Annotated in this window: 46 protein-coding genes and 1 pseudogene; 30 read left to right on the top strand and 17 right to left on the bottom strand. The window is 44.5% G+C overall.

Going from position 1 to position 49,245, the window contains the following annotated elements:
* The first annotated feature begins 54 nt into the window (after positions 1 to 54).
* From EHQ17_RS19385 to EHQ17_RS19400, 4 genes are all read left to right on the top strand, one after another.
* Positions 55 to 273: a helix-turn-helix domain-containing protein gene (locus EHQ17_RS19385; protein ID WP_135595100.1), complete on the top strand. Its 219-nt coding sequence runs from the start codon at positions 55 to 57 to the stop codon at positions 271 to 273.
* Positions 274 to 381: 108 nt separating this feature from the next.
* Positions 382 to 864: a hypothetical protein gene (locus EHQ17_RS19390; protein ID WP_001069014.1), complete on the top strand. Its 483-nt coding sequence runs from the start codon at positions 382 to 384 to the stop codon at positions 862 to 864.
* Positions 865 to 873: 9 nt separating this feature from the next.
* Positions 874 to 1,383: a HEAT repeat domain-containing protein gene (locus EHQ17_RS19395; protein ID WP_135595110.1), complete on the top strand. Its 510-nt coding sequence runs from the start codon at positions 874 to 876 to the stop codon at positions 1,381 to 1,383.
* On the top strand, positions 1,340 to 1,885 hold the full coding sequence (locus tag EHQ17_RS19400) for a hypothetical protein (RefSeq protein WP_135595112.1): 546 nt from the start codon (positions 1,340 to 1,342) through the stop codon (positions 1,883 to 1,885). The genes EHQ17_RS19395 and EHQ17_RS19400 overlap by 44 nt, the downstream gene beginning before the upstream one ends.
* A 250-nt stretch (positions 1,886 to 2,135) precedes the next feature.
* Here the strand turns inward: EHQ17_RS19400 and EHQ17_RS19405 are convergent, their stop codons facing one another.
* Positions 2,136 to 2,369 carry a hypothetical protein gene (locus tag EHQ17_RS19405; protein WP_135595114.1) on the bottom strand — a complete coding sequence of 78 codons (234 nt, stop codon included), beginning with the start codon at positions 2,367 to 2,369 and terminating at the stop codon, positions 2,136 to 2,138.
* Between the two features lie 1,347 nt (positions 2,370 to 3,716).
* Between EHQ17_RS19405 and EHQ17_RS19420 the strand changes: the two genes are divergently transcribed.
* From EHQ17_RS19420 to EHQ17_RS19500, 15 genes are all read left to right on the top strand, one after another.
* The gene (locus EHQ17_RS19420) at positions 3,717 to 3,932 is read left to right on the top strand and encodes a DUF2191 domain-containing protein (RefSeq protein WP_135590749.1); all 216 of its coding nucleotides are present in this window, start codon (positions 3,717 to 3,719) and stop codon (positions 3,930 to 3,932) included.
* Positions 3,932 to 4,312: a PIN domain-containing protein gene (locus EHQ17_RS19425; RefSeq protein WP_135590750.1), complete on the top strand. Its 381-nt coding sequence runs from the start codon at positions 3,932 to 3,934 to the stop codon at positions 4,310 to 4,312. Before EHQ17_RS19420 ends, EHQ17_RS19425 begins: the two co-directional genes overlap by 1 nt.
* 330 nt (positions 4,313 to 4,642) lie before the next feature.
* A complete protein-coding gene (locus tag EHQ17_RS19430) occupies positions 4,643 to 4,891 on the top strand; it encodes a ChpI protein (RefSeq protein WP_135590751.1) in 249 nt (82 codons plus the stop codon).
* On the top strand, positions 4,878 to 5,219 hold the full coding sequence (locus tag EHQ17_RS19435) for a type II toxin-antitoxin system PemK/MazF family toxin (protein ID WP_135590752.1): 342 nt from the start codon (positions 4,878 to 4,880) through the stop codon (positions 5,217 to 5,219). The genes EHQ17_RS19430 and EHQ17_RS19435 overlap by 14 nt, the downstream gene beginning before the upstream one ends.
* A 338-nt stretch (positions 5,220 to 5,557) precedes the next feature.
* Positions 5,558 to 5,806 (top strand): AbrB/MazE/SpoVT family DNA-binding domain-containing protein, encoded by a 249-nt coding sequence (locus EHQ17_RS19440; RefSeq protein ID WP_135590753.1) that lies wholly within the window; start codon positions 5,558 to 5,560, stop codon positions 5,804 to 5,806.
* Complete coding sequence (locus EHQ17_RS19445) at positions 5,800 to 6,123, top strand: type II toxin-antitoxin system PemK/MazF family toxin (protein WP_135590754.1); 324 nt, start codon at positions 5,800 to 5,802, stop codon at positions 6,121 to 6,123. Before EHQ17_RS19440 ends, EHQ17_RS19445 begins: the two co-directional genes overlap by 7 nt.
* An 892-nt stretch (positions 6,124 to 7,015) precedes the next feature.
* On the top strand, positions 7,016 to 7,519 hold the full coding sequence (locus EHQ17_RS19455) for a DUF6714 family protein (RefSeq protein WP_135590756.1): 504 nt from the start codon (positions 7,016 to 7,018) through the stop codon (positions 7,517 to 7,519).
* A gap of 569 nt (positions 7,520 to 8,088) precedes the next feature.
* Positions 8,089 to 8,556 carry a FlgO family outer membrane protein gene (locus EHQ17_RS20230; RefSeq protein ID WP_246057631.1) on the top strand — a complete coding sequence of 156 codons (468 nt, stop codon included), beginning with the start codon at positions 8,089 to 8,091 and terminating at the stop codon, positions 8,554 to 8,556.
* Between the two features lie 386 nt (positions 8,557 to 8,942).
* Positions 8,943 to 9,422 (top strand): VOC family protein, encoded by a 480-nt coding sequence (locus tag EHQ17_RS19465; protein ID WP_135590757.1) that lies wholly within the window; start codon positions 8,943 to 8,945, stop codon positions 9,420 to 9,422.
* Between the two features lie 1,608 nt (positions 9,423 to 11,030).
* On the top strand, positions 11,031 to 11,243 hold the full coding sequence (locus EHQ17_RS19475) for a hypothetical protein (protein ID WP_135590759.1): 213 nt from the start codon (positions 11,031 to 11,033) through the stop codon (positions 11,241 to 11,243).
* 13 nt (positions 11,244 to 11,256) lie between these two features.
* Positions 11,257 to 12,093 carry a type I restriction enzyme HsdR N-terminal domain-containing protein gene (locus EHQ17_RS19480; protein WP_135590760.1) on the top strand — a complete coding sequence of 279 codons (837 nt, stop codon included), beginning with the start codon at positions 11,257 to 11,259 and terminating at the stop codon, positions 12,091 to 12,093.
* A 326-nt stretch (positions 12,094 to 12,419) separates the two neighbouring features.
* Positions 12,420 to 12,878 carry a PH domain-containing protein gene (locus tag EHQ17_RS19485; RefSeq protein WP_135590761.1) on the top strand — a complete coding sequence of 153 codons (459 nt, stop codon included), beginning with the start codon at positions 12,420 to 12,422 and terminating at the stop codon, positions 12,876 to 12,878.
* A gap of 407 nt (positions 12,879 to 13,285) precedes the next feature.
* The gene (locus EHQ17_RS19490) at positions 13,286 to 13,882 is read left to right on the top strand and encodes a DUF7424 family protein (RefSeq protein WP_135590762.1); all 597 of its coding nucleotides are present in this window, start codon (positions 13,286 to 13,288) and stop codon (positions 13,880 to 13,882) included.
* 114 nt (positions 13,883 to 13,996) lie between these two features.
* Positions 13,997 to 14,719 (top strand): glycoside hydrolase family 25 protein, encoded by a 723-nt coding sequence (locus EHQ17_RS19495; RefSeq protein WP_135590763.1) that lies wholly within the window; start codon positions 13,997 to 13,999, stop codon positions 14,717 to 14,719.
* A 251-nt stretch (positions 14,720 to 14,970) separates the two neighbouring features.
* Entirely contained in the window at positions 14,971 to 15,627 is a 657-nt protein-coding gene (locus EHQ17_RS19500) for a dihydrofolate reductase family protein (protein ID WP_135590764.1), read from the top strand.
* A 250-nt stretch (positions 15,628 to 15,877) separates the two neighbouring features.
* Here the strand turns inward: EHQ17_RS19500 and EHQ17_RS19505 are convergent, their stop codons facing one another.
* The gene (locus EHQ17_RS19505) at positions 15,878 to 16,291 is read right to left on the bottom strand and encodes a hypothetical protein (protein WP_135590765.1); all 414 of its coding nucleotides are present in this window, start codon (positions 16,289 to 16,291) and stop codon (positions 15,878 to 15,880) included.
* 539 nt (positions 16,292 to 16,830) lie between these two features.
* Here EHQ17_RS19505 and EHQ17_RS19510 point away from each other — a divergent pair.
* From EHQ17_RS19510 to EHQ17_RS19520, 3 genes are all read left to right on the top strand, one after another.
* Positions 16,831 to 18,012, top strand: a complete 1,182-nt coding sequence (locus EHQ17_RS19510; protein ID WP_135590766.1) for an MFS transporter — start codon at positions 16,831 to 16,833, stop codon at positions 18,010 to 18,012.
* 46 nt (positions 18,013 to 18,058) lie between these two features.
* On the top strand, positions 18,059 to 19,609 hold the full coding sequence (locus EHQ17_RS19515; protein WP_135590767.1) for an NAD(P)/FAD-dependent oxidoreductase: 1,551 nt from the start codon (positions 18,059 to 18,061) through the stop codon (positions 19,607 to 19,609).
* A 127-nt stretch (positions 19,610 to 19,736) separates the two neighbouring features.
* Complete coding sequence (locus EHQ17_RS19520; protein ID WP_135590768.1) at positions 19,737 to 20,186, top strand: EamA family transporter; 450 nt, start codon at positions 19,737 to 19,739, stop codon at positions 20,184 to 20,186.
* Here EHQ17_RS19520 and EHQ17_RS19525 read toward each other — a convergent pair whose 3' ends face one another.
* From EHQ17_RS19525 to EHQ17_RS19540, 4 genes are all read right to left on the bottom strand, one after another.
* Entirely contained in the window at positions 20,187 to 20,426 is a 240-nt protein-coding gene (locus EHQ17_RS19525) for a hypothetical protein (protein WP_135590769.1), read from the bottom strand.
* 59 nt (positions 20,427 to 20,485) lie between these two features.
* On the bottom strand, positions 20,486 to 20,899 hold the full coding sequence (locus EHQ17_RS19530) for a DoxX family protein (protein WP_135590770.1): 414 nt from the start codon (positions 20,897 to 20,899) through the stop codon (positions 20,486 to 20,488).
* 108 nt (positions 20,900 to 21,007) lie between these two features.
* On the bottom strand, positions 21,008 to 22,945 hold the full coding sequence (locus EHQ17_RS19535) for a long-chain fatty acid--CoA ligase (RefSeq protein ID WP_135590771.1): 1,938 nt from the start codon (positions 22,943 to 22,945) through the stop codon (positions 21,008 to 21,010).
* 103 nt (positions 22,946 to 23,048) lie between these two features.
* Positions 23,049 to 24,779 (bottom strand): diguanylate cyclase, encoded by a 1,731-nt coding sequence (locus tag EHQ17_RS19540; protein ID WP_167881175.1) that lies wholly within the window; start codon positions 24,777 to 24,779, stop codon positions 23,049 to 23,051.
* Positions 24,780 to 25,053: 274 nt separating this feature from the next.
* Here EHQ17_RS19540 and EHQ17_RS19545 point away from each other — a divergent pair.
* Positions 25,054 to 27,888 (top strand): annotated as a pseudogene (locus EHQ17_RS19545) (adenylate/guanylate cyclase domain-containing protein); the annotation flags it as partial.
* Here EHQ17_RS19545 and chrA read toward each other — a convergent pair.
* From chrA to EHQ17_RS19585, 8 genes are all read right to left on the bottom strand, one after another.
* On the bottom strand, positions 27,879 to 29,225 hold the full coding sequence (gene chrA / locus EHQ17_RS19550; protein ID WP_135590773.1) for a chromate efflux transporter: 1,347 nt from the start codon (positions 29,223 to 29,225) through the stop codon (positions 27,879 to 27,881). The pseudogene EHQ17_RS19545 and the gene chrA sit on opposite strands and share 10 nt — an antisense overlap.
* Positions 29,225 to 29,974 (bottom strand): class I SAM-dependent methyltransferase, encoded by a 750-nt coding sequence (locus EHQ17_RS19555; RefSeq protein ID WP_210412892.1) that lies wholly within the window; start codon positions 29,972 to 29,974, stop codon positions 29,225 to 29,227. The genes chrA and EHQ17_RS19555 overlap by 1 nt, the downstream gene beginning before the upstream one ends.
* Positions 29,975 to 30,008: 34 nt before the next feature.
* A complete protein-coding gene (locus EHQ17_RS19560; protein WP_342776154.1) occupies positions 30,009 to 31,406 on the bottom strand; it encodes a polysaccharide deacetylase family protein in 1,398 nt (465 codons plus the stop codon).
* Between the two features lie 197 nt (positions 31,407 to 31,603).
* Entirely contained in the window at positions 31,604 to 32,173 is a 570-nt protein-coding gene (locus EHQ17_RS19565; protein WP_135590776.1) for a tetratricopeptide repeat protein, read from the bottom strand.
* Between the two features lie 18 nt (positions 32,174 to 32,191).
* The gene (locus EHQ17_RS19570; protein WP_135590777.1) at positions 32,192 to 32,707 is read right to left on the bottom strand and encodes an LB099 family protein; all 516 of its coding nucleotides are present in this window, start codon (positions 32,705 to 32,707) and stop codon (positions 32,192 to 32,194) included.
* Between the two features lie 162 nt (positions 32,708 to 32,869).
* On the bottom strand, positions 32,870 to 33,862 hold the full coding sequence (locus EHQ17_RS19575) for an LEA/WHy family protein (RefSeq protein ID WP_246057632.1): 993 nt from the start codon (positions 33,860 to 33,862) through the stop codon (positions 32,870 to 32,872).
* A 229-nt stretch (positions 33,863 to 34,091) separates the two neighbouring features.
* Positions 34,092 to 34,532, bottom strand: coding sequence for an acyl-CoA thioesterase (locus tag EHQ17_RS19580; RefSeq protein WP_135590778.1), 441 nt, complete (start codon positions 34,530 to 34,532; stop codon positions 34,092 to 34,094).
* Positions 34,529 to 35,125, bottom strand: coding sequence for a TetR/AcrR family transcriptional regulator (locus EHQ17_RS19585; RefSeq protein WP_135590779.1), 597 nt, complete (start codon positions 35,123 to 35,125; stop codon positions 34,529 to 34,531). Before EHQ17_RS19585 ends, EHQ17_RS19580 begins: the two co-directional genes overlap by 4 nt.
* A 307-nt stretch (positions 35,126 to 35,432) precedes the next feature.
* On the opposite strand from EHQ17_RS19585, the gene EHQ17_RS19590 reads away from it, so the two are divergent.
* From EHQ17_RS19590 to EHQ17_RS19610, 5 genes are all read left to right on the top strand, one after another.
* A complete protein-coding gene (locus EHQ17_RS19590; protein WP_135590791.1) occupies positions 35,433 to 36,410 on the top strand; it encodes an ArsR/SmtB family transcription factor in 978 nt (325 codons plus the stop codon).
* A gap of 1 nt (position 36,411) precedes the next feature.
* Positions 36,412 to 37,722, top strand: a complete 1,311-nt coding sequence (gene ahcY, locus EHQ17_RS19595) for an adenosylhomocysteinase (protein ID WP_135590780.1) — start codon at positions 36,412 to 36,414, stop codon at positions 37,720 to 37,722.
* 107 nt (positions 37,723 to 37,829) lie between these two features.
* Positions 37,830 to 38,129, top strand: a complete 300-nt coding sequence (locus EHQ17_RS19600) for an indolepyruvate ferredoxin oxidoreductase subunit alpha (RefSeq protein ID WP_135590792.1) — start codon at positions 37,830 to 37,832, stop codon at positions 38,127 to 38,129.
* A 49-nt stretch (positions 38,130 to 38,178) separates the two neighbouring features.
* Positions 38,179 to 41,916, top strand: coding sequence for a methionine synthase (metH, locus tag EHQ17_RS19605; RefSeq protein WP_135590781.1), 3,738 nt, complete (start codon positions 38,179 to 38,181; stop codon positions 41,914 to 41,916).
* 156 nt (positions 41,917 to 42,072) lie between these two features.
* Complete coding sequence (locus EHQ17_RS19610; protein ID WP_135590782.1) at positions 42,073 to 42,402, top strand: hypothetical protein; 330 nt, start codon at positions 42,073 to 42,075, stop codon at positions 42,400 to 42,402.
* Positions 42,403 to 42,488: 86 nt separating this feature from the next.
* Here the strand turns inward: EHQ17_RS19610 and EHQ17_RS19615 are convergent, their stop codons facing one another.
* A complete protein-coding gene (locus tag EHQ17_RS19615) occupies positions 42,489 to 43,436 on the bottom strand; it encodes an LIC_20087 family outer membrane protein (RefSeq protein ID WP_135590783.1) in 948 nt (315 codons plus the stop codon).
* Between the two features lie 108 nt (positions 43,437 to 43,544).
* Between EHQ17_RS19615 and EHQ17_RS19620 the strand changes: the two genes are divergently transcribed.
* Positions 43,545 to 44,840, top strand: a complete 1,296-nt coding sequence (locus EHQ17_RS19620; RefSeq protein ID WP_135590784.1) for an ATP-dependent 6-phosphofructokinase — start codon at positions 43,545 to 43,547, stop codon at positions 44,838 to 44,840.
* Between the two features lie 244 nt (positions 44,841 to 45,084).
* Here the strand turns inward: EHQ17_RS19620 and EHQ17_RS19625 are convergent, their stop codons facing one another.
* Entirely contained in the window at positions 45,085 to 46,833 is a 1,749-nt protein-coding gene (locus tag EHQ17_RS19625) for a GAF domain-containing SpoIIE family protein phosphatase (protein ID WP_135590785.1), read from the bottom strand.
* A gap of 106 nt (positions 46,834 to 46,939) precedes the next feature.
* Positions 46,940 to 47,812, bottom strand: a complete 873-nt coding sequence (gene argB, locus EHQ17_RS19630; protein WP_135590786.1) for an acetylglutamate kinase — start codon at positions 47,810 to 47,812, stop codon at positions 46,940 to 46,942.
* 103 nt (positions 47,813 to 47,915) lie between these two features.
* Here argB and EHQ17_RS19635 point away from each other — a divergent pair, with 103 nt between their 5' ends.
* Positions 47,916 to 48,644: an SDR family NAD(P)-dependent oxidoreductase gene (locus EHQ17_RS19635; RefSeq protein ID WP_246057633.1), complete on the top strand. Its 729-nt coding sequence runs from the start codon at positions 47,916 to 47,918 to the stop codon at positions 48,642 to 48,644.
* The last annotated feature ends 601 nt before the right edge of the window (positions 48,645 to 49,245 follow it).

Here is a 49,245-nt window from a genome sequence, read left to right on the forward strand (position 1 = left end):
AATACACGTAAATTCGTGTGTTAAAATTGTCAAGAAAGGCACATAATTTCGTGCGTGGAATATGAAGAATTTATCCGGAAAGTTGGACAGAAAATTAAGGAAATCCGGGTAGCGAAGGGCATAACCCAAGAACAAATGGATGAGGGTGAATTCGCCATTTCATATCGAACTGTTCAGGATATTGAGAATGGGCAGTCACATCCATCGGTACGTTCTATTTTTAAGATTTCGAAACGGTTGAAAGTAAAACCGAAAGATTTATTGGATGTCTAAAATTTAACAAAAATTATCCTGATTTTCTGCAAAAAAGACTCGCCAAGAAAATTTGATTTGAGCGAAAGAATTGACACTAAGTGAAGGGGGCTGAGTGTATAGTTTGTGATGAACCCGAATGAATTTCAAATTCAAATAGTTGGTCAAAGTTCTCGTTCATTTCCTGCAAACAACTTTTCATTTCTAAAAAGCGGTGAGGACATCATTTGCAATTTCATTTTTGACGATATGAGCAGTGACCCAGCCACATGTATCACGATTGCTTTAACGATTAGTTGCATCGATCAATTTTTAAAAAAAGCAACCGAAATTGATAAGATTATCCAGTCAAGAGAAGGAACTTTTATTCCTTGGGATGATCGGAAAAAAATTATGAGGGAAATGCCAGTCTTTAGAGTTTCGGTTATTTTACCCCAAATGTACAATGATATAGTTCATTTATCAATGGGGTATTTACACCCACTATCAATTGATCAAACGCAGAAAAATAAATTAAATATAATTCATGTACCTAGTTTAGCAGAAGTATCCATGCCAAATTACCATTTCATTAAATATGTTGAATCTTGCAAAAAGGCACTAATTAAATAAGAAAATTTTATGGCACTGACTGATATTCCTTACTATTACAAAATTGAATTTCCTATCCAATCGATTTACTCTGAAATACAATCCCCAAATCTTTCAGTTCTACATGATTATATATGTAGTTCAATTTTAAATATTCTTACTGAATCAATTCCTGAGCAAGACGCAATCAGATTAGAAAATATAATCAATCATCTTGCGAAAACCAAAAAGGATCTATTGCTTTCAATAGTTAATACTAAGACTGAACGTTCTGATGTTCGTGGTTTTGCGGCTAAACTTTTAATTAAAAACTCGTATTCATCGGATCTTGATGAGATTATTACGCGAATACTCGAAGATACTGATAGTTTAGTTCGTTTTGGTGTTTTATATGGGTTAGAAGAAATTCAGGACTTTGACCGAATTAGAAAACTATTTATTACTGATTCTAATATAAGAATTCAAGAAACTGCTTTGGAGATTTTGGAAAATTCAAATGGAATTTATACGGTTTTTCAACAAATCGCCCAGTCCGTTTGATGATCCTAATCATAAAGATTTTGAGAGCCTTATCAGATCTTATTTCGAACCTCGTCCTCATGAAAACGGTAAATCATCTTTTTTCTTAAAAGCTGAAGGTCTTTTGGAGAAATTAGTAGCGGGATTTATTGCAATAAAAAAAGACCCGCCTGAAAACCAAAGATTTGTCTCTATTCATAAAACTGTCTTTTTGAACTCTAAAGTCCCAATCGAAGTAGAGAGTATGGATAGCCTATTTTCCTGCATTTCAAGTTTGCACTATAATGCAGATTTTAGCTCAACGGAAGTGATGGATAAGTTTGTTGCGGAACTTAGGCAAAATCTTATGGGAAAATCTAATAAAGATTATCGAGTTCACTATAATAAGTCTGCCTATAGGTCTCTATTATCTGAAGTTTATAAAGTTTGTGATAGCTATGAAAAAGAATTGTGCTCCGATTGGATTTTAGATTTTATCGAAGAATTAAAAAAAAATGAAGATAAAGAGCCGGAAATCACTTAGTTGTACAAATAAAGAATTTAAACCACTATTTCTAATGTCCTATTCGGGATAATTGGGTTAAGATATTTAAAAAAGGAGATAATATCTCAATTCATGTTTATAGCATATTAACTGCTATAATTGGAAAATATTATGAGCATAGTGTGGATCATGAAAATTCGGAAGGAATATTAACCTATACTGACGAATTAGACAAACATCAACAATACTCTTTTGATCTGATAGAATCGGTTAAATGGGCTTAAATTTACTAAATCTTTGAGTTCTCGCTAACTGAATCATACGCATCCCAAATCAAATCTGTAAAACGGATATAATCTTCATGATTCGCAGGAGAAGTCTCTCCCTTATAAAAAACTCTAATTTTTAAATCAAAGTGATCGGCAGGATCACTTCCAAAGGCATGAGTATGAGTAATCTTGATATCCTTATCAGCGAGGAATTCTTTTATCTTTTTCGAAAATAGTTCTAAGTTTTTTTCCATATTTAAATAGTAACCCTTGAGATTACTAATTAGGCTTAAAAAAACACATTTCTAGTGTCCTATTCGGGAAATAATTAAATCCAAATATTGTTGACAATTAGATTCTTATTGCATTATTTTTTTCTAATGAAACATTACTTACTTCTCTTGAAGATCAACTCATCAGGGTTTAATATAGATCAGTTTTATGAAAAATTATCATTGAAATATTCAGAGGGAGTTCAATTGACCAGTGAATCTTTTATAATAATCACGAATGACCCGATTAAATCTTTGAATTTTAGTATGCACTCTCTAATTGGTTCGGGAAATTCTTTTCTCTTATTTGATATAACAAAGTCCGAAGCAGATCAATATAATCTATCACTAACAGATAAAAATGTTTATGAAGATCTAAAAGTTTTAAAGATTCTCCGATAAATCAGAATAGTCTGTATCATCTATATAATAAGGGCCGGGGCTATTATCAGAAGTATAATGAATTGAGCTGTTCCCTGCAACAGTAATATCGTCGCATAGAAAGAAAAGTGCTCCTGCTATGTTAATTAGGGTCCCCGCTTTTACCTTTCTTTTCGGAAGAGAATCTATTGGAGGATTCTTAGAATAATTATTTGTAGTGTTATTGATAAGTTTCATAGATAATTAGTTATCTCAGGCTTTTCAATTTATTTTTTTAGCCAATTTTTCCAATGTCCTATTCGGGATAATTGGGAAACTTAATTATCTTCCTATTAAGAGTCTTGAAAAATATCTGAGGGATAAACTTATCTTACAGAGAAATAAAAGTTTTATTAAAGAATTCGGCGATAGGTTTTTTCGGGTCGAATCATTAACAACAGTGCTTGCCAACTATTCGAATAAAATTAAAAAGGATGACGACGGAAAAATATTATTTCAACATTTAATCCGCGAAGTTGAACGAGGTCATGGAAACAAAGAAGATTTTGTTCATTCTACAATTGAATATATACTATCAATTGAAAATTTTGACAGGATTAAATCATTCTTAAAAACTGCGCTTACTGCTTGAAAAGCCGCGTCGCCTAACTGCGGTTTCTCGCTCCGTTCGTCACTCACGGTTCCCGCTCGGACTCACTTCGGGCTTCGCCACATTCGCTTTGTCACTTGGCTCGCAAGACGTTCGCTAAGGCGTCTCAAGCCTCGCGCCAATTCTTCCGCGCGTTTAACGCGCTCCAGAACCGCAAACGTCGAGAAACCTATTTCGTTATGTCGTTATGCGAAATGCCTGCAAAACTTAATTTTAAAAGCAGAGCTTCTATAAAGAAATTTGGGTGAAATTATAAAAAATGCTGGAAAAATACGAAAATACATCGTATTATGAATCGTATGAAAGTCACAGCTATTTTACCCGATGATTTAATAACGGAAGTTCAGAAATACTCCGGCGGAAAGAATATAACAGATTCGTTGCAGAAGGCACTTTCTGAATGGTTAAGACAGGCGAAAATTAAGAAACTAAATCAGAAATTAGATAAATCACCATTAGCTTTTCAGAAAGGATTTAGTAGCGAAAATATACGCAATCTAAATCGAGATAGATAATGGTATTAGTTGATACTTCGATCTGGATCGAGTTTTTCAAAAGAAAAGAACCGTATTTTAGTGAATTAAGAGATTTAATAGAATCTTCTGAAGTAATTGTGCATGAAGTTATCTTCGGAGAACTTCTTCAAGGCTGTAAAAGTAAATTAGAAGTTTCATTTATATTGGAGTATTGGGAAAATTTAAATACTTTGACTGCGGAAAATAGTTTTCTTGAAGCAGGAAAGCTTTCATACGATCAGAAGCTAAAAGATAAAGGCGTTGGACTTATTGACTCTGTAATAATCAATGAAGCAATGAAAAGAAATTTAAAACTTTGGACTTTGGATAAGAAAATATTAAAAGTCTTAAGCCCAGAAAAGATTTTTCATTCGAAATAATAGCAGCCACTTCGCATAACTGCGGTTTCTCGCGGCGCTGTGAGATCGCTTCGCGACTCTCGCTTGGCCTCCGGCACATTTGCTTTGTCACTCGGTTCGCAGGACGGCGCTAAGGCGCCTCGAACCTCGTTCCAATTCTTCCGCGCGTTTTAGACGCGCTCCAGAACCGCAAACGTCGAGAAACCTACGTCGTTAGATGAAATGCCCTAAGATTAACTTGATATTGAAGAGGAAATCAAAAGACAATTTGTCGCCTTATTTTCTAAATTTGGTATTGAAATCAGCCTATTTTAAAGTTGACGTTGGTATGACCAGGGTTATACCGAGAATATGAAAACGGCAATTTCAATTCCCGATGAGCTATTTAAAACAGCTGAAAAAACAGCCAAAAAACTTGGAATACCACGTAGCCAATTATTTGCAAAAGCATTAGAAGAATTTATTCAATCTCATAGTAAGGAATCTGTGACTGAGAAATTAAATAAAATTTATAGTGACCAGTCCAAAGAAACTAGAAATAACATCACTGACTTAGCCATAGAATCACTTCGTAAGAGTTTAAAAAATGATTCGTGGTGAGATTTGGTGGGTAGACTTAGGAATTCCATTTGGGAGTGAACCTGGATTTAAACGTCCTGTTCTTATAATTCAAGATGATTCTTTTAATCAAAGTAATATTAACACAATAGTTTCGATTGCAATTACATCGAATCTAAATCTCTCTGAAGCACCAGGTAATGTTCTAATTAGTAAGAAAGACTCAAGTTTATCTAAAGACTCGGTAATCAATGTTGCACAGATTGTGACTTTAGATAAGGAAAGATTTATAAACAAAGCGGGAAAACTTAAATCCAATAAACTAAACGAAGTTGAAGTAGGACTTAAGTTAGTTATAGGCTTAGATTAAGGGCACTTCGTCTAACTTCGGTTTCTCGCTGCGCTGCGACATTCGCTGTCCCCGCTCAGTCTTGCTTGGCCTTCGCCACATTGCTTTGTCGCTTCGACTTGCAAGACGTTCGCTAAGGCTCACTCAAGTTGAGTTAAAATCCTTTCGCGCACAAGCGCTTCGGGAACGCAAACGTCGAGAAACCTAAGTCGTTAGACGACAGTTTTTAAATATCTTTTTGAAATGAAAACTTTTAGGAATTTTACTATAGAAATTGATTCTCGCAATTCGCATATTTCAAGGCAGGAAGGACATTTCTTTTCGTTGACAAATACTAGTGTAATTACATAGTAATTACTATGAAGGCTTCAGTTGTAAAAATAGGTAATTCTAAAGGTATTCGGATTCCTAAAGCAGTTTTAGAAGAATGTCATATCGAGGAAGAAGTAGATTTACTAATCGATAATAATAAACTAATTATTGTACCTTTAAAATCAAAGCCAAGAGAAGGGTGGGAAAAACAATTTAAGGCAATGGCATCTAATAAAGACGATAAATTGCTCATCCCTGATTCAATAGACCTATCAAGCAAGGATTGGGAATGGTGATTTCTCAATACGAAGTATATTTGATAAATTTAGACCCAACGATTGGACACGAAATAAAAAAATCGAGACCTTGTGTAATAATTTCACCTAATGAAATGAACAAAACTATCGGGACAATTATTATTGCACCAATGACTACTAAATCTCGATCGTATCCCACAAGAGTTGAATTAACATTTCAAGGAAAAAAAGGCTGGGTCGTGTTAGATCAAATTCGAACTGTAGATAAAATACGTTTGATAAAAAAGTTAGGGAAAATAGATCCTAAAACGGTTCATAAAATGAAACTGGTTATAAAAGAAATGTTGGTTGATTAGCATTCCAATCCACTTGATAAAAACGCCGTCTAACTGCGGTTCCTCGCTCCGTTCGTCACTCACGGTTCCCCGTTCGGCCTCGCTTGGCCTCCGGCACATTTGCTTTGTTATACTCGGTTTGCGAGCCGCTCACTAAGGTTCGCTCGAACCTCGGGCCAACCCCATTGCATAGGCGCTCCGGGAACGTAAACGTCGAGAAACCTGGATCGTTAGGCGAAAGCTCGCCCTTTAGAAATGATATCGAAAAAGACACTTATTATTTTCGCCCTTTGTGGCGGCATAGGAACGCTTGTGCTACTACTTATCGCTGTACAAGTCTTTTTTCGCTACAGTGCGTCCATTGTTCTTCAGGACATCCGCGCCTATACCATAGAGCTCCAGCCGCAGAGCGACTGTCTCATCAAGCTATCACCTAGCTGTTCTACTCAGCATATCGAAGTCATAGGGCCAAATTTCGCGCGCGAGCTTCTCGCACGAAAGCAACAGCTCGCGAGCAGCGCAACGATCCGTCCACTTTTCGACTCACAAATCTTCACCTTTAATCCTTTCTTTGGGATCTATGAGTTATCCTTCACGTCTAATAATTGTTTAGTATTTCGCGTTACATATTCGCCGCTCATAAGGAAATTCTCCGGTCCAACCTATCATTCTTGCTACGAGCGTGAGCGGTAGCACCGGAACCCGGAAGGGGGGCGCTTTGAGATTGCTAAGGCAACTCTCGCTTGGCCTTCCGCACATTTGCTTTGACGTTCGGCTTGCAAGACGGCGCTAAGGCGCCTCGAACCTCGTTCCAATTCCTTCGCGCACAAGCGCTCCGGGAACGCGAAGGTCGAGAAGCCTGCGTCGTTAGGCGGCATTTCAACGCAGCATTCGAGACGTTTCTCAGGACCATATGTCAGACGACCTCATCCAGCAGATAGAATCAGCATTTCAGCAAATCCCTCATCCCGGGGATGAACACCTTGTTACAAACCCATCGGATCCGGAGTCTCAATTGATAGCACGCCACTTTGCAGGAAAGCGCGATTGGCGCGGTTTAGGTTCTGATTTTCTGAATGAACCTTGCGGAGCTCTTTCGTTTCTCTCGGACATGGCCTTTCGATTTTATCTCCCTGCTTTTATGATCGCTGATATACAAGGAGCCCTGGAATGGGATGATCCATCGGTGCGCCTTTGCTGGTCTCACACTGCATCCGGCGGGGAGCAACGCATCGGTAAAGTATGGGGAGGAGGTACGATCAAGGATCGTGCGGAGGACTGTCATAGGCACTTCGATTCCCGCCAGGTTTCCGCCATTATCGCCTATCTTTTGTGGAAATTGGTCTCGAACCATGACGAAGATCTCTGTATAACTGAGGCTCTCGAAAACTATTGGCTTAAACGCGAAGAAGATTAAAATAATTGTGTCTTGCCGTTCTATCTCCACAAGCTCGAACCTGTACGAGACCTTCGTCTAACTACGGTTTGTCGCTCCGTTCGGAATCGCCAATGCGACTCTCACTTCGGCTCCGCACATTTGCTTTGTCACTTCGGTTCGCGAGCCGCGACTAAGGCTCACTCAAACGTCGAGAAACTTACGTCGTTATATACCATAATCTCAGGTCAACTTTGCGAGGTAGAATGAAACTTTCGAATCAACTTGTCATATTAATATTTAACTTCTTATTTTTGTATAATTGTCAGAGGCCTGAAAATTTAGCTCTCTTGGTCGCCCCAATTTCTTATTCAATTGCGAAAAATGCACTTGAGCAAAATAAAAAAGACGGCGAATACCTAATCCGTCTTAAGTTTAATAATATCGAAAAGATGGAGAGTGATTGGCCCTCGGGTGAAATTAAATTCGATGTTGAATCCGTTGAGTCTCCAGGATAAGTAGCGAAAATTATTTATATTCTCAATGGGACACATACAGCGACAGCAATTGTTACACCTCCAGGAAAAGACAAGATCCAATTTCAAGTCAACTTGGTTGAAAGCGCGATCGTTTTCGGTCAAACGCAGAATATAGAAAATTATTTAAACTTACTTGCTAAGAATCTTTCAGATAATATTCCTAAGCATTTAAAAATTGCAATCTTCGATTTCGAAGGTATAAAAGGTGAACGAACCATTCTCGGAAAAAGAATACCTGAATCTTTAATTACTCATTTAACTTCGAATAATATTCAAATATTGGAACGTCGTTCTTTAGATTCTGCTTTAAAGGAACTATCATTTCAAAAAACGGGTTTAACAGACGGATCGGACCTTAGAAATAAACTTGGAAAGTTTTTAGGTGCTGACGCAATTTTAATCGGGACAATCAAAAACGATAAAGAGGAAATTTTGATCAATTCAAGAATAATAAATATCGAAACAGGAACGGTCATTGCCGCTGAGAAAGTCATCATTCCTAAATATCTATTTCCGCAAACTGATTTGATTGTATATTAAATATGAAACATGAGATTACGTCGTCTAACTACGGTTAATCGAGACGCTTAGAGATTCTCGGTTCCGCCCGGCTCTGCCTGGGCTTAGTCGCATTTACTCCGTCGCTCGCTTCGCAAGAAGCGAATAAAATTGTTCAAGGGCCGCCCATTTCCTTTCGCGTGTTTAACGCGTCCATAACCCGAAATAGACAAACCTACGTCGTTAGACATAATTCCCCATTCGAGATTGATTGAACTCAACCGTATTCGTCTCGTATCGAAAAGGAGATCCCATCCTTATACAAAATAATAGAATAGCCAGAGATAAATGAATTTAAAAAATCTGTTTCCAATCTTAGTTACTCGTTTTAAATCGAGAACCGATACAATTAACGGAGGAAAAAAAGAATGATACAACAAAAAATTACTCCTTGTCTATGGGTGGAAAAGGACGCTAAATCCGTAGCGGAATATTATCTATCAATATTCAAAGATGGTAAATTGAAGGACTATCGACTTTTTACGAATATGCCGAAAGACGGAAACATGGATGACTTGTCGGGCGAATTTGATACTGCCGTCATGGAATTGGCGGGTGTTGAATTCAGTATCTTGGCTGCAGGGCCACTCTTTAAATTCAACGAAGCAATATCTCTCGTTGTCAATTGTAAAGACCAAGCAGAAGTAGATTACTTTTGGGAAGCATTGACGGCTAATGGAGGTGAGGAGGGGCCATGCGGTTGGTGCAAAGATAAGTATGGATTATCGTGGCAAGTGGTTCCGACCGAGTATTTCGATCTCATTCACAATAGCAATCCTTCGATCAGAGAGAAAGCATTGATGAACACCTTCAAACAAACGAAACTAGTGCTTTCAGAGTTGAAGTAAAATGTAAAAAACCGTAAGCGAGGAAACTTCGCGTCGCTTCGTTTCCTCGCTTCGTTCAGTTTTCATCGGACAACTTCCGATCATCGCGAATTTCGGAATCTTGTTACGTTACTTCGCTTCGTGAGTCGCTCTTAAAGGCGGGCCCTACCCGCACTTCAATTCATCCGTGTTCTATCACTTCGCCTAAGCGAACGTTGGAATTATCGGGTCGTTCGGTAGTATCGCTGAAAATAAATTTGAAAGAGGATTGGAATGAAAAGACGGCTAATCAAGATTATCTTTATGATGATTCTCTACTTATCCGTTTACGATGTATTTTTGCAAAGTAAGGAATCGGGTTTGGATTTATATTTGAAAAAACTCCGAGAAAAAGGAAACGGATCGGGTAAAAATTCTAAAAACAAAGGTTCAACTCAAAGAACGGATCCGGATCTTTGCGAGCGGTATCCTAAATTACCAAGTTGCGGTAGGTTTATCGCGAATCCTGAAAACGAAAGGTCGGCGACAGAAAAATGAAATTCAATTGGAAGTCTATCAATGAAAAACTTACCGGGCTTACTCTATTCACTAGTCTTTTCGCGGGAGTTGTCGGGGGCCTTTTTAGTTTAAACGAATATCGCGAAGGTATCAAGGCTGAAAGAATCAAATCGACATTGGAATACGTTACGAAATATTCCACCGGCGAAGTGTCCGTTTCGAATCAACGGCTCTTCGAAATGTGGGAAAGGGATTACTCAATCTTAGAAGCGGCGTTGGACGCGAATCAAGATAATCCGACAGAGTTAGAACATGCTTATAGAGTAACTTCGCTTTCTATCATTAAGGAGAATAGAGTGGGGAAGGATATCGACGTTCTGATTGGATTCTTTACTTCTTTAATTCACTGTGTTCATGCAAAAATATGCGACGAGCGAACGGCGAATACTTTTTTCAATTCCGATATGGAACGATTCGCTAAATTACACTTATCGTATATCGACTATCTTCGTGCAACGTGGGACAAGGATATCGGGAAGGAGATTGAAAATTATTTAAAAAGCAGAAAAGAGCTACCCGAATAGAAGCCGAATTCGTTTCCCTTCGGTATCACGAAATATTCGTCACTGCCCGCGCGCTTTTGCGGAACGAAAAATACGATCTTCTTCCTTATTCAACCGGCGTCCATTTTCGAACTTATTATCGATCCGTGATTGATGAATCGTGATGAACTCCGGTTTTAAGAGTTCTAAAATAGAATTCGATCCTTTTTTCTTTAAAACTCTCCTTTCGGATTTTACCTTGAAAAAATAGAACTTAACTTTTATCGGGAAAGAAGCGCATAACGCACGACTTTAGTTTGTCTCTTCGCGCGTAATCTGGCGATTTAACGTAGTTTCCGATTTTCGTATCGTTTTGCCTTTCGAGTTGCGATTTCAGATCTCCAAGTGTTTCCGTTCGAACTCCCAAGTTTCCGTGTTTGTGCTGATTCGAATCGAAAATGTCAGGATAACAAATCCATCCCCGGAAATATTTAATAGATTGATTTATTTTTTCGGATCAATCCATTGGACTAAATTAGAATATACTAATAGTTTGGACTACTTATTAATACGTTAGTCAGGAGTAAATATGAATATCAATAAAGCCGTGGATAAACTTTATGAATCTAAAAAACTTGCAGAAATAGCGGATTCTCCCGTTTCTGCTTTGCAAGGTTTGAGTGAAGGTGATGCCGATTTGCTGCAAAAGGCGTTCAACGTGAAAACTGTTCGCGAATTGGCGAACTTAAAATATGTAAAATGGGCGCAAGCTATCGTTGCGTTATCCGAAACGGAACAATAAGTCAGGAGATTATATGGCAATTCCAGCAAAGGTACTAGATAGAATCACTTCAGGATTAAAAAAATTTCAACCTATACTTTCGTCTGCTAAAATAAGGGATGTAAACGAATCCGATACCGTAGTAATCATTACGGACTTGCTTTCCGAAGTATTCGGTTATGATAAGTATTCGGAAATTACTACGGAACACGTCGTTAAAAAAACGTTTTGCGACTTAGCGATTAAGATCGACGGTAAAGTTAAACTATTGATTGAGGTGAAGGCGATCGGTTTAGACTTGAAAGATGATCACATCAAACAAGCGATCGATTACGGTGCCAATGCTGGGATAGAATGGGTTATTTTGACGAATGGAATGAATTGGCAGATATACCGAATCTCTTTTTCTAAGCCGATTGATAAGGAATTAGTCTATGAAATTATTTTTTCCAATATTAATCCGAAAAACGAAAATCATATAGAGCCGGTTTATTATTTGTGTCGTGAGGCGCTCGGGAAGTCCTTATTGGATGAATACCATTCGCAAAAACAAGCTCTCAGCAAATACTATATCGGGCAGATGCTTTTAACGGAGACCATTTTGGATGTTATCAAGCGCGAGTTAAAGAGACTTACGCCGGGAGTCAAGATTGAAAACGAAGAGATCGAAGAAGTATTAAGATCCGATATCATTAAAAGAGATGTATTAGAGGGAGACAAGTCGATCGATGCCAAGAAAAAAATACAAAAAGCGGCGAATACTTATCTTCGTAGTTCTTCGCCGTCTCCCAAGAAAGAAACTAAGGATTCTTCTGTGACGGATCAGGGGGTGGAAGAAACTTCTTCAACGTTAGAATCTAGTTCCGGTTAAAGTGTATCCTCCATTTTGACTCATCACAAACCATCGGATCGTTATGCGACGTTCGGTCCCTATCAAGGCAAGCGAAACGCACTCGGCTTGCCTTACGAGAAGTTTGTATAGTTCAGCTCGAACTTCTCCCGCTAATTTTACCGCGCGTTGAACCTGCTTCGAGCACGGTGGAAATCGGGAATATTTCCCTGCTCTTCGAAACGAATCCCCTTTTTCGGACCCATTCCGATTTCGTTCGATGATTGAACCTATACGAAATATGTTGCTTCTATCGATTCATCGTTTTTCCATTGACATCGAATTCGAACGATATAGGCTTCGCTGGGATGGATTCGATTTATAAATCAAAAGTGGATTGGTGGTTGGGTGCAATCGTATTAACGCTGTTTGGCGGTGGACTTCTTTCCGTCTGTGCGGGCATTTACAGCCTTTTTTACGGAGATTCTACGATCGTTCCGTGGTCTATGCTCGCCGCCGGCTTGGGGACGGTTTCGTTTATTCTCGTTTTGGTATATCCGATCGAATATAGACTGACTCAAAGTGAGATTATCATAAAAAGCGGGCTGATACGTTGGAAGTATCCGTACGGGATGATAACCGGTGCGCGACCTACCAAGAATCCTCTCTCTTCTCCGGCGCTTTCCTTGGATCGAATTCGCATTGAATACAAAGGTAAAATGGGATTTTTTATGATTTCTCCGATCGACAAGGAAACTTTTCTGAAAGACCTAGCCAATCGTGCCATACATCTTTCTTATAAAAACGGGGTCGTTGAGATCTCATAAAATTAGGAATCAATGACAGAAAGATGTCCAAGTCCGTTGATGAAACGTTAGTCGCTTGTTTCACGTCGCTCGTTTCGTTTATTTAGTACATTCGATATACTGCATGCGATATAGTTTAATTCTCAGGTTATTCGAGGGTTGATTTACGATCCACAGGCGGCGTTCGGATTTTATTTAAAACCGACATCTAAGAATAATTGTATGCGTAAGAATCGAAACGTTGAACGCGAATCAAGTCATCACTTCGAGAGTTACGCCTAAGGATCAAAGCCGCGATCTCTTGGTTTATTCTTGGGATTCGAACGAAACCTTTCGAACCCGCTCGAAGTCCTTCCGTTTTACTTTTCGTCGTAATATTCTTTTCTTTTTGCAAATATAAAATCGCTAGCGATTTATATTTGTCCGAAATGATTCGAATAGCCTTCGCAAAGGAAGGAGGCGGGTATTTCGCCAATTCGGAGTTGAAGTTCGGAGTAAGTTCGCAGGATAAATGCGAAGAAGATAGGGAATATTTAACGGAAACACTCGGAAATTTTTTTCATGAAATTACGAACGTACAATGTTTAAAGGAGGATTTCGAAACTTACTTTCAGGCTTCGGCGAAAATTCCGATCGTTCGTACGACCGAAAGCCGATTTACTTCGATTCCCGGTTTGCTGAATATCTCCGTTACTCCGGGAGAAAAAATTCGATTAGGTTTGTATCTGAGTCCGGAACACTTTCGTTCTCTAAAAGAAATCATTAAGGAGAAATATTGGAATACGATCAACATCGAGGAATTTTCTTTGAGTTGGGTAATCATCAACGATACTAAAGATAACGTAATATTGACGGCCACGAGCGTTTATGTGAATACGAAACCCATTCCGGGCTCTTCCGAAATTGAATTGAAATCTAAGTCTAAAACGACGATATTAGTTTCGAACGTTTTGAAGGATTATATTTTCGAAAACGGTACGAGTTCGTTTTTGTCTTTCGAGTCAAAACAAAAGGCCGCCAAATAAACGGACCGCGTATCTTGGACTTTGATGCGAGCCCATCGTTTGAATTCTCTGTCGTCTTAGGCCGATCCGTTTTGCCGATTCCTACCTTGATCGTAAATCCGTTGGCGTTTTCGTATGTTTAAAAAATTTTTCATTCTCACCCTTGGTTCCGGAGTTGTCGCTTTTTCTTTCTATAAGTCCTTCGATTTAGGCTTGTTATGGTTCGTTTATCCTTCGGAAAGTACTTATCCGATTCGAGGCATCGACGTTTCCAATCATCAAGGTTCGATCGATTGGAGTTCGGTTCCGAAAAAAAATGTCTCCTTCGTTTACGTCAAATCTACGGAGGGCGGAGATTTTAAGGATAAATCCTTTTCGGCGAATTGGAATGGGGCCAGAAGACACGGTTTTAAGGTTGGTGCGTATCATTTTTTCACGTTATGCAAAACCGGTGCCGAACAAGCGGAAAATTTTATTCAAACCGTTCCTAATCTTCCGGATTCTCTTCCTCCGGTAGTGGATCTTGAATTTGTCGGGAACTGCAAAGAAAGACCGAAAGTCGAAAATGTTCAACGTGAGATTTCGGTTTTTCTCGATAGGATAGACGCGCACTATAACTCGAAAACGATTCTTTATTTAACGAACGAATTCATCGAGAAATATCTGAAGGACGGTTTCTTTGATCATCCCGTTTGGATCAGAAATATTTTTATGCACCCGAATACGTTTTCATCCGTGGAGTGGATCATTTGGCAATATTCGAGTAGAGCAAGAGTCGAAGGAATCAGCGGGCCTGTGGATATGAATGTCTTGAACGGGACTTTGGATCGTCTGACCGAGCGTGCTTCCGTAAAGTAGATCATCGTTCTTACAATCTTAAATCGACTTGGGCGCTCTTTGAATTTGGGTCGAATCCGGCTTCAGGCTCGCAAACAATGTGGTCGCGACGTTCGAGATTTCGGTTCGTAAGGAAAGAAGAGTATTCGTAACGTTGGGAACTAAAAGGAGAGAGTCGTTTGATTTGGAAGTTTGATCACACCCGCTCCTGGAAATACACTTGATCTCGTGATAAAAGTCCGGTCTTATTGTTTTTCAATCAAGGAGTTCAAATGAGTAAAGTCAAAGTGGCCGCTTTCGGTATTTCCCTCGACGGATTTGGAGCAGGGCCGAATCAAAGCCTCGAAGCACCGCTCGGAGTGCGCGGTCCGGAACTCATGAGTTGGTTCTTTCCGACTAAATTCTTTCAACAAATGCACGGCGACGGGGGTGAGACCGGAACGACGGGTATAGACAACGATTTCGCGATACGTTCTTTCGACAACGTAGGTGCATGGATCTTAGGTCGTAATATGTTCGGTCCGATTCGCGGGTCTTGGGGTGATGAATCCTGGAAAGGTTGGTGGGGAGATAACCCGCCGTATCATATGCCCGTTTTCGTCATTACACATAACGCGCGTAAGCCGCTTGAAATGGCGGGTGGTACGACCTTCTACTTTGAAACCGAGGGGATCGAAGCCGCGCTTGAAAAAGCAAAAGCGGCAGCCAAAGGTAAGGACGTTCGTATCGGCGGCGGAGTACAGACGATTCGACAATATCTGCAGAAAGGTCTGATCGATGAGATTCATTTCGCCCATTCACCCGTATATTTAGGTCAAGGCGAGAATCTTTTGACAGGTATCGATTTGCCCGGTCTTGGATTCAAGATCGCGGAAGAAAAACAGGGCGAAGGAGCTTTGCACGTCATACTGAGAAAAAATTCGATATGACGTTTTTGAGAACGGGGCGGGATAGGGTTGGTGACGGAGATTTCTCGCTTGGTTCACCTAACCGTGATTATACGAAACAAAAGGGCTTCCTTTGCCTCTCGGAATCGTTTCATCGAGGAAACTTTGTTTTCCGGATTTTCTTTTGTTAATCGTTCCGACGACGATGCGGGGAATCCTTTCCCCTTCATTTCAACTTGAATCGAAGGAAAGTCTTTCTTTCCTTCGAAGTTTTTGTCGCGATATCTTGCGATTAGTATTTGCAGAATGCGGGAGGATTATTCGCGGGATTTCTAACCCTAGAGTAACAGTTTGTAGTTCCTTGCGAGGTCAATCCTAAGAGATTCCACTGGGTAACGGGATACTGCGCGGTGGAAGGCGGTCCTTGTTGCCAATCGATCGTATAATTTCCCTCCGGCTGACCTTTGATGATCAATCCTTTCGTAACCGTATTCGACGCCTGAATGCAGGACACAACGTCTCGGTTGTTGCTGACGATCAACCAAGCTATCGGATTGGGAGTCGGATCCTGCTGGCATCCAAAATCTAAAACCCAAATCCCTTCTAAAATGGTCTTAGTCTCATCCACAGTTGTTTTGTCCCCTTCCTTGCAATTGAATGCGTAGATAGAAACAACCAAAACTAAAAGAATAGTTATTTTTTTCACGAAAATCCCCTATAAGAAAAATTTAGAGAATAAAAATAAAACAATAGTATAATACAGTCAAATTATAATTTAATTTATTTGAAATTATTAATATTACTTTTACTGATATTTTATCTATGATTCATATTTCATCTATCCCATAATTTTATTTCCTTTTGAGGATATACGCCGATCCGATTTTCCGGTCTTGATTTTGCTGAAATAGGGGAATCTCGAATCCGTTAGGTAATTCGAATCGAAGTTGGGATTTACACGTTACGTCAGTCGCGGGGATTTTCGATTTACTTTTTCGTTTCCTCTAGGGTTCGAAAAAAGTTCGCGTTCTTTGTAATAAATTTTTTGACTCATTCCCGATTTCCGCTCCGATATCTTCTTTTTAAGAATGTTCTTTTTGTCACGAATCGAACTACGAAAGTCCGGTGTTAGGTTAGAATGACCGAATTTTACACACACTCGATTTTCTTCTAATTACTTGCTTTCTTTGGAACGGTTTTGTTTTTGGAATTTGAATTTTAGTGATTTTGAATTCCGAGTGTGACATGAACTCAGGCAAGCCAAAAAATGCGATTTTACTTTGTATACTCCTCGGACTGGGTTCCGTGCTCGGTCTTTCCGGAATCGACTTGGTTCTTCCCAGCATCCCCGCTTTACCCGAAATTTTGGGAGGGAATCAGACTCGTTCCCAACTCGTGATCGCGGCTTTTATCGGAGGAACCGCGTTCGGTATACTTTTCTCGGGATATATCGGCTCAAAGATAAAAACTTCCTCCCTCCTTTTCTCCTCGCTCACGTTATACGCTCTTGTTTCTTTTTTGTGTTCTTTGTCCGAGTCTTTGGACGTCCTGATCGTGTTGCGTTTTTTCCAAGGTCTGTGTTCCTCCGCCCCTGCGGTGTTGGCTCCTGGAATCGTTAAAAACCTTTTCGACGAAAAGGGCGCGACCCGCGTTTTGGGAATGTTGGGAAGTGTAGAGTCTCTCGTACCTGCGTTGGCTCCGATCTTAGGAGTTTGGCTCCTCACGTTCGGAACTTGGAAGTATTCCTTTTTGATCACAGCGTTTTTCTCGCTTTTTCTTGCGTTCGCGTTTTTGTTTTTACGGATAGAAAGCCCTCGTCCGGTTTCGGCAAAAGTGGATACGGGTTCCTATCGACAACTTTTACGTTCCCCGGTTTTTCAGAGATATTCGTTGAGCCAGGCTTTGAATTTGGGAGGTCTTCTCGTTTTCGTTTTCGGAGCACCCGTAATCATCGTCAAGACGATGAATTCGGATATCTCCAAATTCGCCCAGATGCAGACCATCGGAGTCGTTTTTTTTATTACTGGAGCGATTTCCTCCTCTTTTCTTAACCGTAAATTCGAACCGGAATCGCTCGTCACGATCGGAACGTTTCTTTCCCTTTTTTCATCTATTTTACTTTTATTATATTCCATTTTTGGCAACAACAATCCGAACTGGATTTTGGCGATCTTTCCTCTGATGAACTTGGGTTTGGGACTTCGCGGTCCTACGGGTTTTCTGAAGGGAATCCTTGCGTCGAACGGGGACGACAATCGGGCTTCTTCCCTCATTCTTCTTTCTATCATTTCCGTTTCCTCTCTGGGTACGGCGTTTATCGCGCCTTTTTTGCACTTCGGTTTATTTTCCTTGAGTTTGTTCGTCGTGTTTTTGCACGTAGGCGCCGGTCTTTCCCTCCTTTTCCTTCCTAAACTTACCTCCGATTGAAAAATTAAGATTTGTTTTAAACTCATTTCCTAAATCAAGTATATTTATGATACAGGAACTGCAACTTAGAGTCCCGCCCCACGTCGCGGGTCAGGAAGAAGTTCTCAAAGAATTCGTCTCCAAAATCCTCAAGGTCCGTACCGAAGAGATTCAAGACTTGATCGTACTTCGCCGTTCCATCGATGCGCGTCAAAAGAACGTTTTTTTTAATCTTAACGTCGCCGTTTACATCGGCGAAAATTTTATTCCGGAGCCGATTCCGTTTCCGGATTTTCCAAACGTGACTAACGCGGAGGAAATCATCGTGGTCGGAGCGGGGCCGGCCGGTCTTTTCGCTTGTCTTCAGTTGATACTTTCCGGCAAAAAGCCGATCCTTTTGGAACGAGGGAAGGACGTTAAAAATAGGCCTTTCGATCTTAAGGAGATCAACGTACATCACCTCGTTAACGAAGATTCCAATTATTGTTTCGGCGAAGGAGGGGCGGGCACTTATTCGGACGGAAAACTATATACACGTTCCAAAAAGCGCGGTAACGTCCGCCAAATTCTGGAATGGCTCGTCGGTTTCGGCGCCAATCCGGACATTCTAGTGGAAGCTCATCCGCATATCGGCACGAACAAACTTCCGAAAATCGTACGCAATATCCGCGAAAAGATAGCGGAGTGCGGCGGCGAAGTTCGTTTCGGAGAACGGGTCGTCGATCTTATTCTTGAAGGAAACAGAATCGCCGGAGTGGAGACCAAATCCGGTCTTAAAATATATTCAAAAAAAGTAATTTTATCGACGGGGCATTCGGCGAGAGATATATTCGAATTATTGCATATAAAGGGTATCGAAATCGAGCTAAAACCGATTGCCATCGGGGTCAGGGTGGAACACAAACAATCCCTGATCGATTCGATCCAATACGCGTGCGAGGTACGAAGCCCGTTTCTTCCTCCTTCCCCGTATAATATCGTAAAACAAATCGAAGGAAGAGGGGTATATTCCTTTTGTATGTGTCCCGGAGGTGTGGTCGCAGCGTGCGCGACAAAACAGGAAGAGATCGTGACGAACGGTTGGTCCTCCTCCAAACGCGCCCGTCCTTCCGCCAATTCCGGCGTAGTTGTGGAGCTTCGTCCCGAAGATTTTAAATCCTTTTCCTCGTTCGGTCCTTTGGCAGCGATGGAATTCCAAAAGGAAATCGAACGTAAGGCCTGGATCGCGGGTGGTCGTAGACAAACCGCTCCTGCGCAAAAATTGGGCGACTTTGTGGAAGGTAGGTTGTCCGTCGATCTTCCGCGAACTTCTTATACTCCCGGAATCGTATCCGTGGCGCTCGAAGAGGTTTTACCTCCGATCATCTTGCAAACGTTGCGAAAGGGCTTTCGAGAATTCGATAAATCGATGAAAGGTTATCTTACGAACGAAGCGGTCGTTCACGCTCCCGAAACGAGAACTTCTTCACCCGTTCAAATCCCGCGGGATCCGGTCACCTTGCAGCATATCAGAATCCAGGGTTTGTATCCCTGCGGAGAAGGCGCCGGTTATGCGGGGGGAATCATATCAGCGGCAATGGACGGCATTCGTTGCGCTTCGGCTTGCGCTGTCGTCTAACGTGGAATCGATAAAAGGAAACTAAGAACGAAAACGCAGAGTCTTCCGAATTCCGAACGGATCACGATCGAGGAAAGTTCTTTCTTTCGTATTCGAAAAATAAAACCCTGAAGATCGGAGATAATACATGAAATTCGGTTCCGCACTTTTACCCTTGTTGTTCGCTTTGATGGCCGCTATAGGAAACGCGTTTTACGCGTTCGGCCAGAAAAAATCCTCTCCCACATCGGGGCCTTTCCTATTTTTGATTCCTACCTTGTCTATTTGTATCGCACTTTTGATCGTTTCGGTTCTCTTTTACAGACCCGAGGATCTCAAACGTTATCTGACGGAGAATACTAATTACTTTTGGATAAGCGGAGTCGGTCTTTACTTCACGTTTTTGGGATTTTATCTTTTATATAGCAGATACGGAGCTTCGTATTACATTCTTTATGCGGTATTGTCCATTCTCACGACTTCGATCTTCGTGGGGGTGTTCCTATTCTCCGAAAAAGTAAACCTGTATCATTATCTTTCCATCGCGGCAGCTTTGGTCGCGATTCTGTTTTTTAATCTCGGGCAATCGTCCGAATGATCAGAGGTTCATCATCTGTTTGTTTAGGGTTTCGAGATCCCGGATCAGGTCTTCCGGTTTTGGACGAATCGTTTTGGCAAGTTTAAGACCGTCGTCGATCAGATCCAAAATGAGTTTTTTTTCGGCTAAGGCGCGCGCTTGAGGCATGGATTTACGTTCGTTTTTATAAAGCGAAGCCTTTTCGTCTATGATCGAGACGATCTTATTTAACGCGTGGATTTTTGCCTGTTCTTCCCCCATCGAAGTCCGCCTTATTTGAAGTTAGGAGAGGATTACGTTTTTTCGATATTCGGGAAAGTTTATTTTCTTCCGAATTTTCGTAAAATCCGTGTTAGTTTTTCCTTGTCGGTCCATAAAAAAAAGGAACAGATCAAGGCGCACAGAACCGCGAGGAAAAAAAGAAGTCCTCCGTCTCCCTCCTGTTCGATTCCTATCACGAATAGGTGAGAAACGATCGCTCCGATCATCAAACCCAATCCCAATACGGCGCCTATCCATCTTCGTTTCGGAATCAAGACGAGAACGGAAACGATCAACTCCGCGACTCCGCTTCCGATCCTTCCCCAAGGTTCCATTTGCAGTTGCGTGAAAATCGCCACCGATTCCGCGGCGCCGGTGAATTTGAAGAATAATGTCTGTAAAAATATCAAAGCAACGACGACGCTTAAGATTCGTAATAGACGTTCTTTGTTGATAGGTTCGATGAGGGACAAAAGATTTTCTCCTTGCGATCTTTCCGTTTCTTCGATCCAATATCGGATCGGTTACGGATCCAGGAAGAATTTAGGCTTTTGCCCCCGTTTTTTACGCGTATTACGGATTTATCGATACATATCCTCGATTTCCTTTTTATACTTATCCGCAACCACGTTCCGCTTTATTTTCATCGTCTGAGTCAACTCGTCTCCCGGTTCGAATTTTTTGTCGAGAATTCTGAAATTGGAAACTTTTTCGAAGTTCTTAAATCCGGTTTCGTTGGATACGAGCGATTTGATTTCGTTCTTAAAAAGACTCAACACGTCCGGATCGGAGTTGAGATTTTTCACTTCGTTTAACATTTTCGAACGAAGTTCTTTGAGATATTTCTCCAAGGCTTCTTCGTTCGGAACGATCAGAGCTCCTAAGGTTTTTTGATCGTGCCCTACCACCATAACCTGATGAATGAATTCGCTTCGCACCAGGGCGAATTCGATCGGTTCCGGTTCGAGATTTTCTCCTCCCAAAAGTACGATCGTATCCTTAGCTCTTCCGGAATATTTCAATTCTCCGGAAACGGTCCAAGTCAAAAGGTCGCCCGAGTTCAACCATCCGTCCGAACTCAGAATCTCCTTGGTTTTTTCGGGCTCTTTGTAATAACCTTTCATCACGTGATCGCCTTTGTGCCAAGCGATCCCTTTCACGCCGGGTTTAGTGATTTCGTTTCCTTTTTCGTCCGTTAGTTTGATTTGAACGCCGGGAATACAACGTCCCAACGTTCCGACGGTGATTTCCCCTAGGATACGTCTCGTGGAAATTCCGGATAATTCCGTCATTCCGTAACCTTCTAGGATCGGAATTCCGATCGCGTTGAAAAACGTATCGATGTATTGAGGCAGAGCGCCCGCTCCGGAAAGGGCGAATCTCAATTCTCCGCCTAATCCTTGTTTGATTTTATTAAACGCGAGTTGTGCGATCTGATTCGGAAGCCAGAGCAGAATCACAACCCAAGCGGAAATAAATTTTTGCCATAGGGCGGCGAATACGGATTTATTCTCGAAGGAATATTCCAATCCTTGCAATCGGGAAAGATGTTTGTAATAGGCGACCGCGATCTCCTTGAATAATTGAAACAACGTCTGCTGAAGAGGGGACGCCGTTTTCACCTTATCGTGGATCTTGTTGTAAAGACTTTCCCACACTCTCGGTACGGAAAGCAATAGTGTCGGTTTGATTTCCGCTAAGTCCTGACTCAACGTGGAAATCGAGGTGAACGCTTCGGCTCCGCCTGCGCGAAGACATACCGTTTCGACCAGACGTTCTGCGATATGCCAAGGAGGTAGATACGCCATACTTCGATCGCTCGGGTAGATGTTCAGGTCGTTTCCTTTTAAGGCGCTGTCCACGTTGAAGACTATATTTTTGTGGGTCAACATCACTCCTTTCGGTCTTCCAGTCGTTCCCGAAGTATATACGATCGTAGCAAGATCTTCTTCGCGGATTGCGCTCCCGCGTTTATGGAATTCGTCTGCGCCTTTGGAACGGATCCATTCTTTTCCTTTTTGTATCAAGTCGTTTAACAATAGTATTTCGAAGGGCCCGTCCGCTTCCGCGTCGCCCTTACGATCGAAAAGAACGACCTTTTTAAGGTGCGGATATTCCGATTTACGATTGAGAATTTTTTTGAGCGCGTTTTCGTTTTCTAAGAATGCGATCGAACATTCCGCGTGATTGAGAATATAAAGAAGATCCTCTTCGGTAGAATCCGTTCCCCGCGGAACGTCCACACATCCTATGTTGGTGATCGCCATACTACACCAGATCCAGCGAGCGCCGGAATCCGCGATCAATCCGACGGGGGTTCCCGGTTCCAATCCCAAGGAGATCAAGCCGCTTCCGATCTGTTGTACGGTCTCGTTTAATTTTTTAAAACTGAAGGGTTGATACGTTTTACCGTCCGGTTTGTAATACTGAGCCGTGGAATCGGCGAACGTTTCCGCGGAAGCCTTGAGGACGTGATACAAAGTTTGGGAAGGTATGGAGGGGATTCGACTGGATTTCATAGCAGGGAAGGATTCTAAAAAATCCCTTTTATGAGTCGAGTAGAAATCGCGAATGGAAAGAAATTATTCCCTTTTATGATTTCGGAATACAACCCGGCTCGGATCAATGTTTGATATGATTTCTACCGGAAAACTTCGCCTGGTATAAATTCTGATCCGAGAGTTCGATCAATTCCGCAAAGGAACGGATTTGCGGTTCGTCGGTGCAGGCGATTCCGATCGAAACCGTGATTTTGGAGAAAGGACTTCGGATATGAACTATCCCCAGGGCTTCCACCTTCGCCAAAATATTTAATGCGACAACGACCGCTCCTTCGATCGGAGTGTCCGGAAGAATGACGGCGAATTCCTCGCCTCCGTAACGGGTCACGATATCGTGAGATCTTCTTAGTCCCGCTTTGATTTCGTGCGCGACCTGAATCAATGCGCTATCACCTTCCCTATGTCCGTAGGTGTCGTTGAACTGTTTAAAAAAATCCACGTCGATCATCAATAACGATAGGGATGAACGCCCGCGTGTGGCGCGGCTCCAAGCGATTCGGATTTGTTCGTCGAAATACCTTCGATTGAACACCCGGGTCAACGGATCCATATAGGAAAGTTCTTCGAGTTTGCCTGCGTATTCCTCGATTTCTTCCTTTTCCTTTCTTATACTTCGAATCCGTTCCGAAAGGGCCAAGGACAAAAACAACACGCTCAACATGATCCCGGTCTGTAAAAACGGAATGGCGGGCGAGTCCTTGAGAAAAAATCCGAAACGACTGAACGCGAAAATGATCCCGCCGGTTAAGGTAAAAAACCAGGCCGTTAAAAAAATCACCGCCTTCCGCTCCCCTTTGATGGCGCGGAAAAAGGAGATCAAAAAAATCACCGTCATCTGCAACAGAGGAAACAAGGACGTGAACGGTATCAGATATCTTCCCGGAACCAAAGGAATCAAAAACGCCAATCCCAATCCGATCCATAAGGAACCTTTGAGAAACAAGTACATTCCCGAATATTTCCGCTTCGCTTCCAGATAGGAAGAGAGAAACAGCGACATAAAAATCATCATCAGCGCCACGGCTTCCAAATGAAGTTGATTGATGAATTTCGGTTGATTCGGGAAAAACCATTCGAACGCATAACCGGCGAGAATGATCTGATGAAGCAGAACCGAAAGTATTAGAAAAGAATAATAAAGTAGATATCTCTCCCGGATTCCAAAGAAAAGAAACAGGTTGAAAATCGCCATGACGCCTAACGCGCCGAAAAATGCGGAATCTTTGGCGAGCTCGGATGAGGTTTCACGTTCCTTGGTTTTTACGTCGTAAAGGGTCATCGAAAGACTCAAGGCTCCTTCGGTGAAAATGCGGACGGCAACTTTCGTTCTTCCTTTTTTTTCCAAAGGAAGGGGAAACAAAAACAGTCGGTTTTCCACGGGTCTCGTCATAAACGGAAGGACGTCGCCCGTATTGTATTCACCCGAAACTCCGTTTGCATCTTTGAAAAAGACGTCCACCCGATCCAAATGAGGATAGTGGAGGGTCAGCAAAAATCGGTTTTCGACGAAATCCGGCGTTTCCACTTCGAAATAGAGCCAATAAGGAACAGAATCATAGCCGAATCCGAAGGTGGGATTTTCCACCTTCTGCACCGGAAGCGAACCGAGAGATTCGAAAAAATCCTTCGCGTGAAACCTTAGTTCCGGATCTCTTACGTAATAAACGGAATTCAGTAAGGATTGTTTTCCGGGGAAATCCGGTTTTATAATCAGAGCGGGTTCGATTGCAAAAAGAGAATTCGAAAGAATAAAAAACGCGATCCAAAAAACTTTTCGTCCGAAACAAGACACGAATCGCATCCGGATAAGTTGGGGTCTCCAAAGGATTTGTCAAATATTTTCAGAGAATCGGCCTTCTAAGATTTTCCCGCTTTGAAAATTCCGCATGTTCGTATCAATAATTTCGTGACTCACGCTCGGGTATTCATCAGAATGCTGAGAACCATCTTTGAACGCCGAGGAAACCGCAGTGGACACTGATCCGATCCGAAACGCATCCGCACAAACGCTTCCACTTTCGAAAAAAACGAAAGGAATACTGGGAGTCGTATTCGATTTTACCAGGTTACTCTCCCTTGGAATCCGAGCCAAACTCGCCCTTTTTACCGGCGCCTTGATTGCACTGACCGTAGTGGTTCTTTCCTTTATCGACGTAAATCAACAGACCGAAATCCTCACCCAAAGTTACGAAAAACAAGCGGCGATTTCCAGACATTATATCTCCGGTTTGGTTTTGGAGTTGGAGAATATTTCGAGCAGTCTGATTCGTGTGGAATCCTTTCGTGAACGCGTAAAACGTCAAAGCCAGGCTCTTCGCAAATACAGAACGAAGGTGGTTACTCAAGAGGAAAAGCAGGTCAGCCTTTTCGGTTTTAAGACGAAGTTGTTCGGCGTTTTGGGTACGGAAAAAAAATCCGAAATCAAGGACACATACTATTCCGTTTATCTTTCCAAATCGGACATCGAGGAATTGGAGAAAAAAACCCATTCTCTTCTGCGGGATCCGAACGGTCTCGGAATTGCGGACGCGACGTATTCCAAGCTCAAAAACCTGGCCCAGGTCGTCGCGATTTTAGAAGCGGATCTGAACGAACAAAAAGCTAAACGAGACGAGTTACGTTCGAAAACGAAAGTTTCCGAAAAGGAAATTCAGGAAACGGAGGCCGCCACCGAGTCCTTAAAGGATAAGATTGAAAAGGCGCGTAACGTGTTGGATCGTTCCATTTTGGAACTTTCTTTGTCCAAACAACACAGAAAGATCGAAGAACTCGGTCTGGATATGTCCTTGTATCGGATCCAGACGTTTCCCGTAATCGGTAATCAGGTAAAGGAGAATCTGATTCCTTCCTTCGACACGAAAATTTTCAAACCCGACGGACCGGTCAATTCGGATCTTTTTTTCTCCGAAATCGACGCGCACCTCAAGGATTCTATCCGGAAAATTTTGGCTCTCGACTTTTCCCAAAATATTAGAGAAAACGCATACACGATCGGAAAAACGGAGTTGCAGACGTTGTATTCCCCCATTTTCCGAAATCAAAATTCCACCGAACGCGCGTTAAAGCTCCGTGAAACTACTCCGGATTTCGCTAAAGGTTATTTACAGAATGATACTAACGTTTCGGCGCAGATTCGTGATCTGATTCCTTCCCTTAAAAAAAGGATCCAGGAGCTCAAAGGCAAAAAACCTCCGGTTCCTCCGTTTCAAGATAAGACGTACCGAGATTTGTATGCCCGTTATTCCAAACTCGTCCAGGATCGGGACGAGATGTTCGAAAAATTCCGAGATGAATTTTCGGAGGATAAAAAGACCGTCGCAGAAACGGCGGCAAAACCGAAGTCGGGAAATCAAAAAAATCCTAGGGCGTATTTTCCGATTCAGAGCGAGACCGATCTGTGGATCGATTCCATCGGTCGTGCGAGAAACGCGGCTTTGGAGGATTGGATCGTACTTAGATTCAGCCAAAATTCCGGAGCGTACCAGGATTATCTAAGAAATCCGAAAGAGCAGATTCTCGCGAAAGAACGTTATGCGGCGCTTCGGGATTGGATCTATTCCGGTAAAAGTGAAACTCCTCCGCCTCAACTCAAGAAATTAATTTCCGACGGAATCGTTGCGAATTCGAGAGGTGAGGCGGAGGAAATCCTGTGGAGTTTGGATTCGAAACCGCTGCTTTCCGAATCTGGAGAAGGGATCGTTTCGTCGATTCTCACCGCGAATCTTTCCGGGATTTCCAGAACTCTCGTGGATCGTACGGAAGGGTTGCAGATGATCCGTAAAAATAGGAATTCCGCGATCGCGACCGCTCTGATCATTTGCGCGATGTCTATTCTTCTCGCGATTTTAATCTCCGGTTTTGTGGTTCAAAAAATCAAACGGATTATCTTTCACGCGGAGGAAGTAGGACAAGGAAATTTAGAAGTTCAATTCGAACAGGGCGGTAAGGACGAATTGGGGACGTTGACGATCGCGCTCAACTCGATGGTAGCCGGTTTGCGCGAACGCGAGAAGATCAAAAATATCCTCGGGACCATGATCGACCCGGTCGTTGTAAGCGAAGCGATGGTCGATCTCGCTGCGTTAAAACGCGGTAGCGAGAAACGGATCACTGCTTTTTTTTCGGACGTCGCCGGTTTTTCCAATATCAGCGAAAAACTCACTTCTGTCGAATTAGCATCTTTGTTAAACGAATACCTTTCCGCGATGACGCTTATCCTAAAGAAACACGAAGGTGTTCTGGATAAATATATCGGGGACGCGATCGTAGGAATTTTCAATGCGCCCGTGGAAGTGGAAAGTCATTGTATTAAGGCGGCGAGGGCTTCCGTGGAAATGATCGAGACTCTGGAAAAACTCAGGCAGGATTGGAGGGATCGAAAGGTATATATTCCCGAAGCCCAAGAGATGCAGATTCGAATCGGACTCAATACGGGTCTTGCTAAGGTAGGGTTTATGGGAACCGATTCCATTTCCGCATATACGATGATGGGAGACACGGTCAATCTCGCGGCGCGTTTGGAGGCGGCGGGGAAGGACTACGGAGTGAGCATTTTGGTGAGCGAATCCGTACGACACGAGATCAAAGACGAATTTTTTACAAGGCTATTGGACGTGGTTCGAGTGAAAGGAAAAAACGAACCGGTTCGATTGTACGAACTCATAGGAAGGCCTGAAAAAATTTCGGAACGAATGGAAGCGTCCGTTTTGGAATTCGCGAAAGGGTTCGAGGCATATCTCAATCGAGAATGGTCCTTGGCTCAGGAATTATTGGAAAGTTCTCAGATTACGCGCGGAACCAAGGACAAGGCCGCCGCGCTTCTTATCGAACGATGTGAGGAATACAAACTCAATCCTCCGGAAAAAAGCTGGGACGGAGTATATACTAGAACTCACAAATAATACGACAAATCGATTCCTAAAAAAAGAAAACCGCCTGCCGCGATCCAATAAATGGAAATATCTTTTTTCCATCGTAAAAGGAGAACTCCCGTTACGGTAATGAACAAAGGCATCCATCGAACGCAGGAAAACGGCGCTCCTAAACAGGAGTCGGAACTTGCGCCGGGTTCCAGCAATACGGATTTTGCGAAATAAATTCCCAAATGAAGGATCACGGCACAAACGCAAGCGGTCACGTAATCCAAAACGAAACGCAGCGGAACGGATTCCGTCGTTTTTTCCACGATGGGCGCCCCTCCCAGAATTAGAATAAAGGAGGGCAAAAACGTATAATAAGCGGTTAACGTGAGACCCAAAACCCCGGAGAGAATAGAATCGTAACGATGTGCACCGGCTAAAAAACCGATAAACGTTAAGACCATCACGAGCGGCCCCGGCGTACTCTCGCCGAACGCCAATCCGTCTATCATTTCCCCGAGGCTGATCCAACCCGCGGGACCGGTCGCGTATTCCGCTACGCTCGGAAGAATCGCGTATGCGCCGCCGAACGTCAACAATGCGGTTTTCGTGAAAAAAAGGATCAGATCCTTCCAGAAAGAAAACTCCGTCCTTAAAAAAAGAAGGATCGCGAGCAGAGGAACCGCCCAAAGGATCAAAGCGGCGCTTCCGATTCCGCCCATGTATTTTAGAATTTTATAATTTTCTTCCCTACGGCGTACGTTTTCGGAAAATTCTCCGATTCCGATCGAAAACCGTTCTTCCTCGGACGGTGACTTTTTTTTCTTAGTCGCCTGTTTGGATAAGAAAAAGGAAAAGATTCCGAATATCATAGAAAACGCAAGTAGATACGGATATGGGATTCGTAAAACGGACATACCCAAAATCGTGGCCGCAAAACAGATCCAGTGTCCCTTCGTTTTTATCCCTTTCGGAATCCAATTCAGAAAGGATACGAAAACGATCGAAAGTACCGCGGGTTTGACTCCGTTCAGGAACGAAACCGCAAAGGGCACGTTTCCATAATAAAAGTATAAACTACTAATTCCCAAAAAGATAAAAAAAGAGGGAAGAACGAATAAAAAACCGGCAACAATTCCGCCTAACGTTCCGTATAACATCCAACCGAGATAGGTGGCAAGTTGCCCGGCTTCCGGGCCGGGTAATAACATACAATATCCGAGTGCGTGGGTAAACCGATCTTCGGAGATCCATTTTTTCTCCTCCACAAGATGTTTGTGCATCAACGCGATTTGTCCCGCGGGACCGCCGAAGCTGATCCATCCGAGCCGGAACCAAAATCCGACGGCTTCCCAAAACTCCGGTTTATTCGTTTGCATTAGAGGATCCTGCCGATTCGGAAAAAAAGTGGCCATTTGACGGAACGGAGTTTCGAATTTCCCCAGGAAGATCGTAATTGGTCCTCCACTTCGGAAACCGGATCGCGCCCGTTTTTTTGGATGAATTTCTGGACGCTGGACCACGTGCGTAAATAACCTAACACTTGTTCCACCGTCCAAAACTCTTCCATAAAAAGTGCGGGAGGATCGATTTCAGAAAACGGGAAAGGGACCGTTTTGTACGCTTCTTCCACGTATCTACGTTCGGGAGGCCAGTAAGGTCCCGTGATCTCGCCGTACAGACGTTTGACGATCGTATCCGTTTCGGGCGAAGTGGTTTGCAGACCGTAACCCCAGATCGCAAGCACGCCGCCGGGTTTGCATACGCGTCTTACTTCGGTGAAAAAAGCGTCGAAGTCGAACCAGTGGAAGGCCTGCGCGACAGTGACCAAATCCACTTGCAGATTTTCTAATGTGGAATTTTCCGCGCTGGCCACGAGATATCGCACTTTCGGATGTTCTTCCGCTTCCGAGATCTGATTGGCGCTCGGATCGGTTGCGATGACGGAATCGAAAACTTCCGCCAAAGAAACCGCGGCTTGCCCGTTTCCGGTTCCACAATCCCAGACCGACGTACCGTCCGGGACGAGGGTTTTTAGATACGAAAAAAGTTCTTTCGGATAACCGGGTCGAAACTCGGAGTAGGAGGAGGAATGTGAGGAAAAATGATCCCTAAAACTCATACCCAAAGTTTCGGGGATCGTTATGCGACATCAAGCGGTTTTAAAACGAACCGTCGGGATGTTTTTTGAATTCCTTTTGGTTGATGAAAAGATATTGATACTGGATCTGTTTTCCGTCCTTCGTTTTCGCTTGTATCATCAACGGAAGAAACGTGGATTTTCTGGAGAAGTCCGGAATTCGCACCGTGTAATCGGGGGATTTATTTTCGGCGAGAACGTCTTTACTCTTGATTTTGATGTTCACCGTTTCGGGTTGAACTCCTTCCAGGTGAATCTTAAATTCCTGTCCCGTTTTCACCCAAGAGCCGTCCTGAATTCCGATGGAAATTTTCGGAGGAGGCGCCATCGTCAAAATGGAATTGAATGCGGACTGCGATTGTCCCCAAGGCACAAGAGAACGATGCACGTTGTAAACCGGAACCCCCGGAACGTTTTTGCCGGGATTTACGGTAAACGCCATACGATAACCGATCTCTTTTGCTTCTTCGATCACCCTCGGATCGAATAACCCGAACGGATAGGCGAGGTCCACGACCTTTCTTCCCGTTTTTTGTTCCAAGATCTGTTTTGATTCCAGCAATTGTTTACGGATCAACGTACGACTCATCGTGGGAAGTTTCGGATGATACAAAGTATGCGAGCCTAAATCCAAAACGCCGCTGTCGAGAGCGCTTTTGAGTTGTTCCCAAGTCATGTAGTATTTTTTTCCGGAAGAAATGATCGTAGGGTAAATGAAGATCGAAGCCGTAAATCCGTATTTCTTCAAAAGAGGAACCAAAACTTCCAGGTGAGTTTTGGAGCCGTCGTCGAACGTCAAAAGAATCGGTTTTTCGGGAAAGTCCGAAGGTTTTTTGCCGTTGATATACGCATAGAATTGATCCAGACGAACCGTTTTGTAACCCGCCGCTTTGAGAAACTTAAACTGTTCTTCCAAAAGATCGGGATGAAGATTGTATCCTCCCATCGGACCGCCTTCCGCCGCCAAGTGATGATAACAAAGAACGGGAACGCCGCCCCCGGAAGAAGTATCGATTCCTTGTGTGGAATACGTGGGACTGGCCGGAGTATCGTCCTTCACGGTCGGAAGCGCGTCCTCGTATTTTTTCTTTTTGAAATCGTTCCCCCGTTTCGCGCTCGTTTTGGAATCTTTCGGGGAAGGTTTCGATTTTTTGCGGGTCGGCCCTTCCGCATCGGAGGAAACGTCCGAGGATTCTTCCGAAGAGTCCGGTTTTACTTTTGGATTCTTTTTAGAAACGGATTTCGAAGTAGAAACGTCTTCGGATTCGGAAAGTCGTTCGGACGTAGTTCCGGAAGGAGATTCTTTCGAAGAAGACGAATTCGATTTCGTCTTTCGTTTTTTTTCGGGATGGAGGAAGTCGTCCACGGGAGAAGCGTTCAGCGACAACGAAAGAAATAAAAAAATTCCTGCGATTCCGATCCGTCGTAGAACGTTCCAACGGTCGTTGGTTTCGGTCGATGAAAGGATCGAGTTTTGGGGAAGTCCTCGGTGAAATACGGCTGCGCCGTCGTGAAGGGAAAGTTTTGTTTGTTTAGTTTGCATTCCTGAATCCGGGTTCAGAGTCTTGGGTTAGTCTTTTTGAGACTCTTCCCCAGGCAAGCGATTCCCGAAAGTTTTCAAGGGCAGAATTTAGTAAGGGCGCGACGCGCTTGAAAGTGACCGAGTCGTTCGGCTTGTTTCCAATCCTGACAGGCGTTTCTTTTTTCCTTCACCGCCCAATTGGCCACGGCTCGATTGTTGAACGCGTTTGCGTAATTCGGTTTGCGTTGGATCGCGGCGCTGAAGTCTTCGATCGCACCTTGAAAATCGGCGATTCCGATTTTTGCGAATCCCCGGTTGTTAAAGGCGATCGCGTATTCTGGATTTTTTTCCAAGGCCTGCGTATAATCTCCGATCGCTCCCGTTTCATCCCCGGCCTTGCTTTTGGCAAGACCGCGGTTGTTCAAAGAGGAGGGATTGTCCGGATTTACGTCCAAATCCCTCGAATAAAATTCTATGGCCTCGGAAAAACTTCCGTTTTTAAACTTGGAATTTCCCTGAAAGAACGGACTCGGATTTGCATTCTGAGAGAGTCGATCGTCCTCTTTTTTTTCCTGCGAAGAGAAGCAGAATAAAAACGATTCTGCACAACATAAAAGCACGAGCAGGAAACCGATTTTCGGTTTAAAACCGGAATGGTTTTTCATAAGACCTTAAGAAAAAATTTATTTCCCTTCTTTTTCCCGGATCAATCTTTTCAAAACCGATTCGCTATGGGAGCAGAGTTTTAAAATTCCGCCTTTGGCCGGTTTTTGTCTTTCGAGTTCCAAAAGTTGAGCCGCAAAGCGGAACTTTCTGCGGATATGATTGACCGCGGGAATGGACGTTTTGAAACTTCGAGCCAATTCGTGATCGGTCAAACCTTTCCCGTTGAGGTCGAAGAATTTAGCCAACTTATCCTTATCCCATACGATCTTTTGATCGGTTCGATAATAGTTATGCTGTTCCAGACGTTTGCTGTTCCGTTCGTAAGAGCCTTGGTTCCTCTTCTTTCTCCAGAAGGGGTGACGGTTTCTTGCATACTTGATATCATCGATCGTATAACCCGTAGACGTGAGCCATTCCGATGTGATGCTGGACTTTTTGGGACCGGTCAGTTTCGACTTGATCGATAACTCGATGTACTGCTCCGGAGTTGATGCTGAAAGTAGTTTCCGTTTTTCTTTTTCGTAGATTTCCATATTTTTTTACGCTCATTTAAGGATCGGCGGATGAAACCATCCGCCAAATTCAAGGACTATTGTTATCATATTATGTTTAACTTGAAAACATTTTTCCGAAATGAGCGGGAATTTCTGAAACGGATTTGTTACTGCAAAACTACATCCGAAGTAATCCGCAACTTACCAACGAAAGTTACCTTCTTTGTTAAACCCGAAACCGATCGGTTCGCTCGAAACACCGGGGCAAACGACGGCGGCTTTCCCCGAAAGACGAAACGAAGAACTACGTTTTGTGACCGCGTTTGCGATCGCATTCGAAACTGACTTTAAAGGGAAGCTGGTCTTAATCGTAAGAACGGATTCTTTTCCGTTGTTTACGATGTGAGTCGGTGAACCCGTTAGGAATTTATCGTTTTCCAAAAACAAATCGAAATTTAAATTCTGAAATTGCAAATCGGAAGCCGCCTTGTTGTTAAGTACTATTTCGAATTCCGTATCGATGGAAAGATCCAAGGTTTCTAAACCGGCAGTTAACGCAGAGCCGGGAGATTTTTTATTTTTCGGAGAGAGTAACGCGTCCAAAAACGAAACGGCTTTTTTCGCCAATTCCTGAGAGTTTGCGGATTGTGTCACCTTGGCAACGTCCGGTTTCAGGATTTTAAAGTTTCTGATTTCTATGTTCGGAAGAACGGCGGGAATCAACCGTTCGTCTTGAAACGGGAATTTGAGCGCGTTCGTGCCCGCCAAAACCGCATATCGTTCGGGGATCGGAAGAGCCGCTTCTCCTTCCAAACGGATCAAAAGCTCCTTCTTTCCGGGAATTTTTTTGTACAATGTCGCAAGATCGGCGTATTTCAGTTTTACTTCGATCGGAAGATCTTTTTTGGCGGAGGCTCCGATCGATTCCAAATCGAATTTCACCTTGGTAAATTGAGTTCCTTCGATTTTTAAATCCAGATCGAGTTTGGAGGCGGGAAGGGAAATCGGATACGGATTTCGAACCTCGGAGCGGATCAATAATCGGATGTCTTCCAAGGTAATTTCGGCAATCTCCACTTTTTCAAAGGAGATCTCGGGGGTTTTGATTTTGTCTTTGACGGATCGTAATTGCGCACAACCTGCCAAACCGAAACAAACCAGCGGAATGAAAAAAAAGTCGATTTTGAATTTCAAGATGTTCCCTCCCACGGGAAGTAAAAGTAAACGGTAACACTGATTTAGAAAGGGGGAATTTCTTTGAAAAGAAAGTTTTTCGAAAAGAAAACCTCTTTCCAAAAACGGGCCCGAACGCGTAAACCGAAATCGCTTTAGTAAAATCGAAAATCACCGTTCTTTCACGCGTTTGTTCTTTAGAATATGAGCGAATACTCATGCTTTCACGAAAAGATCGAATCAATTCGGTTCAAAGTTTAGAATCCTCTAATCCGATCGCATGTAAAAATTTTGCAGGTCGTTTCGAATTTAAATCCAAAATCACCCAATCGGTTTCCGCTTTGCAACAAAGAAGGGAATCGCTTTCTCTTAGGATTTTCTGGATAAAAACGGCCCTCGTCGGCGAGGAAACCGAAAGTTCGGATTCGATTCGGATTTCCTCGGGATACGAAATCTCACGTTTGAATTCGAGTGAAATGGAAAGAATCACGGGGCCGAATCCTTCTTTGCGGAGAATTTCCATAGAAAACCCCCAGTCACGCATCGCGCGCATCCTTGCTTCATCCAGATAACCCTGGTAGTTTTTGTTGTTTACGTGACCGTTCGAATCCAATTCGTCCCAGCGAATCGGAAGACGGGTAACGTGCTCCTTACGAATCGAGTGCAAGGTTTGTTTTTGGGCGGTGCTCATTGGACTTCTCCTAAAATCAATTTTTCGTAGAGGGGGACGAAATTTTTCAGATAGGAAACGTCCCCGGACGCTCTTGCCACGAGCATCGTTCCTCTCCAAGAACATTCTAATATTCGAATACGATTTCGGACGGATTCCGCACGCGGGTTCTCTTCGGGAAGCGACAAGGATTCGTAAATCCCCGTTTCGATCCGATGTAAGGAAACGGCCAGAGAATCTCGGAGCAACGGTTGGTCCTCCGAGGAAATTTGAGCCAAAAAATTGATCAAACAGGAAATCCCTTGGGGAAGGAGTTCCAGCTCCCAAGCGACTTTTCGTTGGTATAAATGGAGGAGAGACGTTTTATTTCGACCGGCTTCCGCCAAAACCGAGTCATTCCAAAGAATCGCGTTTTGTACATACCTCTCCAATGCACGGAGCAAAAAGTCGCTCTTGGAATCGAAATAGTTGTAAAACGAACCTTTGGGAATTCCGGCGGAATCCGCGATCTCTTGGATTCCGACGGCGTCAGGTCCGAATTTGCGAATCAAAGCGGTTCCGGTTTCTAAGATTGCGTTTCGTTTGGCGGTAGATGCTTCCTGGGAAAGTCGCATGATGGTTTATTTAAAGCGACTGGTCATATTAATTGCAAGTAAAATCCGAACGTTTGAGGGAGGAGATGCGCAATTTTGTTTAAGAATGAAACTGTGTGGGAACTCACACAGGGAGGTTGGGTGGGCGGATCCGTTCCCGTTGTAGAATGCGAACGGTATTTTTTCGAGAACCGCGCGGGAGGTACCACATAAATTCGGAAAATTTTCGTATTTCCGGCCTTTCGTGTGAGTTCCCACACAAAAACTTTTCTACCATCCAAAACAAAAAGTCTTGCAGATATCAAGATATCTTGATATCTTCGTTTCCGTGGAACTTGTAGAATCGAAAGTGATCGGTGGGAACTCCTCTCGGCAGATTCTTTCCGCTCTCAAAGCGCTTTCGGATGAAACCCGAATTCGGATTCTACATATCCTTTCCTTGTCTCCATTGAACGTTCAGGAAGTTACGGAAGTCCTTCGTATGGGACAATCCAGAGTTTCGAGACATTTGAAAATCCTAACCGACGCGGGATTCTTAGTTCCGGAACGAGAAGGATCCTGGGTTTATTACCGAATTCCCGAAGAACGAAAATCCCCCGATTTTTCCTCCGAAGTTTCGGAATTACTACTTTCCTACAAAGAAGATCTACCGTTTTTGGCGGCGGATCAAACTCAGGTCTCGCAAATTCTTTCGAGAAGAGATCAGAAAAACACATTCTATTTTAATAATGTAGCCCAGGATTGGGAAACGATTCAAAAAGACGTTTTGGATCCGGCGATCTACCGAAAAAAAATTCTTTCCTATTTACCGGGAACCTCCTCCGTTATCTACGATCTGGGCTGCGGTCCGGGAGGATTGATTCCGTATCTTTTGACCAAGGCGGACCAGGTGATCGGAGTGGATTCCTCCCCTAAGATGGTGGAGGAAGCGGAGGCGGTTTTTGCCGGAAATTCGCACGTCTCCTTCGTAAATTCTCCTTTGGAAGACGTAGCACAATACGCGCCGACAAAAGCGGACGCGGTCGTTGCGTCGATGGTTCTTCATCACCTTTCCAACCCGCCCGGTGTAATTCGCGAAATTTATAAAATTCTAAAGCCCGGCGGAACTTTCTGTCTCGTCGATTTAAAAAAACACAATCAGGAATTCATGCGCGACAACTTCGCCGATCTTTGGTTGGGATTCGATCTTTCCCTTTTGCAGGATTGGTTGGAGCTTTCCGGTTTTACGGTTCGCGCGCATGAGGAATTCGACACGGATAACGTTTTCAAAATTTTGATCATTCAAGCAACGAAAAAGGAGGACTAACATGTCCGCAATAACACAAGAGAAGGGCTTAAGCTATAAAGTAAAGGATCTCTCCCAAGCAGAATGGGGAAGACAAGAGATCATCCTGGCCGAAAAAGAAATGCCGGGGCTTATGGCGATAAGACAGGAATACAAAGGCAAAAAACCTTTGGCGGGAGCAAGAATCGCAGGATCTCTTCACATGACGATCCAGACCGCGGTTTTGATCGAGACGCTGACGGAATTGGGAGCGGAAGTTAGATGGTCCTCTTGCAATATCTTCTCCACCCAGGATCACGCAGCGGCTGCGATCGCAAAAGCGGGTATTCCAGTTTTCGCATGGAAAGGTGAAACGGAAGAAGAATACTGGTGGTGTATCGAGCAGACCATTTTCTTCGGAGACAAAGGTCCGAACATGATCCTCGACGACGGGGGAGACCTTACCGCTTACATTCACGAGAAATATCCTCAATTGTTAAGCGAAATCCGCGGAATTTCCGAAGAGACCACCACGGGGGTTAAGAGTCTTTACAAACTTCTTAAGAAAGGAGAATTGAAGGTTCCCGCTTTCAACGTAAACGACTCCGTTACAAAATCCAAGTTCGACAATCTTTACGGTTGCCGTGAATCCCTCGCGGACGGCATCAAAAGAGCGACCGACGTTATGCTCGCCGGTAAAGTGGCTCTGGTTTGCGGTTTTGGAGACGTGGGTAAAGGTTCAGCGGCTTCTCTTCGCAACTTCGGTTCCAGAGTGATCGTGACCGAAATCGATCCGATCTGCGCTCTTCAGGCTTCTATGGAAGGGTATCAGGTTCTTCGCGTGGAAGACATCATCGAACAAGTGGACATCGTTGTAACCGCAACCGGTAACGACGACATCATCACTCTCGAGCACATGAAAGCGATGAAAGACGGAGCGATTCTTTGTAACATCGGACACTTCGACACAGAAATCCAAATGTCCAGACTGAACGGAGAAAAAGGCGTAACCAAAAAGGAAATCAAACCTCAAGTGGACAAATACACTTTCCCGGACGGTAAATCCATCATCGTTCTCGCGGAAGGACGTCTTGTAAACCTCGGTTGTGCGACCGGTCACCCTTCTTTCGTGATGTCCTGTTCTTTCACCAATCAGGTATTGGCTCAGATCGAACTTTACAACAACAAATACGAGTTGGGAGTTTACACTCTTCCGAAACATTTGGACGAGAAAGTTGCGGCTCTTCACCTCGATCAGTTGGGAGTTCGTTTAACAAAACTGAACCAAAAACAAGCGGATTATCTGGGAGTTCCCGTAGAAGGACCTTTCAAACCGGATCATTACAGATATTGATCTGATTCGCGGATTTTTTCGAATACGGATTCCGAAACTTCGACTTTAGCGGTCGGAGTTTTTAGGGATCCGTCTCGGAAAGAACGTGCGGCGTCTTGCTCAAAACGATGGCCTATGTTGTCACAGAACCCTGCAGAAACTGCAAATATACGTATTGTGCCTCCGTTTGCCCCGTCGAAGCCTTTCGAGAGGGCGCCGATTGTCTTTACATCGAACCTTCCATCTGTATCGATTGCAACAAATGCAGACCGGAATGTCCTGTCGAGGCGATTTATCCCGATTACGAAGTCCCGTCGATTTGGCGGAGCTGGATATCGGAAAATGCGGAAAGATCGAAAGTCTCCCCGGTCATATCGGACGTAAAAATTCCGCTCAAAAAAGAAGGCTGCGTCGATCCTGTTTTTTGAATATTAAAATATCAAGTTATACTACTTTATAAAAACTGAAGAATTACCCATGACTTACAAAGCTCAGAACTACACCAATACATCATCAAAGGAGCTGCTCTCCTTGTTGGAAAAACGGATCCTCGTTATTGACGGCGCAATGGGGACCATGATTCAACGTTTCGGGTTGCAAGAAGACGACTTTCGGGGAAATATCCTCAAAGACCATCCGCATTCCCTGAAAGGAAACAACGAACTCCTTTGTTTGACCCGACCCGACGTTATCGAAGCGATCCATCTCAAGTTTTTGGAAGCGGGTGCCAATATCATAGAAACGAATACCTTTAGTTCGAATCTGATTTCACAAGGAGACTACAAAACCGAATTTTTGGTCGCCGACTTGAATAAGGCAGCTGTAGCGTGCGCCCGGAACGCGGTCGAAAAATTCAAAAAGACGAATCCGGATCATCCTTGTTTCGTAGCGGGAGCGATCGGGCCGACGACAAAGACCGCCACTCTTTCTCCGGACGTAAACAATCCCGCGTTTCGCGCCGTCACGTTCGACGATCTGGTAGCGGCTTTTTACGAACAGACCCGGGCGCTTGTCGAGGCGGGAGTCGATCTTATTCTTCCGGAAACGAACATAGACACCCTCAATCTAAAGGCGGCGATTTTCGCCATCGAACAGGTATTCGAAGATTTGAATATTCGGATACCTTTATGTCTTTCCGTAACCATTACCGACGCCTCCGGCAGAACCCTTTCGGGTCAGACGGTCGAGGCCTTTTATAACTCCATCGCGCATTGTAATCCTCTTTCGGTAGGAATCAACTGCGCGCTCGGCGCGGACGAAATGCGTCCGTACATCGAAGAACTCTCGAGAGTCTCCTCCTGTTACATCAGCTGTTATCCAAACGCGGGGTTGCCGAACGCATTCGGCGGTTACGATCAAACTCCGGAGGAATTCGGAAAATATATTCAAGAATTTGCAAGTTCGGGCTGGCTGAACATCGCCGGAGGTTGTTGTGGAACCACTCCGGAACATATCGCGGAGGCGGCGAAAGCGGTCCGCGGGAAAAAAGCCAGGGTTCTTCCCCAAATAGCGGACATTACCCGTCTTTCCGGTCTGGAACCGTTGAACGTCACACCCGACAAAGGATTCCTGCTCGTCGGCGAGAGAACGAACGTGACGGGATCTCCGAAATTCAAAAAACTCATCATCGAAGGGAACTTCGAAGAGGCGGTTTCCGTCGCTTTACAACAGGTCGAAGCGGGCGCGAACATCATCGACATCAACTTCGACGAAGCGTTGTTAGACGGAGAAGCGTCGATGAGACATTTCCTAAACCTCATCGCGGGAGAACCCGACATCGCGAAAGTTCCTTTTATGATCGATTCCTCCAAGTGGAGCGTACTCGAAGAAGGTCTGAAGTGTATTCAAGGGAAACCGATCGTAAACTCGATTTCTCTCAAAGAAGGGGAAACAAAATTCCTCGAATACGCGCGTAAGATAAAACGATACGGCGCGGCCGCCATCGTCATGGCGTTCGACGAACAGGGGCAAGCGGCGACCAAAGACGATAAGGTGCGCATCTGCAAACGGGCGTACGATCTTCTCGTTACGAAAGCCGATTTTAATCCGAACGATATCATATTCGATCCGAACATTCTTACGGTCGCTACGGGAATCGAAGAACACAACAACTACGCGATGGATTTCATCGAAGCCGTCCGCGAAATCAAAAAAATCTGCCCCGGCGCAAAAGTATCCGGCGGTTTATCCAACGTTTCCTTTTCTTTTCGCGGTAACAATCCGGTCCGCGAGGCCATGCATTCCGTGTTCTTATACTACGCGATCCAAGCAGGGATGGATATGGCGATCGTAAATGCGGGAATGCTCGCGGTCTACGAGGAGATTTCGAAGGATCTATTAGAATATGTTGAAGATGTAATATTAAATAGAAGACCTGACGCCACCGAACGTCTCGTCGAATTCGCCGAAAATTTCAAAACTTCCGGAGACAAGGCGGATAAAAAAGGCGAATCCTGGAGGGAAGGGACTACGGTCGAGGAACGACTTTCGCACGCTCTCGTCAAAGGAATCGTAGAATATATCGATCAGGATACGGAGGAAGCCCGCGCTAAATACGGACGTCCGTTATCCGTCATTGAAGGACCTTTGATGGACGGAATGAAAATCGTGGGCGAACTGTTCGGAGCCGGTAAGATGTTTCTTCCTCAGGTGGTCAAAAGCGCCCGGGTTATGAAAAAATCGGTCGCTTATCTTTTGCCTTTTATGGAGGAGGAAAAAAGCTCGGAGGAAAACTCGACCCGACAAAAATTCCTCATCGCGACGGTAAAGGGAGACGTTCACGATATCGGAAAGAACATAGTAGGAGTGGTGCTCGCCTGTAACAATTACGAGGTTATAGATTTAGGAGTAATGGTTCCGACCGAAAAAATCCTGGAAGAAGCAAAGAAGCATAACGCGGATATCATCGGTCTTTCCGGTCTCATTACTCCTTCCTTGGACGAGATGGTTCACGTGGCTTCGGAAATGAAACGCACCGGATTCGAAGTGCCTTTGTTGATCGGGGGAGCGACCACGAGTTCTGCGCATACCGCGGTGAAAATCGCACCCGCATACGATCATCCGGTAGTACACGTCGTGGACGCGTCGCGAGTCGTGAACGTGGTCAATCAGCTTCTTCATCCGGATTTAAAGGAAACATACGCCAAAAAAATCAAAGAAGATCAGATTAAGGCTAGAGAGAATTATTTCAACACCAGAGCGGAACGTAAACTCGTATCCCTCGAACAAGCAAGGGACAACAAGGAACAGATCGACTGGGAGACGTCTACGATCGACAAACCGCTGTTTGTCGGAACGAAGGTTTTCGACGAGGAGATTTCCTTGGAAACTTTGGTTCCTTTCATAGACTGGACCCCGTTTTTTACCGCATGGGAATTAAAGGGAAGATATCCCGCGATTTTGGAAAGCGAAACCACGGGTAAACAAGCCCGCGAATTGTTTGCGGACGCGCAAACATTGATGAAGACCATCATAGACGGAAAACTTTTCCGAACCAAGGGTGTGATAGGAATTTATCCGGCGAATTCGGTAGGAGACGATATCGAGGTTTACTCCGACGAGTTTCGCTCCGGTATTCTTACGGTGTTCCACACTCTACGTCAACAGATCCAGAAAGAGGATGGAGAACCTAATTACTGTTTGGCGGACTTCGTCGCACCTAAATCCTCAGAAAGAATCGATTATATCGGAGGATTCGCGGTTACGGCGGGTCACGGGGTGGAAGAATTCGCGAAACGATTCGAAAACAACCACGACGACTACAATTCGATTATGGCGAAGGCATTGGGCGACCGCTTCGCCGAAGCGTTTGCGGAATATATGCACTTTAAGGTAAGAACGGAATACTGGGGTTATACAAAAGACGAAAACCTTTCCACTGAGGATCTTATCCGAGAACGTTATCGTGGAATCCGTCCCGCAGCCGGTTATCCAGCCTCTCCGGATCATACCGAAAAACGCGTGTTATTCGATCTCCTTCAAGCGGAAAAAAACACGGGGATCACCCTCACGGAACACTTCGCGATGTGGCCGGCGAGTTCGGTGAGCGGTTTGTATTTCGCACATCCGCAATCGAAGTATTTTGCGGTCGCCAAAATCAACCGAGATCAGGTGGAAGACTACGCAAAACGAAAAGGTATGAATGTGGAAACCGCGGAACGTTGGTTGGCTCCGAATCTCGCGTATGATCCGTTGGCGATTTCGGCGGCCCGCTGAAACTTCGAAACGGGGTGATCGGGTTCCCTGGAATCGTTTGGAATGGATAGTAGAGGAACGTTTCCGGAACAGCGGGAAATATTTTTTACGACGAAAAACGTTTCCCATTTTATTTATGGTTTTCCGCGCGATCCGTTTTCCGTCTAATCAGTAACGATGAGACCCGCGGTACCCAATCACCCTTCGGTTCACAATCACGGACCGGTGTTTTCGGAGACAAAAACCTCCTCGGAGGAATTTTCGTTTCATCCGTCGTTGATTTCCTGGTTGAAAGACCCGCTCCGACTTACGGGAAACGAAATTCTTACGTTAACCGAAATTGGATGCACAGACAATTCCTGTCCGGTCATCGAGACTTGTTTGGAAGTGTTTACGGATTCTAAGACGACTTCTCCGCGACATAGGATTCGTTTCGGAAGAGCCAAACACCTGATCAGCAAAATGGATCTTGCGTTTTCCCTAAAAAAACAAGGGATCGTAGAATAAAACAAAACCTAGGAAAGATTTCGATCGTGAATCTCGCGGTGACAGATCGGATGTAATTTTCCTACGTCTTATTTATTTAAGAGATATTATTTCGGAGAGGTTTCCGAAAAACTGTATTTGATTCCCAAAAGACCTTGGATGTCCTGCATCCAAAGATTCGGTTCTCCACCTTGGAGTTGAGCCGCGGTCGGAAGAGGGACACGGACCATTCCCTCCAGACTGAGGTTTCGCGAAGAAAACGAAATTCCCGGATTGAGATAATATTCGTATGATTTCCAACCGCGGAATGAATTGCCGTTCGGTTCGTTGCCCGTAGTATAACCGAGATTTCGATCTTGAAACCGTTTGATGCTGGAGAATTGAAGAAAGAAATTCATCTTGGAACTTTCTCCGATTTCGGGAAATACGGAATAGTTGAACGCGATCGTGGATTTTGCGGATTCCAACACGGAAAGTCCGGCTTGGTTTCCGATCATTCTCGCGTTAAAATCCATCTCTAATCCCGCGTGACGTTTCATATATAAAAACATAACTCCGGAGCTGCTTCCGTTCTGCAAAAGATTGGAATTCCAGTGATTGGGCCCGAATCCTTGGATTTGATTTCTGGAATCCGTAATCCGATCCAAGGTTCTTTTTTCCGAAAAAGCGCCGGATACGATTCTACCGGCGCGGGAGACGGGCTCCGCTAGCAAAACCGTTTCGGAAACGGGTAGAAAGTGAACGTTTTCTTTGGGAGCGACCGAGAACAGAAAGGGCTGAAACATTCCCGAAAAGGAAAGCCCCGGATTTACGGTGAATCCGAGAACGGGGGCCTTTGTCGCGGAAAAAGATTCGGTTTCCGGTCCCAGTTTGAGCTCCATCGGATCCTTATACGGAATGGCGATCACTTGCAGATATTTTTGACGATTGAGGTCGAAATCGCGAGAAAGATGATAGGGTTCAAACGGACTGAACGAAGGATCCTCGACCGAAAATACGGAAACCCCGATCAAAAACAAAAACAGAGATAAAAAGAAGGACCGTTTTTCGTTCATAACCCGTTGTCTCCGTAAGACTATTAAAATAGAACAGAACTGTCAGTATAAAATTGCAAAAGAGGATGATTTTTCAAGGATTTCCCCCAAAATCTGCCCCGAGGTCGTATGGAAACCAAAATTAAAAACTTCGGCGATTGTTCCGTTCCCAGTCCCGCTGAATATGAATACTATACTAGCGATTCTTCCAGGCTTTTATTCCGAACCGTGTTCCAAAACGAAGAGGATTGGAATTCCTACGTCAAAAACGGACCGGATTTTTTCGAACAAGCGGGTCCCCGGGAAAAAATATATTTCCATCCTAAGGAAGTGACCGCGGGGATCGTCACCTGCGGAGGTCTTTGTCCCGGAATCAACGACGTCATCCGGGGGATCGTAATGGAATTGTTTTATCGGTACGGGGTTTCGAGGATCCTCGGATTTCCGTTCGGTTACCAAGGGTTGGTGAAAAAACACGGGCACAAACCGATCGAACTGACTCCCGAAAAAGTGGCGCATATCGTGGAAGAAGGGGGTTCGATGCTCGCTTCCTCGCGCGGAAACCAATCTCCCTCGGAGATGGTGGATTATCTGAGTTTGTACGGAGTCAAGATGTTGTTCTGCATCGGAGGAGACGGCACGTTACGCGGTGCTCGGGAAATCGTGGACGAAATCGAACGCAGAGGAGAACAGATCTCCGTGATTGGAATTCCCAAAACGATCGACAACGACATAAACTACGTACAAAAAACGTTCGGTTTTTCCACGGCGTTTTCCAAGGCGATGGAAGCGGTTGAATGCGCCCACGTGGAAGCGAAAGGTGCGCCCAACGGAATCGGTCTCGTAAAACTGATGGGACGACATTCCGGTTTTATCGCCGTGAACGCCGCACTGGCCTCGCGCAACGTCAACTATTGTCTGATTCCCGAAGTGAAGTTCGATCTTTTCGGAAACGGCGCCTTTCTGGACGAACTCAAAAAACGGATCCTCAAACGGGGACACGCGGTCATCATCGTCGCGGAAGGCGCGGGACAACATTTTTTCGAAACCACGGGCGAACGGGATCCTTCCGGTAATTTAAAACTCAAGGACATTGGAATCCATCTTAAGGATACGATGGGAGAATTTTTCCGCAAGGAGGACATTCCCGTTAACATCAAATACATCGATCCGAGTTATATCATCCGCTCGATTCCCGCCAACCCGGAAGATTCCGTCTTTTGCGGCTTTTTGGCTCAGAACGCGGTCCACGCGGCGATGGCCGGTAAAACCGATATGGTCGTGGGAATGTGGAACAACGTATTCACTCATCTCCCGATTTCGGTCGCTATCCAGGAACGAAAAGTGTTACAACCGGACAGAAGCACGTTATGGAGATCGCTCCTCGCCTCCACGGGGCAACCGGCGCATATGACGGCTAAATAAATTTCGAATATTCTAAAAATAGAAAACGTTCACGGATGTGCGTCAGCGATGCGGAGGGCGCTCGCGTCCCGAACGTTTTGCCTACGTTAGGCGAAACGGCTTTACGGAGCCGCGGTTCTTTTCGGGAAAGAAAAAAATCATTACGATCGTTTTCGCAAAACGAGAAGGGATGAGTCGCTTCGCGACGAACCCGGAGTCAGCGCGGCCTTCCGAGCGAAGCGAGGAAGGAGACGCCCCGAACCGACTACGGCAATCGCACCATAAACAGGGTATAATCGTCGTGAGGATCCGCGTCTCCTCGGAAGGCATCGGTCGTATCGATGATCAGTTCCTTCAACGTCCCGAGCGGCATTTCACCGTTGCGTTCTATGAGTCTGGTGAGATTTTCGAGTCCGTACATTTCGCTCGACTCGTTCATCGCTTCGCTCACTCCGTCCGTATACAGAATCAACAAATCTCCCGGCGAATAATCGATCTCGTGTTCGTCGATTTCGGATTCCTTGATTCCGAGAGGCATTCCTTTTCCGGAAAGGGAAATCACCTTTTTTTCTTTCGCTTTGTAGAGTAGTTGTTCGTTGTGTCCGGCGCTCGAATACCGGATCCTTCGTTTGGCCATATTGATACGCACGAGCATCACGGTGACGAACATAAAATATCCGGACTTTTCCTGGATGATTCTGTTGGCGCTCATCAGACTGATACTCGTCGAGGAATTCCGCGAAACCTCGCCCGCGATGATGGTTTTGGAGAATTCCATAAAAAGAGCGGCGGCGATTCCTTTTCCGGAAACGTCCGCGATCAGAACGCTCACTTCGTCGGGATTGTGATAGATAAGATCGTAAAAATCGCCGCCGATTTCCTTGGATGCGATATAACTCGTCTCCAATTCCAAACCTTGGATTTTTTTCGGTATGTTCGGAAGCGAATTGAGCTGAATCTGGGAGGCGATCTGCATGTCGCGGCGGATCGAATTCAACTTTTCCTTTTGTTCTTTAGAAAGAAGGGAATTGTACGCTTCCGCGATCTGATTGGAAATCGTACTGAGAATGTTCTGATCCGCTTCGTCAAAACTGTCCCCGGACTTTTTGTCCGCGGCGTTTAAAATTCCCACGATCTTTCCGTCCTGGCGAATCGGAACCGAAATGAAGGACTTGGTTTTATATCGTTCGGGGCGAATCCAATCTTCCGTCAGAACGGACGTGTTTTGAACGAGAATCGGTTCTCCGGTTTCCAGGATTTTCCGGATCACACCTTCTTTTTCGTTGATGAACTGTTCCTCTTCTTCGAGGGAAAACCCGATGCTCTTTTTGAGTTCGTATTTTCCGTTTTTGGAATTGAAAAAAATCAGAGAAACCCGTTCCGCCCCCATCACGTCCGAGATGGAATGTACGGTAAGATTGAGAAATTGATCCATTTCTGCGATGTTCGAAATCGCCTGACTGAGCTGGAAGAGACAATCCAATTCGTTGGCGCGAAGACGTAGGTCTCGGATCAATCTTCGATTTCGGATCGCTATCGCGGCGAGATCGGAAAGATATTGCAAAACCTTAATGTCTTTGTTGGTGAACTCCTTTCTACCGAGTGAGTTGACCGCCTCCAGGACACCTTGGATTTCTCCCTGTGTGCTCATGGGAACGCAGATGAGATTGTTGGTTACGAATCCGACCGTATCGTCTATGTTTCTATAAATTCGAGGATCGTTGGCCGCGTCGTTGACGATGACCGGCTCCAAGGTTTCCAAAACCATTCCTGCGATTCCCTTGCCGCGAGGGACTTTCAATTCCGTTAAGGATTCGCCCTTGGTGCCTTTTACGACGTTGAATACGAGACAATCTTCGTCCCGATCGTAAAGAAGTAAGGAACAACCTTCCGAATTGAGAACGTCTTTGGTGGTATCGATGATGATTCCGAGAAGTTCTTCGAGGTCGTCGGTCGAATTGATTCTCGCCGTGATATCGGATATTAGGGATAAGGATAGTTGCCTTTCGCTCATAAAGGGGATGTAACGAACCGTTCTTCGAAAAGAATGGGATCATTGGAGCCGGGAAAGACTTCCCTGTCAAGGAGTTTCAACGAAGCGACGAAGAAGTGGCGAAGGTCTATTCGATGAGGGAACCGATTCCTTGATCTGTGAAAATTTCGATCAGAATGGAGTGGGGAACCCTTCCGTCGATGATATGTGTTCTACGCACACCTTGGTCGATCGCGGTGAGACAACATTCCACTTTTGGAATCATTCCTCCGGAAATTTGCCCTTTTCGAATATAATCTTTCACCTTTCCTCGGTTGAGTCCCGTGGCGAGTTTTCCGTCGATCAAAATTCCTTCCGTGTCCGTAAGAAGAATCAGCTTCTCCGCTTTGAGAGCGCCCGCGATGTCACCGGCAAACGTATCGGCATTGATGTTGAGACTTTCTCCTTCGGGAGATTCCGCGACCGGAGAAATCACCGGAATAAAGCCTTCTTTTTGTAAATTGAAAAGAATTTCAGGATTGATGGATTCGATCTTACCAACGAGACCAACGTCGAAGAACTGAATTTCCTTTCCTTCGAGTTCGATTTCCACGGGCGTTTTTTTTGCTTTCGCCAAATTCCCATCCTTACCGGATATTCCTACCGCCTTCCCGCCTTGTGCGTTGATCATCGAAACGATCTGTTTGTTGACTTTTCCGGTGAGAACCATTTCCACCACGTCCATGGTTTGTGCGTCCGTGACACGATGTCCGTGAACGAACTCGGTGGGGATTTTGAGACTTTCGAGAAGACGGTTGATTTCGGGTCCGCCTCCGTGAACGATCACGGGATGAATTCCCACGTATTTTAAAAGAACGATGTCCTTTGCAAAAGAATCCTTGAGATCGGCTTTAGCCATTGCCGCTCCGCCGTATTTGATTACGACCGTTTTGCCGGAGTATTTCGTAATGTACGGGAGAGCTTCGAGAATGTGACTGACTCTTTCCAAAAGTTTTTCCATGAGAAACAAAAGAATCCTTGTCCCTCTCTCTGTCATCTCCGAAATCGGAACAGGACCTAAGAGGAAAAAACAGGTGATCGAAATTCCGAAAAAGATAAATCCGATGAAGAACGTTTTGTTGACCGGAGGAAGCGGAGGGCTCGGAAGAGCTCTCGTCGTATCTCTGATCGGAGAGGGATACGCGGTTACCAACCTCGACGTACAGGAACCGAAGATCGTTCTTCCCGGAGAAAGATTTTTACGAACGGATCTGACGAAGGACGATTCGATTTCAGAGTCAATGCAAAATTGGAAGCGGCAGTGCGTCACGGAAGACATGCAGGTTCCCGTTTCGTTTGTTCATTGCGCCGGCTACGGAGGACCGTATCACACGATCCTATCCGTATCGGAAGAAGAATGGGATCGGATTTTTTCCGTAAATCTCAGGTCGGCGTTTCGGATCGTCAAAGAGGTATTACCGGAGTTTCAGAAGAGGAGTTTCGGAAGGATCCTGATGATCGCATCGTCTTTGTCGATCAAAGGTTCCGCGAACTCGGTCGCTTATTCCGCCTCCAAACACGCGTTAGTCGGATTTGTAAAATCCCTCGCGCACGAGTGGGGAGAATACGGAATCACCGTAAACGCGATCAGCCCGGGGTATATGGAAACATCTATGGGGATCCAAGAAGACCAAGTAAACGATCATCGAAAAAAAATCATCGATATGACCCCGTCTAAAAAAATCGCATCCCCGGAAGAGATCGCCCGGGTTGCCCGTTTCCTTTTGGAGGAAGAATCGAATTATATCAACGGTTCCAACTGGACCATCGACGGCGGTATTACCGCGATATAAAAGCGTCCGGGTTCGGTTCGTCGGGTTTTGGGGGGTCGGGGCGTGCCTCGGAGCCGCCGGTGGTCGGCCAAACTACATTCATTTTTTGGAATATTCCGGCGGCTCCGAGTCGCGTGACTCCGGGCTCGCGGATTCCCGCTCGTCCTCTTCGAGGACGCTTCGCGCCCTGCGGCCCGCTCACGCAGGAAATGTAAGAGGGAGCGAGATGGACGTTTGTGCCAAACCGCCGCCCAGCCGCAACCACGGGATCTCGCACGAGAAGAGCAATATGGTGTTGTCACGGGCGAGCGCAAAGTATGCGCGCCGCGCAACGGGTTTGATGAGGTTTGTTTCGTATTTGTATTAACGGCGTTTTCATTTTTGTTTCTTCGTTTTGTCTTCTGTTTTGTGACGTTTTACGTCGCGGGTTTTGTTTCGAATCTTCATTCGTGCCGATGTTCGGAGCGTTTCGGATTTTGTTTCGTTACGTTTTTTCGTCGCGGGTTTTGCTTCTAAACTTTGTTCGTAATTTCGTTTTCCGTCGGGTTTTGTTTCGAACTACGTACGGAGCCGCATCTGATTTCTGTGGATTGTCCGCTTTTGTATGCGAGCGCTGGAAGTT

The sequence above is a fragment of the Leptospira gomenensis genome, assembly GCF_004770155.1.
GTDB lineage: Bacteria > Spirochaetota > Leptospiria > Leptospirales > Leptospiraceae > Leptospira > Leptospira gomenensis.

Excerpts from the sequence above, each read along its gene's own strand:
- EHQ17_RS19600 (WP_135590792.1), top strand. The coding sequence starts at position 37,830 with ATGGCCTATGTTGTCACAGAACCCTGCAGAAACTGCAAATATACGTAT.
- EHQ17_RS19405 (WP_135595114.1), bottom strand. The coding sequence starts at position 2,369 with ATGGAAAAAAACTTAGAACTATTTTCGAAAAAGATAAAAGAATTCCTC.
- EHQ17_RS19480 (WP_135590760.1), top strand. The coding sequence starts at position 11,257 with ATGGCAATTCCAGCAAAGGTACTAGATAGAATCACTTCAGGATTAAAA.
- EHQ17_RS19400 (WP_135595112.1), top strand. The coding sequence starts at position 1,340 with ATGGAATTTATACGGTTTTTCAACAAATCGCCCAGTCCGTTTGATGAT.
- EHQ17_RS19430 (WP_135590751.1), top strand. The coding sequence starts at position 4,643 with ATGAAAACGGCAATTTCAATTCCCGATGAGCTATTTAAAACAGCTGAA.
- EHQ17_RS19435 (WP_135590752.1), top strand. The coding sequence starts at position 4,878 with ATGATTCGTGGTGAGATTTGGTGGGTAGACTTAGGAATTCCATTTGGG.
- EHQ17_RS19455 (WP_135590756.1), top strand. The coding sequence starts at position 7,016 with ATGTCAGACGACCTCATCCAGCAGATAGAATCAGCATTTCAGCAAATC.
- EHQ17_RS19440 (WP_135590753.1), top strand. The coding sequence starts at position 5,558 with ATGAAGGCTTCAGTTGTAAAAATAGGTAATTCTAAAGGTATTCGGATT.
- EHQ17_RS19510 (WP_135590766.1), top strand. The coding sequence starts at position 16,831 with ATGAACTCAGGCAAGCCAAAAAATGCGATTTTACTTTGTATACTCCTC.
- EHQ17_RS19485 (WP_135590761.1), top strand. The coding sequence starts at position 12,420 with ATGGATTCGATTTATAAATCAAAAGTGGATTGGTGGTTGGGTGCAATC.
- ahcY (WP_135590780.1), top strand. The coding sequence starts at position 36,412 with ATGTCCGCAATAACACAAGAGAAGGGCTTAAGCTATAAAGTAAAGGAT.
- EHQ17_RS19500 (WP_135590764.1), top strand. The coding sequence starts at position 14,971 with ATGAGTAAAGTCAAAGTGGCCGCTTTCGGTATTTCCCTCGACGGATTT.
- metH (WP_135590781.1), top strand. The coding sequence starts at position 38,179 with ATGACTTACAAAGCTCAGAACTACACCAATACATCATCAAAGGAGCTG.
- EHQ17_RS19615 (WP_135590783.1), bottom strand. The coding sequence starts at position 43,436 with ATGAACGAAAAACGGTCCTTCTTTTTATCTCTGTTTTTGTTTTTGATC.
- EHQ17_RS19520 (WP_135590768.1), top strand. The coding sequence starts at position 19,737 with ATGAAATTCGGTTCCGCACTTTTACCCTTGTTGTTCGCTTTGATGGCC.
- EHQ17_RS19570 (WP_135590777.1), bottom strand. The coding sequence starts at position 32,707 with ATGGAAATCTACGAAAAAGAAAAACGGAAACTACTTTCAGCATCAACT.
- chrA (WP_135590773.1), bottom strand. The coding sequence starts at position 29,225 with ATGCAAACGAATAAACCGGAGTTTTGGGAAGCCGTCGGATTTTGGTTC.
- EHQ17_RS19535 (WP_135590771.1), bottom strand. The coding sequence starts at position 22,945 with ATGAAATCCAGTCGAATCCCCTCCATACCTTCCCAAACTTTGTATCAC.
- EHQ17_RS19515 (WP_135590767.1), top strand. The coding sequence starts at position 18,059 with ATGATACAGGAACTGCAACTTAGAGTCCCGCCCCACGTCGCGGGTCAG.
- EHQ17_RS19390 (WP_001069014.1), top strand. The coding sequence starts at position 382 with ATGAACCCGAATGAATTTCAAATTCAAATAGTTGGTCAAAGTTCTCGT.
- EHQ17_RS19490 (WP_135590762.1), top strand. The coding sequence starts at position 13,286 with ATGATTCGAATAGCCTTCGCAAAGGAAGGAGGCGGGTATTTCGCCAAT.
- EHQ17_RS19610 (WP_135590782.1), top strand. The coding sequence starts at position 42,073 with ATGAGACCCGCGGTACCCAATCACCCTTCGGTTCACAATCACGGACCG.
- EHQ17_RS19465 (WP_135590757.1), top strand. The coding sequence starts at position 8,943 with ATGATACAACAAAAAATTACTCCTTGTCTATGGGTGGAAAAGGACGCT.
- EHQ17_RS19445 (WP_135590754.1), top strand. The coding sequence starts at position 5,800 with ATGGTGATTTCTCAATACGAAGTATATTTGATAAATTTAGACCCAACG.
- argB (WP_135590786.1), bottom strand. The coding sequence starts at position 47,812 with ATGGAAAAACTTTTGGAAAGAGTCAGTCACATTCTCGAAGCTCTCCCG.
- EHQ17_RS19585 (WP_135590779.1), bottom strand. The coding sequence starts at position 35,125 with ATGCGACTTTCCCAGGAAGCATCTACCGCCAAACGAAACGCAATCTTA.
- EHQ17_RS19635 (WP_246057633.1), top strand. The coding sequence starts at position 47,916 with ATGAAGAACGTTTTGTTGACCGGAGGAAGCGGAGGGCTCGGAAGAGCT.
- EHQ17_RS19475 (WP_135590759.1), top strand. The coding sequence starts at position 11,031 with ATGAATATCAATAAAGCCGTGGATAAACTTTATGAATCTAAAAAACTT.
- EHQ17_RS19625 (WP_135590785.1), bottom strand. The coding sequence starts at position 46,833 with ATGAGCGAAAGGCAACTATCCTTATCCCTAATATCCGATATCACGGCG.
- EHQ17_RS19580 (WP_135590778.1), bottom strand. The coding sequence starts at position 34,532 with ATGAGCACCGCCCAAAAACAAACCTTGCACTCGATTCGTAAGGAGCAC.
- EHQ17_RS19425 (WP_135590750.1), top strand. The coding sequence starts at position 3,932 with ATGGTATTAGTTGATACTTCGATCTGGATCGAGTTTTTCAAAAGAAAA.
- EHQ17_RS19525 (WP_135590769.1), bottom strand. The coding sequence starts at position 20,426 with ATGGGGGAAGAACAGGCAAAAATCCACGCGTTAAATAAGATCGTCTCG.
- EHQ17_RS19620 (WP_135590784.1), top strand. The coding sequence starts at position 43,545 with ATGGAAACCAAAATTAAAAACTTCGGCGATTGTTCCGTTCCCAGTCCC.
- EHQ17_RS19420 (WP_135590749.1), top strand. The coding sequence starts at position 3,717 with ATGAAAGTCACAGCTATTTTACCCGATGATTTAATAACGGAAGTTCAG.
- EHQ17_RS19565 (WP_135590776.1), bottom strand. The coding sequence starts at position 32,173 with ATGAAAAACCATTCCGGTTTTAAACCGAAAATCGGTTTCCTGCTCGTG.
- EHQ17_RS19395 (WP_135595110.1), top strand. The coding sequence starts at position 874 with ATGGCACTGACTGATATTCCTTACTATTACAAAATTGAATTTCCTATC.
- EHQ17_RS19495 (WP_135590763.1), top strand. The coding sequence starts at position 13,997 with ATGTTTAAAAAATTTTTCATTCTCACCCTTGGTTCCGGAGTTGTCGCT.